Below are 57,217 nucleotides of genomic sequence, written 5' to 3'. Positions count from 1 at the left end.
GCTCCTCGGTCCTGACGATCTCGTCGATCCTGCGCTGCAGCGCGTCGGCCTGGGCACGGGCCTCACGAGCGGCGGCGTGCTCGCCGAGGAGGTCGAGCGCGACGGCCTTCTGCCGCAGGTCGGCCACCTGCTGACGCATCGCCGGCAGGTCGTACTCGACGGCGCTGCGCGCGGCCTCGTCGGTCGTGGCACGCTTGGCGGGCACGCTCTCCGCAGGCGCGTCCTTCTCCGGCTGGACGGCGCAGACCGCCCCGGCGGACTGGCCGCCGAGGCCCAGCGCCCCGCCGAGCAGCGTGCCGAGGACCTGCCGGCAGACGGCGGCCTCCTGGGCGTTGTGCGGGCCCTCGGCCGCGGCCGGCTGGGCGACGAGCAGCGGCGCGGCCACCAGCGGTGCGGCGAGGAGCAGGACGGAACACGCGGCGCGGGCGGCGGACTCGACGATCTTCATGGCAACCCCATTCGGGTAGGCGATGGACGAGCCATTCCCTACCGGACGGGGCGGCCTGACGGCCGGACGCTGCGCCGTTGGTGGGCGTGTCCGGCGCCCGGAGGGGCCTGAGCGGGCGAAGGAAGCCGCGCGCAGGAGCGGGCGCCGCAGGAGAGGCCCGGTCCGGTGGCGGGAGGCCTGTGCGGACCGGGCCCGGACCGGCACCGGCGGACGACCACGGCGGGGAGCCGCGCTGCTGTGGGCGACGGCTGCGGAGGCAGGCGGCCACGGCGGGCCGCCCGGGGTGGGCGGCCCGCCGGGGCCGGGGAGCCGGTGCCGGGGGGAGCGCGCCCCCCGGCGGCCGGTCAGTCCGCCGTGCAGGAGGCGCCGGGCGAGGCCAGCACCCTGGCCGCGCACCGGTGGCCGCGCGCCGCGGCCTCCCGCAGCCCGCCGCCGGTCAGCCCGCCGCCGGTCAGCCGGCCGTCGAGGAAGGCCGCCAGGAAGCCCGCCGCGAAGGCGTCGCCGGCGCCGGTGAGGTCGCGCACCTCGCCCACCGGCGGGACGGGCACCGTGAACGGCTCCTCCCCCGGGACGTCGATCGTGGTCGCCTCGGCACCGGACTTGGTGACCACCGTGGTGCCGGCCAGCCGGGCGCGGCCGGGGCCGGGCCGGCCGTCGGCCAGCAGTCCGAGGTACGCGGACTCCTCCCGGTTGGCGAACAGCAGGGTGGGGGCGAGTTCGGCGGCGAGCGCGAGGAAGCGCTCGCGGCCGAACCGTTCGAGCATGCCGGTCGAGGAGGCGTCCAGCGAGCTCGTGCCGCCGGCCCGGCGGACCCGCCGGAGGGCGTCGACCGCCGCGCCGCCGACCGGTTCCCCGTCGAAGGAGTAGGCGGGCACGTGCAGGTGGGCCAGGCCGTCCAGCCAGGTGTCCGGGACGCCCTCCAGCAGGGTGGCCGCGCCCCGGTCGGGGAGCATGGTGCGTTCCCCGGCGTCGTCGATGAGGACCACGATGCTGCCGGTCCGGCCCCGGCGCGTGACCCGCACGTCGACGCCGTGGCCGGCCAGTTCGGTGACCAGGCCGTCCCCGGCCGGGTCCTCGCCGACGCAGCCGAGGAAGCGGGTGGGGCACTGGCCCGCGGCGAAGGCGGCGACGTTGGCGGCGCTGCCGCCGCGCCGGCGGAACACCCGGGCGTCGGAGTCGGTGCCGTGCCGCAGCGGGCCGTCGACCCAGACAACGATGTCCTCCACGAGGTCGCCGAGTACGCCGAGCACGGGTCAGGCCCCGTTCCGGGCGGCGGCGAGCGCGGTGGCGATCTCGCCGCCGAGCCGGACGTTGCCCCGGTACACCTCGACGTTCACGTCCAGGCTGCGGCCCTGGGTGTCGCGCTGGATGAAGTCGAGCAGGAACGGCGTGGAGGCGTTGCCGGTGATGCCCTGGCGCTCGGCCTCGGCCCAGGCGCGGGCGAGCAGCGCGTCGAGTTCCTGCGGCGGCAGCTGCTTGTCCGGGTCGACCGGGTTGGCGATGAGGACGGCCTGCGGCAGGTCGAGCCCGTCGCGGGCGTCGATGACCCGGGCGGCCTGCTCGGGGGTGTCGACCTGGTAGGTGATCTCGTGGCCGGAGTCGGTGACGTAGAAGCCGGGGTACTTGCGGGTGCGGTAGCCGATGACCGGGATGTTGAGGGTCTCGAACCGCTCCAGGGTGGCCCGGATGTCGAGGATCGACTTGACCCCGGCGCTGATCACGGTGACGGGGGTGGCGGCGAGGGTGGTCAGGTCGGCGGACTCGTCGAAGCTCTCGGCCGCGCCGAAGTGGACGCCGCCGAGGCCTCCGGTGGAGAAGACCCGGATGCCCGCGCGGTGGGCGAGGAAGGCGGTGGCGGCGACGGTGGTGCCGCCGTGCCGGCCGAGTGCGGCGACCACCGGCAGGTCGCGGAGGCTGGCCTTGTCCAGGTCGTCGGCGGCGGAGAGCTCCTCGATCTGGCCCGCGGAGAGGCCGACCGTCGGCACACCGGCGTACACGCCGATGGTCGCGGGGACGACGCCGGTGGACCGCAGCCGCTCCTCCGCCTCCAGCGCGACCTCCAGGTTGCGGGGCCGCGGCAGCCCGTGCGTGAAGATGGTCGATTCGAGCGCGACGACGGGGGTCCCGGCGGCGACGGCCTCGGCGACCTCGTCGGAGATGCGGATGGGCAGTCCGGTCATGGCGGGGGCTCTCTTTCGGGTGCCGGTGCCACCACGGTGTGGCAGCGGTGTGCTCAGCCTAGGGAGCGATCACATCGGGATCCAGAATGAGTCCTGGGCCTTCTCATAGACTGGAGACTATGAGTCTCACCCTTCGCCAGCTGGAGGTCTTCCTCTCGGTGGCCGACACGCTGCACTTCGGCCGGGCCGCCGAACGCCTGCACATCTCCCAGCCGACGGTCAGCCAGGAGGTCGCCCGGCTGGAGCGGACCGTCGGCGTGGAGCTGTTCGACCGCAGCCGGCGGGCGGTCAGGCTCACCTCCGCCGGCGAGGTGATGGCCGCCGAGTCGGCCCGCCTGCTCGCCCAGGCCGACGCCCTGCTCGCCCGGGTCCGGCTGCACGAGGAGACCAGGATGGGCACGGCCCGGATCGTCGCCTCCCCCACCGTGGTCAACCGGCTGCTGCCGGCCGTGGTCAGCCGGGCCGAGCGCGAACTGCCCGACCTCGTCCTGGCCGAACTGTCCGTCGACACCGGGCGGGTGTCGCCCACGCTGGCCGCCGAACTCGCCGACATCGGACTCGGCCGGTTCCTCGACGACGTGCCCGGCTACCGGCGCGAGCGGATCGCCGAGGAGCCGGTGCACGTCGCGCTCAGCCGCGACCACCCGCTCGCCGCGCGGGCGGAGGTGCGGCTGGACGAGCTCGGAGACCTGCCGCTGCTGCTCTGGCCGCGCGAACAGAACCCGCGCTACTACGACCACGTGCTCGCGCTCTGCGCCGAGCGCGGGGTGGAGCCTCCGGTGCTGGTCGGCCCGGCCCGGATCGTCGGCTCCCGGCTCTACCTGCTGTCGCAGAGCCGGGCGTTCTCGCTGTTCCCCGCCTCGATGACCGGCCACCTCACCGGGGACGTGGTCACCGTGCGGCTCGCGGACCGGGCCACCCTGCCGCTGGAGCTCCAGTGGCGCCTGGACGACCGCCGCCCCGGGCTCGCCGCACTGCGCGAGCTGATCCGGGAGGAGGCGGCCGCCCTGGAGGCGTGCTGAGCCGTCGGGGCGGCGGCACCGTCCGGCAGCCCGGTCCACGGCTCGGCCGGCGGCGCGGCCCGCGGCTCGGAACGCGGCTCGGAACGCGACCCGGCGGTTCGGCCGCGTCCGTCAGAACCTCAGGTACCAGCCCCTGATCGTGCCGGGGAAGTAGCCGCCGGTGTCGGTCACCCGCAGCCGCCAGACGCCGTTCGCGGCGTGCGCGGAGGCGTCGACCCCGTAGAGGGCGACGAGGTCCGTGGCGATGTCGTAGTTGCCCGCCTCGTGGAGCATGAAGGCCGCGCCGACCGGCGCCACCAGTTCGACCCTGAGGTCGCTCCGCCACCAGTAGGCGATGTCCGCCCCGACGTCGAGGTCGCGCGGCGCCTTCCCCGGCACGCCGGTGACGGTGACCGGGGCCTCGACCGTGCCGATCCCGTCGAACTCCACCGGGGACGGGGAGGCGAACCCCGGCCCGCGCGGCCGGTTCGGCACCGTGCCGGTGTAGAGCAGCCGGTTGGCCGAACCCGGTCCCAGGTCGTGGAGCGAGTCCACCGTCGCCGCGCCGGTCAGGGCGGCGGCGACCTGCGCGGGCGCGGCGGTCCGATGGGTCGACAGGTACAGCGCGGCCGCACCGGCCGCGTGCGGGGCGGCCATCGAGGTGCCGGACATGTTCATCCCGATGCCCTCGAAGTCGGTCAGGTACCAGGCCGAGGTGATGTCCACGCCCGGCGCGTAGAGGTCCACCAGCGGGCCGTAGTTCGAGAACCCCGCCTGCGCGTCGTCCACGGCGGTCGCGCCGACGGTGACCGCCGTGGGCACCCGGGCGGGCGAGTGCTCGTTCGCGTCGACGCCCTGGTTGCCCGCCGCGACGGTGTAGGTCAGCCCGGCGGCGATCGAGTTCGCGACGGCCGCGTCCAGCACCGGGTCCGGGTCGCTGCCCAGGCTCATGTTGACGACGGCCGGCCGCGCGGCGTTCCTGGCCACCCAGTCGAGGCCCGCCACGACCTGCTCGGTGGTGCCCTCGCCGTTCTCGTCCAGGACGCGCACCGCGACGACCTTCGCCGCCTTGGCGACCCCGAAGGTGGTGCCGGCCACCGTCCCCGCGACGTGCGTGCCGTGGCCGTGGTCGTCGTCCGCCACCGCGTCGCCGTCCACCGCGTCGTAGCCGTAGGAGGCCCGCCCGGCGAACTCCTCCGAGGTGATCCGCACCCCGGTGTCGACGACGTAGACCGTCACGCCCGCGCCGGCCGTGTCCGGGCAGGTGAAGCGTTCGTCGTACGGGAAGCGCCGCTGGTCGACCCGGTCCAGGCCCCAGGCCTCCGGGGAGGCCTGCACCCCGTCGAGCCGCACCCGGCGGTTCGCCGAGACCAGCGCCACCGACGGGTCGGCGGCCAGCCGGCGCGCCTGCCGCTCGGTCAGGTCCGCGGCGAACCCGTGCAGCGCCGCGTCGTAGCTGCGGCGGACGGTGCCGCCGTACGCGCGGGCCAGCGCCGCCGAGACGTCCGCCACCGAACGGGCGGCATCTGCCGAACGGCCGCCCTCCGCCGACGACTTGAGGACCACCAGGTAGCTGCCGGGAACGGCGTCCGGCGACCGCGCGCCCTGCACCACCCCCTCCGGCGCCGCCGCCGAGGCGGGCAGCACCCCGCCGGCGCCGACCGACAGCACCGCGGTCGTCCCGAGCACCGCGCAGCCCCGGCGCAGTCGTCGTCCCACAGCCATGGCCCGGCCACCCCCTCCGATGTCGAATCCCCCGGACCGCAAGACTGACCCGTCGTCAGATCGCTTGCAATCCATCCGGGTTGCCGTTCGCCGACGACCCACCCCGGCAGGCCCGGGCGCCGCCCCGGAGACTGACAGCACCTCGGGCGGTGCGCTATCTTCCGTACGGAATCGCCCCGGTTGGGGCCGGGGCCGCCGACCGGTGGGGGCAGGCACCATGGAGAGCGCGCGGAGCGTAGCCGAGACCAGCAGAACCCAGGGGAGCCGGCCGCCCGGCCCCCCGCTCACCCCGTCCACCCAGTCCGCCCAATCCACTCAGTCCACCCAGATCACTCAGTCCACCCGGTTCACCCGGGGCCCGTTCGCCGGCCTCGCCCCCGCGGACCTGCGGGAACTCGACCGCCTCGGCACCCGGCGGATCTACTCCCCGGGCGAGGCCCTGATGATCGAGGGCGAGCCGGGCACCCGGGTCGCCCTCCTGCTGACCGGCTGCGTCAAGGTGGTGGCCGCCACCGAGGACGGCAGCGAGGCACTGCTCGCCGTCCGCCTCCCCGGCGAACTCCTCGGGGAAATGGCGGTCCTGGACGGCGAACCGCGCTCCGCCACGGTGCTCGCCGTCCGCACCAGCACCGCCCGGGTGATCTCCGGCCCCGCCTTCCTCGCCTTCCTCGCCGAACGGCCGGCGACGGCCCTCGCCGTCCAGCGGTCGGTGAGCCACAAGCTCCGCGCCGCCACCCGGTACCGCGTCGACGCCGGCTGCGGCACCGTACTCGTCCGGCTCGCCCGCACCCTCACCACGCTGCTCCGCTCGTACGGCACGCCGACCGAGGACGGCCTGCGGATCGACATACCGCTCAGCCACGCCGACCTCGCCGCCCTGTCCCGCCTCTCCCCCGCGAGCGTCGAACGCTCCCTGCGCACCCTGCGCGCCCAGGGCGCCGTCCGCACCAGCTACCGCCAACTCGTCGTCAGCGACCGGACACTGCTCTCGAAGGCGGCCGGCCTTCCGGTCCCGCCGCACGGCGGTGGCGGACGGTGACCGCCGACAAGACGCCCCGGCTGCGCCGGATCTGCCTGGTGGTCGACATCGAGGCGTACAGCGGCCGGCCGTACTTGGTGCAGCAGAAGGTCCAGGAACGGCTCGACCGGGCACTGGACCACGCCTGCCGGCGGGCCCGGGTGGACCGCAGGCGGTGCGAGGCCCAGGACCGGGGGGACGGCCAACTGCTCCTGCTGCCGCCCGGCACGAACGAGGCCGCCGCGCTGCCGGGCCTGGTCCTCGGCCTGCGGGACGCACTGCACACCCTCAACCGCGCCCCCGGCACCGCCGGCCGGCTGCGGATCCGGGCGGCGCTCGCCCAGGGCGGGGTGCAGCGGGCCGCGCTCGGCTACGTCGCCCGCTCGGTCGAGACGGCCTGCCGGCTGCTGGACTGCACGCAGGCCAGGTCCGCGCTGAAGGACACGCCGGACGTCGACCTGGTGCTGGTCGTGCCGGACGACCTGTTCACCGACGCCTTCGCGGCGGGAGCGGGCGGGCTGCCCGCCGAGGGGTTCACCCCGATCACGGTGAAGATCGAGAGCAAGCGCTTCGAGGCGCACGCCTGGGTGACCACGCCCGGGCAGGGCAAGCTCGTCACGCTGCCCTCCCCCGCCGCCGACGGGGCCCGTCGCCGTGCCGCCGGCTCGGCGCTGCTCAAGGGGCTCGGCGACGCGCTCGCCGGTGCCGCGCTCGGCGCCACACCGCCGGTCCACCACGGCGGAGGGGGCGGGTACGGGGACGGGCACGGAGGTGGGGGCGGAGTCGGGGGCGGCGTGGACTCGTCCGGGCAGCACGACGGAGACGGCTCCGACGCCTGGTCGCACGCGGGGCACCACGGCGACGCCCACGGACCGGGGCACGGCCACGGCCACGGCCCTGGATCCGGTCACGGTGACGGCGGCGGCCACCACGACGACCCGTGGCACCCCGGCGACGGGCACCCGACCGCCGCGCAGGGCGAGCACGGCCCGGCCGACCCGTGGGCACCGGACCAGAACCACCATCAGGACCACCACCAAGACCACCACCAGGGTCACCAGGGATCCGAGGCGCACGTTCCGTCGGACGGCCACGAGACGTACGGCCCCCACCACGAGACGGGCCCGCACGACCCCTACGACTCACACAGCACCCACGAACCGCACCTCGGCCACGAGTCGTACGACGCCCACCACGTGCCCGACAGCCCCGACGGCCATCACGTCCACGACACCCACGACACCCACGACGTCCACGGGGACGGGTGGCACGGTCCGCACCACTGAGCGCGGCGCCCTCGGCCACCAGGACGGCCGAGGCCGAGGCCGAGGGCGAGGGCGGGAGGAGCGGGCGAGGGCCGGGACGGGCAGCGTCAGCGGCCGGTCGGCCGGCCACCCGCCGCCACCGGGCGCAGGGCGGCGTCCCGGAGCCGGACCCCCTCCAGCACCACGCCGACCACGCTCGCGGCCGGAACGGCGCCCCAGAGCCGGGAGTCGCTGCTGAGACCGGGGTTGTCCCCGAGCAGGACCACCCGGCCGCCCGGGACGGCCGGGCCGGGGACCGCGTCCCGGGCCTGCTCCGGCACCGGCTCGCCCGGCAGCGCGGCGAGCCGCTTGATCAGCAGCCGCCGGGGGCCGGCCCCGGCGGGCGGCGCGGCGGGGCGGCCCGCCCCGTCCGAGACGACCACGACGATCCGGCCGGCCCGGAGCCGGGCGAGGCCCCGCCGGACGACCAGCACCCGGCGGCCCGGGAGCAGGGTGGGACTCATGCTCGGCCCCGACACCACGACCACCGAGAACGCGGAACGGACCAGCACGGCGAGCACCACCAGCACGGCGGCGGCGATGGCGGCGGGCAGCAGCACGGTGGAACCTCCTGGCACGACGGGGCGGTACGGGTGGGTGCGTCCTGATCAGCGGTGGACCCGGGCACGTGGTGGGGCCGGGCAGGCGGTGGGACCGGGTGCGCTACCGCCGAGGTACGGCGGCGGCGCTACGGGGCGGAGCCGCGGGGCGGCACGAGGGCCGGCCCGGCGGGTCCGGCCGGACCCGCCGGGCCGGCCGCCGCGTCCTGGTACCCGGCCGCCTGGAGCGAGAACAGGTCGGCGTAGCGGCCGCCGAGGGCGAGCAGCGTCTCGTGGGTGCCCTGTTCGGCCACCTGCCCGTCGCCGAGGACGACGATCCGGTCGGCGTCCCGGACGGCGCTCAGCCGGTGCGAGACGATCACGCTGGTCACGCCGCGCCGCAGGCCGCGCAGGCTGTCGTGGACCTCCTTCTCGGCCTCGGCGTCGAGCCCGGAGCTGGGCTCGTCGAGGATCATCAGGTCCGCGTCGTGCCGCATGAACGCCCGTGCCACGGCCAGGCGTTGCCATTCCCCGCCGGAGAGCGCGTGCCCCCGGCCGGCGCCCGGCCCGTCGGCCGCGAAGATCCGGCTGAGCAACGTGCCGTAGCCGTCGTCGAGCCGCTGGATCCGCTCGTGGACGCCGGCCGAGCGCGCCGCAGCCGTGGTCCGGTCGGCGTCGCCGAGGTGGGCCAGCCGGCCGACTCCGATGTTCTCGGCGGCCGTGAGGTCGTAGCGGACGTAGTCCTGGAAGACCACGCCGATCCGCTCGCGGTACTCGTCGGGCGTGAACGCGCGGATGTCGGTGCCGTTCCAGAGGATGCGGCCGCGCGTCGGGTCGTACAGCCGGCAGAGCAGCTTGACGAGGGTGCTCTTGCCCGCGCCGTTCAGGCCGACGAGGGCGGTGACCGTGCCCGCCGTGAGGACGAGGTCGACGCCGCGCAGGGTCCACGGCGCGTCCTCGTGGTAGCGGAACCAGACGTCCCGGAGCTCGATCGTCCCGGTGAGGCGGTCGGGGGCCGTCGGCCGGTCGGGGAGGGCGAGGTCGGGCGAGGTCGCGCCGAGCGCACGGTAGTGGTCGAAGGTGATCGCCGCCTGGTAGGCGGCGGAGCCGGTCGCGGCGAGCTGGGCGACGCCGCTCTGGATGCCGCCGACGGCGGCGAGGCACACCGAGACGTCACCGAGCGTCAGTTCGCCGTTCCGGGCCGCGCGAACCGCCCAGACCAGCCCCAGCGCGTAGACGCCCACGCCCAGCAGCGAGGCGGGCAGCCGCTGGGCGAGGTTGCGCCGGTCGGTGCGCTCCTCCGCCCCGGAGACGGTGAGCAGTTCGGTCCGGGCCCGCTTCCGGAAGAAGTCCTGGAGGCCGAACAACCGGACCTCCTTCACCGCGTCAACGTCGGAGATCAGGCTGCCGTAGAACATCTGCCGGCGGCTGTGCGCCATGGTGTCGCGCAGCACCGCCGCGCGCCGCCGGCCGGCGGCCAGCTGGACGCGCACCAGCGGGAGCGTGAGCAGCAGGGTGGCCGCGCCGAGCAGCGGGTTCACCGCGAAGAGGGTGCCGAGGAAGCCGACGACCGTCATCAGCGCCTGGAGGCTGCTGAACGCGGACCCGGTCAGCAGGTCGGGCGCGACGCCGCCGGCCTGCTGGGCGAGCCGCAGCTCGTTCTGGAACCGCGGGTCCTCGAACGGGCGCAGTCCGGGCACCCGGTTGACCGCCTCGAACAGCTCGTCCTGCACCCGCAGCCTGATCGCCCGGCTGCTGCGTGCCCGGGCGTACTCGCCGGCGGCCGGGGCGAGGGCCAGGCCGAGGCTGGCGACGACCAGCAGGACGCAGGTGCCGACCGGTGGGCCGGAGCCCGCGCCGGTCGCCGCCGGGCCCGCGGTCAGCGCGTCGAACAGGTCGCTGACCAGCAGGGCGGTGGCGGCGGGGAGCAGCCCGGCGACCAGACCGCAGAGCAGGGAGACCAGCAGTTCGCCCGGTCCGGACCGCCAGGCGAGCGCGGTCGCGGCGGCGGCCGAGCGCAGCGCCCGCCGCCCCTCGGCGGGCGGGCGCGGCGCCGGGGCGGCGGGGGCGGCGGCCGCGGTGCCCGCCGTCGGGGGCGCCGTCATCGAACGGCGGGCTGGACGTCGAGCTCGCTGGGCAGCAGGCGGTTGGTGATCCGCCCGTCGGCGCCGACCTCGACGTAGCTGGGCCAGCGGACGACACCGAAGGCCTCGGCGACGGAGCCCTCGACCACGCCCGCAGGTTCGACCACGACCTTGGCGACCGGTGCGAGCATGACGGCCAGCTCCTCGGCCACCGCGCCGCCGCCCTTGACGACGGCCACCACGCGGTCCCTGCCGCCGGGGTGGTCGGTGACGGCCTTGACGAAGTCGGGGGCCTGTTCGAGGCAGGGGCCGCAGCTCGCGGAGAAGAAGCCGACGACGGCGCGGCCACCGGAGAAGTCCGCCCGGGTCACCGGTCCGCCGGTCCGGGAAACCGCGCTGAATTCCGGTACGGGCGTTCCGTCCGGAATTCTGTTCTCCGGGATCGAAACGCCCTTGACAATGTCGCCGTGGGAATTGTGCTGGGAACTTCCGCTCACTTTCCTGGCGAGCGCCAGGGTGAGCAGGAGATTGAATACGGAGATACAGCCGATCACGACGACGAATACCGTGGACATGGTGGCGGGGCCTCGTTCCGGGAAACGCGGGGACGGGGAAGGAATGCACGGAGCGGCTGGCGCGGAGCGCGGGCACGGAGCGGTGGCGGACGGAGGCCCTGGGCGCCGAACTCCGGCGCCCACCCCGGCGGAGGGGAGCTCAGCGCGCGGGCGAGAAGAGGTCGACGAGGGTGTCGGTGGCTATGGCCAGCGCGCTCGCGCCGACGGCGAGCAGCAGGACGAGCGCGACGGCGGCCGGCTCCGGCGTCCCCCGATCGGGGGCCGCGCTCGCCACCAGCCCGGCCGCGGCGACGCCGGCGAGGAGCACGTTGCGCACCACGTGCGCCCGGCCGACAGGCACCCCGGACGCGCCGAAGCAGGGGCAGGAGACGTCGATCCGGCGCCACAGCACCGAGACCAGGACCGCCGCGAACACCACAAGAAGCCCGGCCGCAGCCGTGAAAGCCCAGGTGGCGACCGGTCCGGGCATCCAGACCAGCAGGGCGACGGCCGCCTCGGCGATCGGGACGGCGATCGCCACCGGGCGGTTCAGCCGGCGCGGGACGACGGCCATCGCGCGCAGCGCCGAGGCGAAGTCCCCGGGCGCGCGCAGCTTGGCCAGGGCGGAGACGACGAAGACGAGCGCGACGACGCAGCGGGCGCCGAGCAGCAGGCAGGCGTGCATGGTTCCTCCCCCGTGGCCGGCACCCCCGGGTTGGCGGGGGTGCCGGCGTACTCCGAACGGCCGGGGCTCCCGGCCGGGGCGCCGGGCGGGCCACCGCGGCCCGCCCGGTCGGACCCGGTGGGTCAGCAGCCGCCCCGAATGGCGTAGGTCTCGCAGGTGGGGGCCGAGGCGCAGTTCCAGGAACAGCACGTCTTCACGTAGAGCGTCTCACCGACGCAGGTGTAGAACGTACCCGCCGGGCACGCGCAGGCGGCTTCCGCGGACTCCGAACGGAGACCGCGGGAGAAGGCCCGGTCGACCAGGTTGAGCATTGCCTGAACCATTGTTCCTCCACACAGGGCAGACGGACATGAGCGGCTGTGCACTTACCGACGAGATCTCGTGCGGGGAAACGTAACTGAAATATTCAGATCTTGTCTAGACCAACTTTCGGAGTGATCGACATGTGAGAACGGAGGAGGAGGATCCGTTTCCGAATGTGTGGTTCCGGTCCTCCGGCCGTCGTCACCAGCCGTCGTCCGCCGTGTCGTGCACCGGCGCCGGGTCGGGCTCGTGGCCGTTCTGGCCGGTGTAGTAGTCGGACGGCGACTCGTAGGCGGTGTGGTCGGCGGCCTCGATGACGTCGTCCGGGTGCAGGCGGCCGTCGTCCCAGGTCTGCTCGGGGTCGGTCACGGGGTGGTCCCTTCGGTCGGCGGGGTCGGGGTCGGGGCGGGTCAGCCGGGCGCGGGGCGGGTCAGCGGGGCGGGGGGCGGGTCAGCGGGGCGGGGGGCGGGCTCGGGGCGGGGGCCGGGCGCGGGGGTAGGGCTCGGGGCGGGTCAGGCGGGCGGGCCCGGCGGGGTGGCGAAGTAGATGGCCTCGCAGAGCTCGCGGGCGGTCCGCGCGTACCGCCCGACGTCGCGCAGCGGACCGTCCTCCAGCCGGCGCCACGCCCCGGCCGCCCGCGCCGCCGCCCGCCGCAGCTCCTCGGGGCCGGTGTCCGGGTCGAGGCGGAGCTGGTCGGCCGGGGTGCGCCCGGTGGCCAGGGAGATCAGCGCCTCGGCCGCGTCCGGGGCGAGTTCGAGCCGGCGGGAGGCGACCGCGGCCAGTGCCCGGGCCAGTTCGTGGCGGCGCAGCGCGGGATGGTGCCGAAGCTCGCCGATCCGGGTGCGGGCCTGCCGCAGCAGGTCGGCGGGGATTCCCTCGCCCGTGCCGAGCGCGGCCTCGACGGCGCCGAGGGCGGCGGCGGCGCGCAGGACGTCGGCGGCGTCGACGAACCGCCGGCGCAGGTGGTCGACGACGGCGCCGATGCCGGACGCCTCCCGGAACTCCTCCAACAGGGCGGCGGCGCCGACCCGACGGCCCGCCGCCCGGGCCCGGTGGGCGGCCTTCAGCGCGACGTCGATGCCGTGGACGCCGAGCAGACCGTGCAGGCGTTCGCGTTCGGGCCGGGTGAGCGGGGCGTCCGCCCAGCCGAGGAAGCGGCTGCCGGTGTACAGGGCACGGCGGAGTTCGGCCGCGGGCGCCTCGGCGAGCCGGCGGACCAGGGCGGCGTCGGGTTCGGTGAAGTCGTCACCCAGGGCGGTCTGGCCGAGCAGCCCGACCACCGGGAGGACGTCGTCGACCAGGCCCGCGAGCCGTTCGGCGTTGCGGGCGGCGACCTGGCGGGCACGGGGCCAGGGGTCCCCGTGCCCCTCGCCGAGCAGGTCGATCCGGCTGAGCACGCCGACGGCGTTGAGCGCGGTCATCCGGCTGTCGGCCTGCGCGCGGAGGGCGCCGAGCGCCTCCGCGTCGCCCGCGCCCGGGTGCGGCATGACGTAGACCATGGCGTCGGCGCGGGCGAGGGCGTCCAGCGCGGGCGCGTCGAGACCGCTGAGCGAGTCGAGGCCGGGCGTGTCGACCAGGACGCAGTCACCGGCGGGCCGGAGTCCCGCGGCCTCGACCACCACCTCGGCGATCTCCTCGGGCGGCGTGCCGAGGCCGCGGGGGTCGCGCGGCAGGCCGCCGGCCAGCCAGTGGGTGGTGCCGTCGAGCCGCCGGACCCGGACGCGGTTGAGCGGGCCGGGCCGGAACCAGGCCACCACCGTGGTGCACTCGGTCGCGGCGGAGGCGGCGAGCCGGCGGCCGAGCAGGGCGTTGACCAGGGTGGACTTTCCGGCGTTCATCCGGCCGCCGACCGCGATCCGCAGGGTGCGCTCGGCGAGGCGCTCCCGGACGGCGTGCACCGCTTCGGCGGCCGGCCCCGGCGGCAGGCGGGCGGCCAGGTCGGCGCAGAACTCCGCTACCAGCGGGGCGAGTTCCGCGGGCGGTGGCGCTCCCTGCCGGCTCGCGCCGGGCGAGGTCGGGCCGGGCGGGGCCGCACCGGGCGAGGTCGGGCCAGGCGCGGCCCCGCCGGGCGGCGGGGAGGCGTTCACCGCGCCTCCGCCGGAAGGAGGGCGCCGACCGGTGGGGCCGTGCCGCGCTGCACGCGGGCCAGGACCCTGGCCAGCCGGCGGGCGGGCCGGCGGAGACGTCCGAGCTCCTCCTTCTCCTCCTTCGCCCACTCCTCGTACCGCTTGAGCTTGGTGGCGGCACTCTCGACGCCCTTGAACCACGACACCATGCTGTTGACGGCGTGGGCGTCCGCGCGGGTCTCCTTGATCAGGGTCTTGGACGCGGCGAGCTCGGAGGCCACCGCCTCCGCCCGGTGGGTGAGCAGGCCGGAGAGGCACCAGAGGACCGGGACGAGTACCCCGGCGGGCTTGGCCCCGCAGGAGATCGCCACCGAGGCGTCGAGGATCCGCTCCTCGGCCGCGACCAGCTCCGTGAGCGGGGCCGTCGCCTCCCTCGCGAGGGCCCAGGCTGCGGGGTCGGTGACCAGGTCGGCCTTGGTGTAGGCGAGCACGATCGGAACCGGTGCCTCCTGCGGCTTCACCGCCCGCTGGAGCAGGACGAGGCTGCGGCGCAGTTCCGCGTGGCTGTCGGGCTCGGTGGCGAGGCGGTGCGCGTCGGCGAAGACGATCACCGCGTCGGCCTCGGTGAGCCGGGACATCAGTGCGGCGGTCTCCGGGTCGTCCGCGGCGGTGCTGGTGAGCGCGCCGCCGCGGTAGTCGATCCAGTCGAAGGCCGCCACGTCACGGCGGCCGTGGGCGAACAGGAAGCGGTGGTCGGTGCGGCGGGAGGACGCCTGCGGGTAGACGCCCCGGAGGACCGCCCGGCCGGTCTCCAGCAGCTCGGCACCACGCGCCTCGCGGGCGTCGTGCAGGGTGAACCCCTTGTATCCGGGCGCGAGTTGCGCGTACATGGCGGCGAGGTAGGTGGTCTTGCCGGCGCTGCTGTGACCGAGCGCGACCACTCTCAGGTTCATCAGGTCCACGAGGTCAGCTCCGCTCCGGGCCGGGGGTGTCCGGGGCGCCGTGCGGCCCGTCCGTGCCGGTCGCGCCGGTCGCGCCGGTCGTGCCGGTCGTGCCGGTCGCGCCGGTCGCGCCCAGCGAGCGCGCCAGCGCGAGGCCCTCGTCCCGCAGGGCGGCGAGCGAGGCGATCCGCCGCCGGGTGCGGTCCCGGGCCGCGGCGAGGTCCGCGGCGGCGGTGGCCAGATTGCGGCGGTGGTCCGCGAGTTGCTTCTCCAACCGGACCCGCTCGTCGGCGATGGCCTGGTCGAGGGCGGCGCCCAGCCGGTCGGTGAGCTCGTCGACGTGGCTGGTGATCTGGGCCGGGATCTCCGTGCTCAGCTCGGTGAGCACCCGGTTGAGGTGACGGGTGGCGTCCCCGCGGACCCGGCCGAGCTCCGCGCGCTGGCGGCGGCGACGGGTGAGCACGGCGAGCATCGCGTAACTGGCCACGGCCGGCAGCAGGACGCTGCTCGTCAGCAGGCCGATCACGGTGCCGAAGGTGGCGGCGGTGCCGAGCGAGGGCACGACGCTCTCGATCACCCCGAGCGGGCCGCCCTCCCGGTGCGTGGAGTGCACCATCTCCGGCAGCATGCCGACGCGGTCGGACCGGAGGACGGCGGCGGACCCGTCGACGGGCACGACCTCCGCGCCGGGGCCGCCGTCCGGGGCGGAGCCGTCCCGGACGGCGCCTTCCGGGGTGGAGCCGACCGCCGCGGAGTCCAGGACGGCCGCGCACTCCCGCCGGACCCGCTCCTCCAGCACGGCCAGGCCCCGCCGGGCGGCGTTGTCCAGCTGCAGCCAGACCGCCTCCACCTGCGCCTCCAGGTCGGCCGGGAACTCCTGGGCGAGCGCCGCCGGTTCCGAAGTGGCGATCCGGCCCTCGGCGAGCTGCCGCACGTCGTTGAGGCTCCGCCGGAACCCGAGCTGGAGGGTGTTCTTGAGGTCCCGGGCACCGGTCGACAGCACCCGCCGCCACTGTGCGCTCTCCGGCTGGAGCAGGCGTAGCGCCTCCTCCGCGCGCTGCACCTCGGCGGCCAGCGTCGGGTCCTGCTGGAGCGAACGGAGGCGCTGCTCCTGTTCGGCCAGCGGGCCGGCGAGGGCGGCGAGCGCGACGTGGACCAGGTTGGCGAGCCGCAGTTCGGCGGCCCGGTCTCCGATCCGGCGGCGCAGCAGCTCCTCCAGCGGCTCGAAGCCGCTCTCCTCCAGCAGTTCGGCGGCCTCCGGGAGCGAACCCGCGCCGGCGGCGTCGGCGGCGTCCCGCCGGGCCCGGTTGCTGACCGGGAACCAGGGGGCCCCGGCGTGCCGGGGCGCGTGCCGGGCGAGCAGCTCGCGGTTGCGTTCGAGGACGGTCGGCCAGGCGTCGTGGCTGTCGGTCTTGGTGAGTACGAACACCGTCTCGGCGGTGCGCTCGGTCGCGCGGGCGAGGAACTCCAGCTCGGAGCGGGTGAGTTCGCTGGAGCCGTCGACCACGAAGACCAGCGCGTCGGCCCGCTCCAGGGCCGCCAGGGCGAGTTCGGCATGGCCGCTGACCAGTCCCCCGACTCCGGGGGTGTCGACCAGTTCGAGGCCGGCGGCGAGCATCGGGACGGGCAGCTCGACCTCGACGTGGTGGACGTCGAGGCGGTGCGGCCGGCCGGTGAGCGGGTCGACGGCGGCGTACTCGGCGATCCGCTCCAGCGGGATGGGCTCGGGACGCGGCTGCCCGTCGGGGCTGCCGAGGGGCCCGGGGCCGCCGCGCGGGTCGGAGGTGCCGACGGGCCCTGCGGCGGCCCCGCCCGCGGACCCGGCCGGTCCGGCGGCGGGCAGCAGGAACGCCTCCGCGCGCGGGCGTTCGCCGTGGCGGACGACGACGTGGACGCCGGTGGCGACGTCCGCGTCGACCGGGAGGAGGTCCCAGACGCCCACCAGGCTGTTGATCGTCGAGCTCTTGCCGCGCTTCTTCTCGCCGACGACGACCAGCGAGGCGGCGCCGACGGCGGCCCGGGCGGCCTCGTCCCGGACGCGGCGGGCGGCGTGCTCCACCGCCGGGCCGACGCCGGTGCCGGTGTTGGGGGCGGGGGCGGTGTCGGGAGCGGGAGCGGTGCCGGTGCCGGTGTCGGTGTCGGTGTCGGTGGCAGCGTCGGCGGCCGTGGCCCGGGCGGCGCGTTCGAGGAGGTCGGCGGTGCGGCCCGCGAAGTCCAGAACGCCGGCGCGGGAGGGGGTTTCGGGGCGGCGCGGGGTCATGAGGGTCCTCCCGTGGCGGGGTCGGTCCGGTCGGCGGAGTCGGCCGGCGGGGCCGCGCGGTGGTCGGCGGAGTCGGCGGGCCCGCCGGACGGGGTGCGGTCCGGAGCGGCGTCCGGCCGGGCGGAGGGCTGGGCGGAGGGCTGGGCGGGCGGCGAGGCGCTGGGCGCGGTCCCCGGTGGGGCGGCGGCGGTGGGCGGAACGGGAGCCGGCGGTGCGGCCGGCGGCTCCGGATCGTCGAAGCCGCCGAACATCCCGGAGAAGTCCGCCTCCTTGGGCTCGACGGTGCGGGTCCGGTCGAACAGCGGGCGGTCCGCACTTGGGCCGGGAGCCACGTAGTCGTCACCGCGCGGCACCCCGCCGTAGGAGACACCCTCGTACGGCGCCGCACCGGCCGGCCCGCCCCCGCCGGGCGCACCGCCCTGCGCTCCTGCGTACGGACGCCCGCCGTACCGACCTTCACCGTACGAATCCTCGCCGTACCGACCCTCGCCGTACCGACCCTCGCCGTACGGACCTTCGCCGTACGGGTCGCGGGGCACCTGGCCGGAATCCGGCTGGGGCGGCTGCCGACGCTCCTTCCGCCACGGCGGCAGCAGCGCGGCGTCCACGGCGCGGGCGGCCTCGCCGAGGAGGCGGGAGGCGCCGCCCAGGAACTGTCCGAGCAACGACTGGTCCGGTGGCGGCGGCGCCCCGCAGTCCGGAGCCTGCGCGCCCTTCGCCGGCTTCGACGAACCAGGCGTGGACGGCCCGGACCTGGAGGCCCCTGACGTGGAAGCCGGCTTGGACGACGCAGACTTGGACGACGCAGACTTGGACGAACCCGCCGCCGTGGCACCGGACTTCGACAGCGTCGGCTTCGCGTACCCCGGCGCGGCCGTCCCCGGTGTGACCGGCGCCGACTTCGGCCGCTCCGGCGGCGGGCGGAACAGCAGTTCGTAGCCGTGGCTGTCCGCGCTCGTCAGATGGGTGAGCCGGGCCGCGTCGGCGTCGGAGCGGCGCCGCCAGCCGGTGACCAGGAGACACGGCTGCGGTCCGGACGCTACCGCCGCCGACCAGAGCGCCCCGGCCTCCGTCGCGGGCAGCGCATGCACGCCGTCCGCCCGGGCGGGAAGCCACCGGGCCGAAGCGCGACGCGCGCCCGCCGCATCAGGGGCGTGGTCCGGCCACGGGGCGGCCACCGGACGGGTCGGGCGCGGCTCGGCCTCCCCACGGTCGGCCGCCCCCCAGGTCCGCGCCGTCCACTCCCGGTAGACCGGACCGGCCCAGCGGGCCAGATGCCCTTCCAGTTCGGCGAGTTCGGGGATCCGGCCGGCGAACGGCATGCCGCTGTACCAGCCGACGAAGCCGTACAGCGGGCGTTCGAACTTGTCCCGGACCATGGTGTCGCTGATCAGGCCCAGCTCGCAGGCGGCGCCTACGAGCACGCCGCGCCCGTCGCGGTGGAGCAGGAACCGCGGCCCGTCCTCCAGCCGGTCCCCGCCCGCCACGGCGGCCCGGACGGCGTCCGCGAGCGCTCCCTGCCGGTCGGCGTCGGCCGGCAGGGCCCGCCACCACTGGTCGACCTGCAGGGTCCGGCCGTAGACCACGGCCGACCAGCCGCCGGACGCGCCCTGCGCTTCGGCTCCGCCGGCGTGGTGGCCCGCGGCGTGGTGGGCTCCGGCGTCGGCGGCGGCGGCCGGCTCGGCGCCGGGGGTCTCTTCGGGCGTCGGCCCGTACGTGGGGTTCGTCATGGCGTCAGTCCGTCAGCATCCGGCCGTCGCGGTAGATGGCTATCCCCCGCAGTTCCTGGTCCAGTTCACGGCAGCGCTCCTGGGCCCGCTGCAGGTCGGCCGCGGTCGTCCGGCCCCGGGCGACCAACTGCTCGATCTCCTGCCGGGCGGAGCTCTTCTGGGCGCCCTTGAAGATCCCCCCCATGAACGCCTGGCTGAGCGCGGCCAGTTCGCCACGGGAGGAGTCGAGGCTCGCGGAGAGCCGCGCCATCTCGTGCTCGTTCCGCGCGATGCCCTCGTTGAGGTAGTGGCGGAGGCTGAAGATGATCGGCAGGTGGAGGTTCTTCGGGTTGATCCGGGCCGCGTCGACGGTGGCCTGCTTGGCCTCGCCGAAGTTGCCGAGCTGGATCGGGCAGAGCGCCACCGTGACGCCCTCGGCGTCCTGGTCCGCGAGGACGGGCACGAGGTTGCCGAGGTTCTTCGCGACCACCTGGAGGGCGTCGGCCGCGCTCATGCCGGTGCGTGCGGCCAGCAGGTCGACCTTGGTCAGCAGCACGACCACGCCGGGGGCCGGCTGGCGGGCGCGGAGCCGGTTGCTGAAGACCTCGGAGATCGCCCGGCTGAAGCGGGAGATCTCCATCGGGTCCCCCTCCCGTTCGAGGCTCCCCGGGGCTCCCGCCTTGACCCACTCGGCCACGTGCTCGGCGTCCAGCGCGAGCATGATGCTGTCGGTGGACTCCAACTGCTCCTCCAGCAGCGGGATGTCCGCGGCCGTGCCGCGCCGGTCGAGGGCGGCGTTGCCGCGGAAGTCGACGCAGTCGATCCGCATGAGGTCGCGCATACCGCGGCGGAAGACGAACTCGTAGGCGGTGGGGTTGTCGGAGGTGGGCTTCGGCATGGTGCCGGCGCGGCGGAGCTTGGCCCAGTGCTCGGCGAGGTCGAGATCGAGGTCGGGGTCGGTGGCGTAGAGGTAGTAGCCCTTCACGCCGGCGGAGAGCCGGTTGTACATGCCGTGCAGGTAGGCGGTCTTGCCGGAGCCGCTGGCTCCGAGCATGGTCACGGAGATGCTGGGGACGTCCATGGACGCGGTCCTCTGTTCGCGGGTCGAGGGTCTCGGCGGTGCCGGTGGTACTGCCGGAGCCGGTGAGGGCTCGGGAGGGGGGTGGCGCTCGGGGAAGGGCTCTGGGGAGGGGGCGGCCGGGTCGGCCGGGCCTGTCGGGTCGGTCGGGTCGGTCGGGCCGGTCGGGTCGGTCGGGGACTCGGGCGGAGGCCCGGGCAGCGGTGCGGACGCAGGGGTCGGGCGGCGTGCGGCGTGCGGTGGGTTCAGAACGAGAGGATGTCCTCCAGCAGCTCCCCCAGTCGGTCCGCCGGCTCCACCAGCGGTTCCAGGAGGGCCAGTTCGGACGCGGCGAGGGCCCGGTCGCGGTCCCGGATCGCGGCCCAGGAGGGGACGTCGTCCCACCAGCTGCTGACCCGGTCCCACAAGGTGTCGCGCTGGTCGGCCAGTTGCGCCGAGGCCACCAGGCTGTCGATCGAGGTGGAGAGCTGCATCGCCCGCCCGATGATGCCGAAGCGGAGCGTCCAGAGCACCGGCAGCGCCACGTTCTCCGGCTCCGGTCCGCAGACCAGCGGGATGAACGCCCCCTGGATGTGGCGGGTTTCGGCGACCGCCTCGATCAGCGGCAGGAACGGCCCGACGAAGCGCTCCTCCGCGTCGTCGGCGCCGAGGTCGACCAGGTCGGCCTTGGTCAGCGCGATCACCAGCGGGGTCAGCTTCTCCTCCCGGTCGGCGACCGCCTGGTGGACGCGGACGGTCAGCCGCCGCACGGCCTCGGCCGCGTCCGGGTCGGTGTCCAACCGGAGGGCGTCGACGAAGAGCACGATGCCGTCGGCGGAGACGAGGTCCTCGTGCAGCCTGACGGCCTGCGGGCTGCCGCCGCGGTGCTCGGTGAGCGCACCCCCGCGGTGGTCCTTCCACCGGAACGGGAAGATGTCGGCCCCCTCGTGGCGCAGGACGAAGTCGTAGTAGCGGGGCCGGTCGCTGACCCGGGGGTAGCGGCCGCGCAGGATGTCCCGGGCCCCGGACATCAGTGAGCGGTGGGCAGCCGTGTCGGCGGTGCGCAGGGTCATGCCCTCGACGCCGTCGCACATGGTCGCGTACATCAGGGAGAGGTAGCTGGTCTTCCCGGCCGCGCTGTGGCCGAGCATCACGATGTCCATGCGGTTCCTCGCGGCTCCTCGGGAGGGCGGGCGGATCTGAGTGGTCGGGCGGTCACGGGCGGGGCGGACGCGACTCGGTGTCGGATCCGGGATCCACGGCCGGGTGGAAGGGGGACGGCGGAACGGACGGGAACGGACAGCGGAACAGGCATCGGAGTGGATGGCTGGTCGGCAGCCGACGTGACGACCGGCCGGCGGCCGGCCCTGCACAGTGGTGGGCGGCGACGGGCGGCGGACGGTGCCGGGTCCGCCGGAGGAGCGGCACTGCGGAGCGAGGCCGGGGCGGGTCGGAGAGGCGCGGATCGGGGACGATCCGCTCAGGGACGGCCGGGTCAAAGCCGTTGGCAGCCAGGGAAGTTCGAGTCGAGACGGTTCGAGTCGGGGACGTTCGGGTTCAGTAGGGCAGGCGCCCGTCCAGGTACGGGTCGACCTCGTCCGGGTAGCGGGTGACGGCCCAACTGCTGCCCGCCGCCGCCTCGCCGGAGTCGGCCGGCGCGCCCCCGGCCGCCTCCTCCGCGCCGCTCCCGGCCGCCGGCCCGGCCGGGGCCGGCGGGTCGGTGAGCGCCCCGAGGGCGACGGCGGCCTTGGGGTCGGCGGCCAGTTCGGGGATCCGGCCCAAACGGGCGGCGACCAGGTCGGCGACCGGTGGGGTCCGGCTGGCCGCACCGCAGAGGACGACGGCGGCGAGGTCCGCCGGAGCCAGGCCGGCCCGGGCGACGGTCCGTTCCAGCAGGTCGACGGAGGCGGTGAGCGCCGGGGTGACGGCCGCCCGGTACTCGCCTCCCTGGACGACGAACGGCTCGGCGTAGCCGGGCACCGCGAGGTAGACCGTCCCGGTGCTCGACAGGGACTCCTTCGCGAGGGTCAACTCCCTTGTGAGCTGGGCGCGCTGGTGGGATGCGGCAGGCGTCTGGTCCGACCAGAGCCGGTGCCAGGGTTCGGGGTCGAGGTCCAACGCCCGGTCGCGGAGCAGTTCGAAGAGTGCCTGGTCGAGGTCCCGGCCGCCGAACCCCTGGTCACCGGCGACCGCGACCGCCTTGAACTCGCCTCCCTCCCAACGGAGTACGGCGGTGTCCACGGTCCCGCCGCCGAGGTCGTAGACGGCGATCGGGCCGTCCCCGTGCGGCGCGATGCCGTCGGCCTCCACGCCGAGTGCGGCCCGGGCGGCGTGGAAACGGGCGGCCGCGACCGGTTCGGGCAGCAGCTCCGGGCGGCCGAGGCCGGCCCGGTCCGCGGCCTCGACCAGCCGGTCCAGCTCGGCCGGCGCCCAGTCCGCCGGGTGGGTGAGCACGGTCCGCGCCGGGGCCGCCCCTCCGCCCTGCGCGCGGGCCTCCGCGGCCGCGCGCTCCAGTACGGCGGCGACGAGGTCGACGGTGGCCACCTCCTGCCCGTCCAACAGGACGGCCGACTGGCGGAGCAGCGCCCGCTTGGGGTGGTGCTCGACCCGTTCCGGCCGCTGGGCGGCGAGTTGGACGGCGGCGCGGCCGGTGAGCAGCCGCCCGGAGTCGTCCAGGCAGACCAGCGAGGGCAGGTAGCGGCTGTTCTCGATCTCGACCGCCGCCACCGGACCGGCCTGCGCCCCGCGGACCGCCGCGGTGGTGAAACAGGTACCGAAGTCGATGGCCAACGACCAGTCAGACACGTTTCCTCACAAGTGAGTTGCTGTGTGTGCGGGCGCGCGGGGCGGACCGGGGAGACGGCTCTCCGGGTGTCCCGCGCAGGATGCTAGGGCCCCACGGGCAACTTTGAAGATGTTCGGGACATTTTGTAACAATGGCATGCGCATTGCCGTTGCGGCGCACTCGGCTCCGCGGCACGGGGTGGCACCCCCGACCCCCGGTCCGGGGTGCCGCCCCCAGTCTCGGCGGATCCGTCGGCCGAAACACCGTCAGGTGACCGAATGCGAGCGGAAGACCCCCGAGGAGAAACCGCGTTCCGGCAGCACCGGGCACATCCGGACCACCCGCCGTACGGGCACCGGCCGGGCCGTACGCCACTCAGGGCACCCCGTGACGGTCGGTCGGGAAACGGCGCCTGGACGCCGGGCGATGTCCGAGCTACGGCCGAGCTACGGCCGGGCGGCGACCGCGCGACGGCCGGGCGAAGTCGACGGTTCCGGGGCCCGGTGACCTGGCGCCGTCCCCCGGCGACACCTAGCCTTGTCCCGCAACATCGCCGGGCGCGGGGGGTGCCGTGGACGAGTCGGAAGCGCCGCCGGTGGAGCACCGGCCACCGCCGGAGCGGATCGGTCGGCGGATGACCGTCTGGACCCTGGGGTTCGGCTGCGCCGCCGTGCTCGCCGGATCGTCGGCCCTGGCCGCCGTGCTGCTCCTGCCGTGGCACCGGTCGCCGCGCTGGGAGGTCCTGACACCGCTCGCCGCGACCGTGCTGCTCGGGGCCGCCTGGCTCGTGGCCTCCTGGCTCGCGCCACCGGCCGAGCGCCCCGCACCGGCCCCGCCGGCGCACCGGCCGTCCCCGGCCGAACTGCGCTCGGTGGCGGGGCGGCTGGCGACGCGCACCCGCTGGTCGCTCCTCGCGGGCTGGCTGACGGTGCCGGCCGCGCTGTGGGTCGTCCCGGCCTGCTTCGTCGCGGCGCACCAGCCGCTCGAACGCGAGCTGATCGCCCACCACACCGCCCTGGTCTCGGCCGGCGCGCGGTGGACCGACTTCACGGTAGCGGTCTCGCAGGCCGAGGCCGCCGGGCAGCCGCGCCCGCACCTCGACCGCATCGCCGTGCACCCGGTGAGCGTGCCCGGGATGTCCGTGTCGGTCGCCAACAACCGGGGCCGGCTCGACGGACTGGCCGGCGGTGACCCCGTCCGGTTCCTGGCCGACCTCGAACACCTCGACCGGGGCCTGTTCGCCGAAGCCGACCTCGTCGCGCTCCGCCCCGGGCCGCCGCTGCTGTCGGTCCCCGGCGCGGTGTTCTCGGGAATCATGCTGCCGGCCTGGTGGGCCTCGCTGCTCGGGCTGACCGACCGCCGGGCCATGGTGCCGACCCGCCGGCTGCGGGTCGAGGACCACCCGCTGATCGCCGACCCGCGCGCGCCCGGCACCACCGTCTGGATCCGCGTCGAGGTGTGCGACACCGTGGCGAGCTGGACGGTCCGCCTGGGGACGGAGGAGGACAGCGGGTCGAAGTCGCACTCCGGGCTGCGGCTGCGACCGCTGTCCGACGCCCCCGCGACGCCGCCCGGGGAGGAGCCGGTGCCCGTACTCGTCTTCGAGGAGCACGCGGTCCGCTCCGCGCAGCCGCCGGCCTCCTACGAGACGGTCGCCCGGCTGGCCGGCGCGGAGGGCTGGTTCGGCCGGCAGAGCCCCGGGAGCACGACGCGCGCCGTGCTGGTCCTCGACGACGGCGAGACGCGCTGGGGGACCTGCCACGGCGCCCCCGCACCCCCGCCCGAACCCGCCGCACCCGCCGGGGACGCCTCTGCGAACGCCGGCCCCGGCGCCTCCCGCCTCCTGAGGCCGCCACGGCCGGTCCTGGTCGTCTCGCCGGTCCTGCGCACCCTGGCCTCCGTCGGGGTCCTGTGGCTGGGCGTCGTGCTCGGGCTGAACACCACTGACGCCTTCGCCGGATTCGACCCCCTGGCGGTCTTCGCGGTGGAGGTGGTCTGCAGCTTCGGCGTCCTCCTCGGCCTGGCCTTCCTCGCCGATCGGTTGGAGCACACGGGCCCGCCGACCGGCCTGGCACCCGCCGGTGCGAAGCCCACCGGCGCGGCACCCGCCGAGGCCGACTCCACCGACCTCGGCTCCACCGGCGATGGGCCCACCGACATGAGGCCGACCGACGCGGAGCCCGCCGACGTGGAGCCCACCGGCCCGAGGCCCGCCGACCGGTAGCCGCAGGCTCCGGCCGCCCGGCCGCAGGCTCGGCGCGGGCCCGGCACGAGGGGCGCGCGGCGCGGCCCGTGCCATCGGCCGGGCGGCCGACGGGCGGAACCGGACAGGTGAAGGTCAGGTTGCATTCGCGTGAACCGCCTCAACCATCCGCTTCGCGCAACCGCCCGTCTCGCCACCCGGATCCGCTCAGCCGTCGAACGCCTCGATGCCCGCGCCGACGCCGCCCTGCGGGCCTGGGCCCGCCCGATCACAGCCCGGACCGCCGACCTGGTGCGCCGTATGGCCGCCGCCAACTGCAGCGACGCGCTCAGCCGCCACCTCCCCTGCCGCGCCCGCGAACGGGCCGCCCGCGACGCCCTCCCGGCCTCCGAGGGCCGGCCCCGCCCGAAGGCCCTCCCTGAAGGAACGGTCCTCCTCACGCCCACCGCTTCGGACCCGACACCCCTCGACCGCGACTCCTCGGCGAGACCGAAGCGCCGCAGCTAGTCCCGGCCGCTCGTGCCCGTTCCCCGTCGATCGGCGGAGCCGGGGCGCCGCACGACCGCCCCGAAGACGACGCGCGACCCCGGGCGGCGCCGGGAGCGCCCGGAGGCACCCGGGGGGCGTCCGCTCCGGCGCGAGCCCCCGGCACGGGTTCAAGGCGACCCGGATGTTTGAACCTCCCTCAGCGGGCAGGCGAAGGACAGCGCCGCCCGTCCACGGCGCCCGGCGTCGAGGCCCCGGCTCTCCCCCCGGGGCCTCGACGCGTACCCGGATCCCGACCGCGACCGGAGGAGAACCCGCATGACGCCCTGGACCGTCCTTCGCCCGCTGCTGGTGGCGGCCGCCGTGCCGGCCGCCGTCCTCGCCGTGGACCGGGTGCTGCTGCTGGCCGTCGGCCGGCTTTCGGCCGCCCGCCCCGACGCCCGCCGGTGGCGACTGCTGCACCGCTGCCGGATACCCGCGCTGGCGACGGCCGTGGCGGCGCTGCTGCTCGGCTGCGAGCCGGCCGCGGGGCTGAGCCCGGACGTCCGGCCGCCGGTGCGGCACGTGCTGCTGCTGGCGGTGCTGGTCACCGCGGGCCGGCTGACCGCCCGGACGGTCTCGCTGTCCATCGAGTCCGCGCTGACCACGTACGCCGCCGGACGGCGGGATCCGGGGCGGGTGCGCCGGGCCAGGACCCAGGCCCAGTTGGTCGGGCGGATCTCGGACGTGGCGATCGCGGTGCTCACCCTGGCCGCCGCGCTGATGACGTTCCCGGCGGTCCGCGCGGTCGGCGCCAGTCTGCTCGCCTCGGCGGGCCTGCTCGGCCTGGTGGCGGGCGTCGCGGCGCAGTCCTCGCTGGCCAACCTGTTCGCCGGCATCCAGCTGGCCTTCGGCGACATGGTGCGGATCGGCGACGTCGTGGTGGTGGCCGGCGAGTGGGGCACGGTGGAGGAGATCACCCTCACCGCCGTGGTGATCGCCACCTGGGACCAGCGGCGGATCGTGATGCCGGTCTCGTACTTCGCCGGCAAGCCGTTCGAGAACTGGTCCCGGCGGGATCCGGGGATCACCGGCACCGTGCTGCTGCACCTCGACCACCGCACTCCCGTCGAGGAGTTGCGGGCCGAGTTCGAGAAGCTGCTGGCGGGCGACGACCGGTGGGACGGCGCCGGCCGGGCGCTCCAGGTGGTCGACACCACCCCCAGCACCATCGTGGTCCGGGCCCTGATGACCGCTCCCGACGCCGACCGCGCCTTCGACCTGCGCTGCGCGGTCCGCGAACACCTGGTCGCCTTCCTCCGCGACCGGCACCCGTACGCCCTGCCGCGGGTCACCGTCGCCCGGAGCGAGCCCGCGGACGGGTTCCCCGGCGGGCCGGCGGGCGCCAGGACGGACTCCGCCGCGGGCTCCACAGCGGGCTCCACGGCGGACGGTACGGCGGACGGCACGGCGGCCGCCGGGAGCGGGAACCGGAAGCGGGAGCACGAACGGGAGCCGAGCCCGGACCAGGGCGGGCCCGTCACGAGCGAGAGGTGACCCAAGGACGGAAGGCCCCCGCCGACTCGGGTCGACGGGGGCCGGGTGGATCCGGCGGGGGCCGGGTGGATCCGGCGGGGGCGCGGAGGTCACCTCGGCGCGGCCCCCGCCGGGTGCGGGTCAGGCGCGGCAGAGGCCGGTGGCCCAGTCGACGGTCGCGGTGGCCTGGGAGTAGCGCCACTCGGGGGCGAGCAGGTCACGGTCGAGCCGCGCGGCCGCGGTGCGGTCCTCGACGATGTAGCCGAAGTCCTGGAGCCAGGCCGGGTAGAGGTTCTTCGAACCGATGTAGAAGGCCGAGTCGTCGACCGCGACCAGCTTGTGGTGCAGCGCGTACGGGTGCCCGTCGGCCCAGGTGGCGGTGGGGGCGGCGCGGAAGGTGGCGAGCTGGAGGTTGCCGCAGAGCGCGGCGGTGGCCTTGCCCTGGTCACCGGTGAGGGTGGCGAGGCGGGCCCGGAGGACGTCGCTGATCTCGGTCAGGGACTTGATCTGCGAGTAGCCGCCGCTGCCGACGGCGCCGCGGTTGGCCGGGTCGCTGACGACGATCCGCACCTTGACGCCGGCGGCGAGCTTCGCGGCCAGCGCGTCGTAGAGGCGGGCGTCGTAGCGGGGCAGCGGCGGGCAGGTGCCGTTCATGTCCTGCTGGGAGATCTCGATGTGCCGCTGGGCGCTGCCGACGAGGGCGCGCAGGGCGTTCTCCTCGGGGTTGACCGTCTCGTAGTCGCGGTCGGCGTTGGTGTTGTCGTGCAGGGTGAGCGGGCTGCACTTGGCGTCCGACGCGCCGGCGACCGGGCCGGGCCGGTAGCCGGACGCCGGGTCGGAGGCCTTGATGCCGACGCCGAGGCCGCCGACGGCGATCACCGGGACGGTCCCGGTGGCGGGGGCGGCCGGGTTGAGGTCGCGTTCGAGCGACGGCCGGCAGGCGCCGCCGTCCGAGGAGGCGAACCAGGCGTTGTCGAAGAGGCCGGTCCGGCCGCAGGTCCACTCCCACAGGGTGTCGAGGTAGCGGGCGGCCGAGGTGGCGGCGGGGCCGCTCAGCGCCAGGTCCACGTCCGAGACCGGGTGGGCGGTGTCGAGGTAGTCGTTCTTCCAGCCGTTGATGCCGCCGGCGATGACGGTCCGTCCGTCGACCACCAGGAGCTTGGAGTGGTTCCAGGAGAACGCGGTGCGCGAGGTGGTCATCGACGCGATGTTGAGGCTGACCGAGCCGGCCGCCGGGCCGAGCTTGGCGACCAGCTCGTCGCGGTAGCGGGAGGGCAGGACGTTGGCGTTGTAGATCGGCGCGGCGCCGACCATGATCCGCACGACGGGGCGGTGGCCGGCGGCTACCGAGGCCTTGAGTCCGGCGACCAGGGCGTCCTCGAAGCCGCCGTCGGGGAACGGCGCGAGGGTGGAGACGTCGACGGTGCGGGTGGCGGCGGCGACGTCGGCGGTCGTCTTCGCCAGCAGCGCGCGGGTGCCGGGCCGGTCGGCGCAGGTGGCGTCGCCCCAGCAGCCGGGCGTCTGCAGCAGCCAGCCGGCCGGGTCGGTCCCGGTGCCCGCGAGGCTGTTGCCCTCGGTGCGCTGCCAGACGGTGCCCTCCAGCCCGGGCGACACCTCGCGCAGGACGCGCTCGACGGCGTCGAGGTGCCCGGTGCCCGCGTCGCCGCCGGCCTGGGCGGTGGGGGCGGCAGCGGCCGCGTGGGCGGGCGCGGACGGGACGACGGCGAGCAGGCTGGTGGCCGCGGCGGCGGCGAGGGCGGCGCGCAGGACGCGGCCGGGGCGACGGGAGGAGGGTCGGGACACGTGACGTTCCTTCAGAGCGTGGCGGATGATTCGTGGTTCACCCGTGGGACGACCTGAGATTACCGAGAAGTAACATTCTGTCCAATCTGTGCATGCCAATGAGCCACTCGGCCTGTTTCACACCCGCCGTCCGACCCCCGCCGCACGGCCCCCGCCGTTCGGCGCCCGTCATTCGCCGCCTCCGTCGTTCCGCCGCCGGCGGGGGCGGCGCACGCGCTCGGTCCGGGTGCGCGGGATCAGAACCGGTGCAGGCAGTGCGGGAACGGCGCGGCCCGTTGCGACGGGGGGTGACACCCGGAAGGGCCCCGGTCCGACGCTCGATCGAGCGTCGGACCGGGGCCCTTCCGGGAAGGCCGGGGCAGTGCCCGCCGGGGCATTGCCCGGCGGGTCAGCGTTCGGCGGCCGCCGCCCGCAGGTCCGTCGCGAGCGCCTCGGCGGCGGCCACGTTCGGCTGCGGGTGGGTGAGCAGGTGCACCCCGGCGGCCAGGGCGCCGCCGACCAGCGGCGCGAGGATGAACAGCCACAGCTGCGACAGCGCCTCACCACCCGCGAACAGCGCCGGGCCGAGGCTGCGCGCCGGGTTGACGGACGTCCCGGTGAGCGGGATGCCGACCAGGTGCACCACGACGAGCGCCATGCCGATCGGCAGGCCGTCGAATCCGGTGGCGGCGAGGCGGTGCGTGACCGCCAGGACGACGAACACCAGGAGGAAGGTCAGCAGCACCTCGGTCAGGAACGCGCCGCCGAGGTTGATGTGCACGGCGGAGCGGTCGCCCCAGCCGTTGGTGCCGAGCTTCTCGTGGGTCTGCAGGCCGGGTATCTGCTTGGCGAGCAGCAGCACCAGGGCGGCGCCGGCGATCCCGCCGAGGAACTGCGCGACCCAGTACGACGCCGCGGTGCGACCGTCGATCCGGCGGGCCAGCAGGAACCCGAGGGTCACCGCCGGGTTGACGTGGCACCCGGAGATCGGGCCGAACGTGTAGGCCAGGGCGAGCAGCACGAAGCCGAACGCCAGCGCGATCCCGACCGATCCGATCGCTTCCCCGGCCACCACCGCGGCACCCACCGCCAACAGCACCAACAGCAGAGTTCCGAGAAACTCGCCGACCACCGCACGCCTGTCCATCTGGCCTCCCGACCGCATCACTCCGAACGGCACCGCACCGCCCGCGCCCGGCCCACCCCTCCGCAGCCGAACAGGGGAACGCGCCCCGCCCGAACGACTGGACGCCGAGACCTGGGGACATCGGACGGACCGGTTGCGCCAGTCGGGTGAACCGGACATAACGCCACACTATAGGCCATTCGGTGATCCTTCTCATCTCGTCACCGAGCACATCAGAACCCCGCATACCAACACGGAAGCGGCTCCCGGGAATCCGGCCTTCCCGGCTCGCCCCCGCAGCCCGGGACCCCTGCGGGGGCGCCGCAATCCCCCGCACGGCCCTCGGACACTCCCGACCCGGCCGACGCCGCGTCAGCTCCGACGACCCGACGGCGCGGCGGCCCGACGGGAGACGGCCCGACGGGAGACGGCCCGGCGGCGCGGCGGGCCCGTCCGCCACGGCGTCGACCCGTACGGTCTGCGCATGTCCTTCGGTCTGCTGTCGGCGCTGCTCGCCGCCCTGCTCACCGGTTCGGCCACCGTCCTCCAAGCGGTCGGCGCACGCCGCGCCGCGTCCGGCCACCGGCCCGGCGGGGCCGCCGCGCTGGCCGGCGCGTTCCGCGAGTGGCCGTTCCTGATCGGGGTCGGGATGGACATGCTCGGCTTCGGCGCCGAACTCATCGCCCTCGAAAGGCTCCCGCTCTACGAGGTCGAGGCCGTCCTCGCCTCCGCACTCGCCGTCACCGCCGTCGGCGCGGCCCGCGTCCTGCGGGTGCGGTTGCGGCGGAGCGAGTGGGCCGGGGTGGCGGCGGTCTGCGTCGGGCTCTGCGTCCTCGCCCTCACCGCCGGGCGCGACGGGCCCGGCCGGGGCAATCCGGCACTGCGGCTGGGCGTCCTGCTCGTCTCGGTCCTGCTGATCGGCGTGGGCTGGGCGGTGGTCCGGCTCTCCGGGAGCCGTAGCGCCCCGCTGCTGGGGCTGGTCGCCGGGCTCCAGTTCGGCGTCATCGGTGTCGCGGTGCGGGTGCTGCCGGACCCCCGGCTCCCGGACCTCCTCACCGAGCCCTCCGCCTACGCCATCGCCCTCGCCGGGCTGGGCGGCTTCACCGCGCTGACCTGGGCCATGCAGAGCGGTTCGGTGACGTCGGCGACGGCCGCCATGGTGCTCGGCGAGACCCTCGGCCCAGCCGTCATCGGCGTGCTGCTGCTCGGTGACCACACCCGCCACGACGCGGCGCCGCTCGCCGTCGCGGGGTTCCTGGCGGCCGTGGCCGGTGCGCTGACGCTGGCCCGGTTCGGGGACGCAGAGCAGCCGGCGCCGCCCGCACCCGCGCGATGACCACCGACCGCCAAACCCGCTTTGGTGAACAGTTCTTGACGCTCCGTCCGAGACGGGTGGGGCGGAGGCGGCCCTCGCGGCCTGGAAGGTGACGGGTGCGCGCTCGACCGGTCACAGCCCGGTCGCGGTCCGGGCGGCGCCGGTTCCCCCGCGCGACGGCCGGGTAACCCCGGGAGCGGGCCGGACCGAGGGGGGACCATGGCGCTCCACTGCCACCTGTGCGGCACCCGAACGGACGGCGCCGAACGGCTCGGCGTCTACTGCCCGGGCGAGTACTGCGGCACCGATCTGCGGGCGGGCCGGGACGCCGGAGTCCGTGCCTGGTGCGAACCGCCCCGCCGGTACGGGACGGCGGGCGGCACCGCCACGACGGACCTGCTCATCCTCAACGCCGGCGCACACGCCACCGGCTACCGCATCGAACCGGTGGAGCCCGTCGAGGGGCGGCTCGACTTCGACCGGCAGGCCGCCGAGGCTCCGCTGCCGTCGGGCGGCACGCGGCGGATCGAGCTGCGGTACACCGTGCCGCACGACCCGCTCGGCGTCGGTCTCGGCGTCGGTCTCGACGTCGCCTCCCGGTTCGGTGTGCCCGGGGCCGGCCTGGCCGGCCAGGTGCACGGGATGCACAGCTCCCGGTTCGGGGTCGCGCTGCGGGTGGCCGCGACCTCCGCGCACCAGGGAGCCGCCTGTGCGGCGTTCGCGGTGGACGTGCCGGGGCGGATCGACGTCGACTGGGACGACGACGGCTCGGGGTCGGGGTCGGGCTCGCGGTCGGGCTCGGGGGGCAGCTCGGGGTCGGGGCCCGGCGGCGGGAGCGGCGGCGGGTCCGGCGGTGGCCCGGGTCGGAACGGCGGCGGCCGCAGCGGAGGAGGGCGCGGCACCGGCGGGCGGTCGGCACCCGGGAGCGGTCGGCACCCCGGCGGCCGACCGCAGCCGCCCGGGGAGCGGCCACCGGGCCGGCGGACCGGCGGCTGCGGGCCGTCGGCGATCGCCGTGCTGCTGGCCGTGATCGCGGTGCTCGTGGCGATGGTGGTCCTCGGCCTCGGCCGGGGCAGCGGTGCGAACGGTCCGTCCGGCCCGGGCGCCGGCCCGAACCCAGCCCCGAGCACCGGCCCGGGCGCCGGTCCGTCCTCCCCCGAACCGAGTCCGACGCCGATCGCCTCCCCGACCGGCAAGCCATCCCGAGGCGGCTCGACGGGTGGCGGCACCAACGGAAGCAACGGGGGCAACGGAGGCAACGGGGGCAACGGCGGCGGCAAGGGCAAGCCCTCACCGTCACCCTCCCCGTCCCGCTCCCCGTCCCCCTCGCCGACGGTCACGCCGCGTCCGGTCGTACCCCCGCTGGCCGGGCTGACCCAGTCCGCGGCCGAGGCCGAGCTCAAGGCCCTCGGCCTGCGCTCCGCCGCCCGGACCGTCACTCCCGGCGGCGCCCCCGCCCTGGAGGTCATCGGCAGCGAGCCCGACGCCGGCACCGAAGTCGCACCGGGTGCGACGGTCACCCTCCGCGTCTCCGACGGCAGGGCACGCATCCCCGACGTCGCCGGCAGGACCCGGGCCGCCGCCGAACAGGCCCTCCGGGACGCCCACTTCTCCAAGGTGACCGTCTACAGCGAGGAGTCCCGGACCGTTCCCGAAGGGCAGGCGCTCCGCACCGATCCGCCGAAGGACACGGTCGTCGCCCTCGACTCCCCCGTCACCCTCTGGTTCGCCGTCAAGCCGCGCCCGCCCCGCTGACCGCCGCACGACGCCCACCACGGCGAGGTGCCCGGCCCCGGCAGTCCACGACCCGACTGCCGGGGCCGCCGCCGAGCACGACCGATGGCACCCCGACCGTCCCCGGGGAGAAAACGGATTGTGGACGCACCGATCCCCGGCCTACGGTTCTTCGCACGGGTTCCCTGTGACAGTCCCCGCGCAAGGGCGTTGAGCTCCGCTCCGCCGACGCGCCTTCCCGTCCGTGCTTCCGCTCCTCCCGTACCGCCGCCCGCCCGGCGGGGCCACGGGACGCCCTCGCGTGCACGGATGCGTCCGCCCGCCCGTTCCGATCGGCCCGGCCGGCCACGACCGCCGGCTGCGCAGCCGCTTCTCCGGCACGCAGCTGGAGCTCGACGGCGGGCGGGTCGCCGGGATCCGGGCGACCGTGCCGCAGGCAGGGGGCGGCGCGCTCCTCCACCGGGCCGGTGACCCGGGGTGACGACCGTCCCGCAGACACCGCGGGCCCGGTCGGAGGGGGTTCGCCCCCTCCGACCGGGCCGTGCGTACCGGATCACTCATCCCGGACCGTTGCCGACCCGGACTGCCCGAACGGTCGGCCCGAGCGGGCGGCCGGGCACGCACGGCGGGAGGGATCAGGCCGTCAGACCGTCGGGCCGTCAGGCCGTCGGGCCGGCGAGCACCTCGTTGACCAGGGTGCGCGCCTCCTCCTGGACCCGGGCCAGGTGGTCGGGTCCGTGGAAGGACTCGGCGTAGATCTTGTAGACGTCCTCGGTCCCGGACGGCCGGGCGGCGAACCAGGCGTTCTCGGTGCACACCTTGATGCCGCCGATGGCCGCGCCGTTGCCCGGGGCCTCGGTGAGCACGGCGGTGACCGGCTCGCCGGCCAGGTCGCCGGCCCGGACCTGCTCGGCCGACAGGCGGGAGAGCAGCGCCTTCTGCTCGCGGTCCGCCGGGGCGTCGACGCGGGCGTAGGCGGGGGCGCCGAACCGGTCGGTCAGGTCGCGGTAGTACTCGCTGGGCGTGCGGCCGGTCACCGCGGTGATCTCGGCGGCCAGCAGGGCGAGCAGGATGCCGTCCTTGTCCGTGGTCCAGACCCCGCCGTCGCGGCGCAGGAACGACGCGCCGGCCGACTCCTCGCCACCGAAGGCGATCGAGCCCTCCAGCAGGCCGTCGACGAACCACTTGAAGCCGACCGGCACCTCGACCAGCTCCCGCTTGAGGTCGGCAGCGACCCGGTCGAGCATCGACGAGGAGACCAGCGTCTTGCCGACCGCCGCGTCGACCGGCCAGTCGGCGCGGTGCCGGTAGAGGTAGTCGACGGCGACCGCGAGGTAGTGGTTGGGGTTCATCAGGCCGCCGTCGGGGGTGACGATGCCGTGCCGGTCGGCGTCCGCGTCGTTGCCGGTGGCGATGGCGTACTCGTCGCGGCGGGCGATCAGCGAGGCCATCGCGGCGGGCGAGGAGCAGTCCATCCGGATCTTGCCGTCCCAGTCCAGCGTCATGAAGCGCCAGGTCGGGTCGGTGACCGGGTTGACCACGGTCAGGTCGAGGCGGTGCGTCTCGGCGATCCGCGCCCAGTAGGCGACGGACGCGCCGCCGAGCGGGTCGGCGCCGATCCGCAGGCCGGCCGCGCGGACGGCGTCCAGGTCCAGGACGGAGACCAGGTCCTCGGTGTAGGCGGTGACGTAGTCGTGCCGGCCGGTGGTCGGCGCGGCGAGGGCGCGCGCGTACGGGACGCGCTTGACGCCCCGCAGGCCCTCGCGGATCAGGGCGTTGGCGCGGTCCTGGATCCACCCGGTCGTCTCGGACCCGGCCGGGCCGCCGCTCGGCGGGTTGTACTTGAAGCCGCCGTCGCGCGGCGGGTTGTGCGAGGGGGTGACCACGATGCCGTCGGCCAGCGCCTGCGGGGACCGCCGGTTGTGGGTCAGGATCGCGTGCGAGACCGCGGGGGTCGGGGTGTAGCCGTCGGCGCTGTCCAGCAGGACGGTCACGCCGTTGGCGGCCAGCACCTCGACGGCGGTGGCCTTGGCCGGCTCGGACAGGGCGTGGGTGTCGGCGCCGAGGAACAGCGGGCCGGTGATGCCCTGGGCGGCCCGGTACTCGCAGATCGCCTGGGTGGTGGCGGCGATGTGGTCCTCGTTGAAGGCGGCGTCCAGCGAGGAGCCGCGGTGTCCCGAGGTGCCGAACGCCACCCGCTGGCCCGGGTCCTCCGGGTCCGGGTGCAGCGTGTAGTACGCCGTCACCAGTCGCGCCACGTCCACCAGGTCGCCCGGCTGCGCCGGCTGCCCGGCCCGTACGTGTGCCATCGTCTTCTCCCACCAGATTTCTCGCCGTGCGCCGGCCCTGCGGCCCGGCGCTTCCTTGCCCCGTGCTCACCGATCGTAGCCAGTGGACGACCGCCGGCCGTACCCGGGCGGGGCCGCCCCGGCGGGGCGGGACGGGTGGCGGCGAGGGGACGGGCGGCGGCGGGCGGCCCGGACGCGGCCCGGGACACGGCCCGGAGCCGGGGACCGGGCCGTGTCCCGGGCCTGCGGGGAACTGCAGCTCCGCAGGGGTGTGTCAGGCGGGGAGCTGCTGACGGTGCGCGTCGAGGGCGGGGGCGACGGTGGTCGCAAGGAACTCCGTCACCGTGTACTCGACGAGGCTCTCCACCACGAAGGGGTCGGTCCGGGTGACCGCCTCGATCGCGGCCCGGTCGTCACCGGTGGCGATGATGATGCCGCCGTCACGGGGGACCTTGCGGCCGGAGGCCAGGAAGGTGCCGTCGGCGTAGTGCCGGCCCAGCCATTCCACGTGGGCGGGGAGCGCGGCGTCGATGCGGTCGAGGGGCGCGGTGTAGGTGAGCTCCAGAACGAACATGCGCCCAAGGCTAGCCGGGTGGTCGTGCACGGCCTCCGGCAGCGGTCAAGCCGCGGCGGGACGGCCGATGCGCCAGGCCGGATGTGCCGGGCGGGATGCCCCGGGTCTGGTGACCCGGGGCATCCCGAGGGTGGGCGAGGATGGATTCGAACCATCACAGCCGAAGCGGGGGCTTTACAGGCCCTTGGGCTCTCCCAGGCCCAGCTCGCCCTCGGTTCCTTCCGTCGCGCTCGTCGCTCGCGTCTGCTCTCTTCGCTCGCGTCGTTTGCGATGTCTCTACCTTCCCCCAGCCCCGCAGGGCTCGACAACCGGTTTTCCGGCCACCGCCGTTCCGCCTCCGACGCCGTGTCAGCGGGCGTTCCGGCCGGTCAGCGGCACGGCGGCCGGGGAACGTGCGTGTCCGGATCACCGCGGTTGGCGCCGAATGTGGTGTAGACCACTCCGAAGTCGGGGCCAGGGCGGCGGCGCCGGGGTGGGCGACCGGGGCCGGAGTGCCGCCATCCGTTCACGACGGGGGGATTGCGTGTGTACGTGCCGACTGCGATACAACACTGACAATATGACGATTGATCGGAGAAATCTGAAATGAGCAAGTCAGCCCTGCCCCGCCGCGGTCTGCTCGTCGGCGCGGCGGCCACGGTGATCGGCTGGAACACCGTCGGCCGCTCCTGGGCCGTCACCACCGGGGACTCCGCCCCGGTCGGCGCGGCCGCCGGCGCCGGCGACGCAGCCGGTACCGCCGCCGGCGCCGGTGCGAGCGGTGCGACCGGCGGGGCCCCCGACGCCGCCCTGGCCGCACTGCCGCGCCTGGACGGGACGATGGTGGCCGACGCCGGCACGCTGGCCCGGTTCGGCGGGGACTTCGGGCACCTGGTGACCGCCGCACCGCGCGCCGTCCTGCGCCCGGGATCGGTGCGCGACGTCGCCGAGGTGGTCGCCTTCGCCGACCGGCACCGGATCCCGGTGGCGATGAACGGGCAGAGCGGCACCGGCGGAGCGGCGGAGCTGGAGTCGCACTCCAGCTACGGGCAGGCCTCCGCCCGCGGCGGCGTCGCGATCGACGCCCGGGGCCTGGACCGGATCATCCGGATCACGCCCGGCCGGGCCGTGGTGGAGGCCGGCGTCACCTGGGCCCAGCTGACCGAGGCGGCCCTCGCGCTGGGCTGGACGCCGCCCTGCCTGACGGACTACCTGCACCTCTCCGTGGGCGGCACGCTGAGCGTCGGCGGGATCGGCGGCGGCGTGCAGCGCTTCGGGCTCCAGGTGGACACGGTCGAGTCGGTCGACGTGGTCACCGGCACCGGCCGGCTGGTCACCGCCTCCCGCACCTCCGAGCGCGAGCTGTTCGAGGCGGTCCTGGCCGGCGGCGGCCAGGCGGGGATCATCGTCCGCGCCACCCTTCGCCTGGTGCGGGCACGCGAGCGGGCCCTCGTCTTCAACCTCTTCTACGACGACCTGGACGCCTACCTCGCGGACCAGGAGCGGCTGATGGCCGAGCGGCGCTTCGACCTCCAGGTCGGCGAGGTGGTGCGGAACGCGGCCGGGACGGGCTGGCGCTACAAGGCGGAGCTGGTCGCCCACTACGACGGCGCGGCCGTGCCGGACCGGGCGGCGCTGCTGCGCGGCCTGCGCTGCGTCGCGGCCGAGACGACGGTGGTCGACCAGACGGCGCGCGAGTACGCGTTCCGGGTGGACGGCTTCGCCGGGTACCTGAAGGCCTCCGGCCTCTGGGCTCAGCCCAAGCCCTGGCTGAGCCTCTTCCTGCCCGCCTCGACCACCGGGACCTTCATGCGCGAGGCCGCCGCGCTGCTCACCCCGGAGGACCTGGGCGCCGGCCTGCTGCTCTTCTACCCGTACCGGACGGACGTGCTCACCCGCCCGATGGCCGTGATGCCGGAGGAGCCGGTCGGCTTCCATTTCGACCTGCTCTCCTTCCCGGCCCCGGGCGCCGACCACGCCGCCGCCCTGCGGCGCAACCGCCGCCTGTACGACCGGGCGGTGCAGCTGGGCGGCACGCGCTACCTGATCGGCGCGATCCCGGACATGACCCGGTCCGACTGGCGGCGCCACTACGGCACCCGCTGGGGGCGCGCGGTGGCCGCCAAGCGCCGCTTCGACCCGGCGGGCATCCTCACCCCGGGCCAGGGGATCCACATCTGACGAGCCGCGCACCCCGCTTCCGGCCCGCCCCGCTCTGCGGCGGGCCGGGACGGGCCGGGAACGGGCCGGGGACGCCGTGATCACACCAGGCGGTGCATGCCCACCGATTTCGGGGCCGTCTCCACGAAGCCGTACTTGGCGTAGAGGCGGTGGGCGTCGCCGTCGGCGATGAGCGAGACGTAGGCGCCCTTGGGCGCGCGGCCCTCCAGCTCGGCGGTGAGCCGGGCCGTGATCCGCGCGCCCAGGCCCCGGCCCCGGTGGGCGGGGAGCACGCAGACGTCGGCGATCTGGAACACCACGCCGCCGTCGCCGATGATCCGGCCCATGCCGACGGGCTCGCCGTCGAGGTGGACGGTCACGCCGAACCAGGAGTTCGGCAGGCCGGCGGCCACCGCCTCGGCGGGTCGGTCGCTCATGCCGGAGGCGGTGCGCAGGTGCCGGAAGGTCGCGACGTCCGGCACGCCCGGGCGCACCTCGTAATGGTCACTGTCGGGGTTCATAGATTACATGGTATCCGAGGTCGCCACCGCCCGGCCGGGGCGGTGGCGGTCCCCGGCAGCCACGGTCAACGGACCACCGGCGCCGGGTCGGCGACGTCGGCCGGGTCGGCACGGTCAGCGCGGTCGGCCGGGTCGGCACGGTCAGCGCGGTCGGCCGGGTCGGCACGGTCAGCGCGGTCGGCCGGACCCGCCGGAGCGGAGCCGGCGGCCCGCGCGGGGCGCAGGGTGAGGGCGAGCAGCGGTCCGAGGAGCATGCCCGCCGCCGTGAGCAGCACGACCAGGAACCCGCCGTCCGCCGTGGCCCGGGCCAGCCGCGCACCGCTCAGCCCGTCGGCACCCGCGTCGGCGACGACGGTGAACAGCGCGAGGCCGATCGCGTTGCCGAGGTTGAGCGTGGTGGAGGCCGCGCCGTTGGCGATGCCCTGCTCGTGGGCGGCGGTGCCGGTCGCCGCGGCGATCCACATCGCCGTCCAGACCGCCCCCTGCCCAACCCCCGAGACGGCCAGGCCGGGCAGCAGCGCGAGGTAGCCCGCGTCCGCGTCGAACCCGAGGGCCAGCGCGGCGGTGCCGACGGCGCCGACGGCGAAGCCGCCGAGCAGGGTGGGGCGCAGCCCGGTCCGGGTGGTGAGCCGCTCCCCCAGCTGGGTGCCGGCGGCGATCGCCAGGGAGGGGACGAGGAAGGCGAGCCCGGTCTCCAGGGCGCTGTAGCCGTGGACGCTCTGCAGCAGGACGGTCAGGAAGTAGGGCAGGACGCCGAAGGTGGCCATGTAGAGGAAGGTGATGGCGGCGCCGGCGCTCAGGCTGCGGTTGCGGAAGAGCCGGAACGGCATCAGCGGATCGGCGCTGCGGGTCTCGATGAGGGCGAAGGCGGCCAGCAGTACGAGGGAGGCGGCGAGGGCGCCGATGATCCAGGGGTCGGCCCAGCCCAGTTCGGGGCCCTCGACGAGGGCGAAGACCAGCAGGGTGGCTCCGGCCGTCACGGTCAGTGCTCCGGGCAGGTCGAAGCGGCGGCGGACGGTGCGGGCCGGGTCGCGCGGGATGACGACCAGGGCGGCGACGGCGAGGGCTCCGGCGAGCGGCACGTTGACGAAGAAGACGGCGGGCCAGCCGAAGCCCTCGGTCAGCACGCCGCCGAGGAGGGCACCCAGGGTCAGCCCGGTCGCGCCGGCCCCGCCCCAGACGGCGAGCGCCCGGTTGCGCCGCGGGCCCTCCTCGAACAGCGTGTTGATCAGCGAGAGGATCGACGGGAGCAGCAGCGCTCCGCCGATGCCCTGCACGATCCGGGCGCCGACGATCACCTCCGGCGACCGGGCCAGGCCGCCGGCCAGTGAGGACAGCGCGTAGAGGACGAGGGCGCCGACGAGGACGCGGCGGCGGCCGAGCAGGTCGCAGGCGCGGCCGCCGAGCAAGAGGAAGCCGCCGGCGAACACCACGTAGGCGCTGACCACGAGTTGCTGGGTCTGGCCGGGGAAGCCGAGGTCGGAGCCGATCTCGGGCAGGGCGACGAAGACGATGTTGAGGTCCAGGGCGAAGACGGTCTGTCCCAGGGCCAGGAGGGCCAGGGTCCATCCCAGGTGCCGGGCGGCCGCGGCCGTCGGCGGGTGGGCATGGTCGGCGGGTGTCACGGACATGCGGATGCGCTCCTCGGAGAGTCCCGACTGACGGTACGTATATTTACGTACGATCGAACGGTTAGGCAAGCCCGCGGCCCTCTCGCAAGGTCCGCAGATGCACCGTCAATCCCGCTGTCGACCAAGTGACTTGGGATCGACGACACCACTGTTCGACAGTCGCGCTACGGTGGGACGATGAGCTACCGCCACCCCGAGCGCGACCAGATCCGGATCGACCACGTCCTCACCGCCCTCGGCAACCCCGTCCGCCTCTCCGCCGTCCGGGTGCTGGACGCCGGCGGGGAGCACAACTGCGGCAGCGTGCTCACCGCCATCGGGGTCACCGCCAAGTCGACGATGACCCACCACTGGCGGGTCCTGCGGGACAGCGGCGTCATCCACCAGGAACCGTCCGGCCGGGAGAACCTGCTGCGCCTGCGCCGCGAGGACCTCGACTCCCGCTACCCGGGGCTGCTGGACGCCGTCCTCACCGGGGCCAGGGACGACGAGCGGCACGCGGGAACCGCCTGACGGTGTTCCGGGCCGCCGCCCCGCAGCGCCCCCGGAACACCGGCCGGCCCGGGGCCGGACGGCGCGAAGGCCGCCCGGCACCGGGCCGGTGGGAGGGGACCGCCCTTCGGCGCGCCGCCTACCAGGTGCCCCCGGCGGGCTGGCGGACCGTGGCGTTGAGGCGGTTGAAGAGGTTGGTCGTGCCGATCCACAGGACCAGCGCGGCCAGCTGCTTCTCGTCGAAGTGCGCCGCCGCCGCGTTCCACACGTCGTCCGGCACCACGCCCCGGTCGGCGAGCCGGGTGACGTGCTCGGACAGTTCCAGCGCGGCCCGCTCGGCCTCCGTGAAGTACGGCGCCTCGCGCCACGCCGCCACCGCGTGCAGCCGCTCGTCGGTCTCGCCGTTCTTCTTCGCGCTCGCGACACCACCGACCACGCAGTAGCTGCAGCCGTTGATCTGGCTGGCGCGCAGGTGCACCAGCTCCATGACGCTGCCCGGGAGTCCGCCCTTCTGCGCCGCCTTGACGACGCCGAGGATCGCCGGCATCGCCTCGGGGATGACGACCGCCGGGTTGGCCATACGTGCTTCGGTGCTCATGGGGTGCCCACTTCCGTTCGGGTTCCTGTCCGGTCACTTCTCCGGTGACCTCTTCGGTCACTTCACTGACGGAACCCGGCCGGAGAGTGTGACAGCCCGGGGAGAGTTCTTTCGGCCCTGCCGACGGCGCGCGCGGCGGTACGGGCGGACCCGCACCGGCGGACGTTCCGGTGCGGGTCCGTACGGTTCGATGCGTTCCGGTGCGGGTCCGTACGGTTCGATGCGTTCCGGCGCGGTGCGGCGCGGTGCGGTGCGGTGCGGTCAGTCGACCGCGCGCACCTTGACGACCGTGGACCAGCCCGACCAGCCGGCGCCGTTGGTGTCGGAGGCGTGTCCGATCAGCCAGATGGTGCTCCGGCCGAAGACCTCCGCCGTCCTGGTGTCCGGGTTGTAGACCGTCGACGGGCTGCCACCGAACTTCCAGGCACCGGTCGACGTCCAGGCACTCCAGCCGGCCGCGTGCGTCCACGTCGCCCGGTACATCGACCCGTCCGTACCCGTCGCGAAGACTTCCAGCGCGTTGGTCACCGGGTTGTGGAGGACCGCAGGGATGCCCGTGAACTGCGCCCCGAGACCGAGCGTGTACCAGCCCGACCACCCCTCGCCGTTGGTGTTGTACAGGTGCGCCATCGTGCCGTCCGTCCCCAGGGCGAAGACCTCCGCCGTCCTGGTGTCCGGGTTGTACACGGCCGTCGGACTACCACCGAACTTCCACGCACCCGTCGACGTCCACACGCCCCAACCGGCCGCGTGCGTCCACGACGTCCGGTACATCGACCCGTCCGTACCCGTCGCGAAGACTTCCAGCGCCTTGGTCACCGGGTTGTGGAGGACCGCAGGAGTGCCCGTGAACTGCGCCCCGAGACCGAGCGTGTACCAGCCCGACCACCCCTCGCCGTTGGTGTTGTACAGGTGCGCCATCGTGCCGTCCGTCCCCAGGGCGAAGACCTCCGCCGTCCTGGTGTCCGGGTTGTACACAGCCGTCGGACTACCACCGAACTTCCACGCACCCGTCGACGCCCACGCACCCCAACCCCCCGCGTGCGTCCACGACGTCCGGTACATCGACCCGTCCGTACCCGTCGCGAAGAGTTCGAGCGCCTTGGTGACGGGGTTGTGGACGACGGCGGGGGTACCGGTAAACCGGGCCCCGGCGCCGATCGTGTGCCAGCCCGACCACCCCTCGCCGTCGGTGTTGTAGGCGTGGATCATCGCCCCGTCGGCACCGAGGGTGAAGATCTCCGCCGTCCTGGTGTCCGGGTTGTAGACGGTGTTCCGGCCCCCGACCCGGCCGGCCGTCTGGGCGGCCCACGCGGCGGCGGTCTGCTGGATCCAGCTCCCGACGTCGTCGACCCTGGTATCGAAGGCGCCGGTGCGGGCGGTCTCGGTGGAGCCGAAGCAACCGTTCTGCCAGGAGCGGCTGTTGACGGCGACGAGTTCGTAGCGGTCGCCGACCTGCCGCAGAGCGGGGCCGCCGGTGTCGCCCTTGCAGACGGCGGCGTCCGCGGGGGCCTTGGCGGCGATGTCGATGCCGGTCGGTGCGACGGCGCCGACGGTGAAGACGGCGCTGTGGAGCCTGTCGGGCACCCATTCGGTCCTGGTCCGGCCGAAGCCCGCCACCCGCAGCTCCTCGCCGACGACGGGGGCGGCCGTGGCCACGGCCGCCGGGGTGACGCCGACGACCGGGTCGGCCAGGCGCGCCATGACCAGGTCGCGGTCGGTGCGGGGCACCAGTTCGACGACCTCCCGGACCTGGCCCGCCGTGGTGGTCAGGTCGGTGCGGCCCACGGTGGCGGTGGTCCTGAGGGCCGGTGCGCCGGCGGGTACGGTCGTCGGCAGCGCGGGGTCGGCGGCGAAGCAACCGGCGGCGGTGACGACCCAGTAGGGGTCGACGAGGACACCGCTGCAGGCGCGCTTGCCGTCGCCGATGTCCAGTTTGGCGGTGAACGCGTAGGAGCCGTTCGGCACGGCGTCACCGCTGACGGCACCGGCCGGTGTGCCGGAGGACGCGGCCGACATGCCCGCCGCGACGGCGAAGGCCAGTAGTCCTGATTTCCACGCCGGGCGTGGACGATGACCAAACACGTGGTGCTCTCCCGGAGGCTGGGTCGTCAGGCCGCGAGGCCGTGAGGGGGTGGCGGTGCCGGGGCCGGCTGGGGACGCGGGCTCGGCTGGGGGTGCGGGGCCGGCTGGCGGTGCCGGGGCCGGCTGGGGACGCGGGGCCCGCTTGGGTCCTGGGCGCGCCGTCATCGGGGGCGTCAGGCCTTGGCCACGATCTCCAGCAGCTTGAACTGGCGCGCCTGCGGGTCGGCGGTCTCACCGACCGGCGTCCACTGGTTCTTGGTCACGTCGAAGGACTTCGCCTCGGTGCCCGTCTGCATGTTGACGCGCACCGCGTAGTCGTTGCCCACCACGGCGTAGACCGAGGCCAGTTCGAGGCTCAGGTAGCCGGACGCACCGTTGAGTTTGAAACAGAACCGGCCCCCGCCCACCGGGTCCGTCGTCCTCATGCCCCGCGCGAGGACTTCGAGCAGACCGGGCTGACTGTCGCAGGTGGCGAGAACGATGTGGCCGTCGCCGCTCTTCAGCCTGATGCCGCGCTCCCTGAAGATCGCGTCGGCCTGCGGGTAGGCGAAGTCCTCGACGGCCGGCGGCGGGGTTTCGTCCGCCACCACGGCCGCTCCGGCCCCCGGGGGTACCGGAGCCGCCTCGGCGCCGGCCGCCGTCAGCGCGGCCAGTGCGGCGGCGCTCGCGACGGCGCCGGCGGTCAGGAATCGGAAGAAATACCTCATGGCGATTTCAGCCCCCTGTACGAGAATGCCCTGGAGTGGCGGAATTCGGCGGGCGTGAAGGCCCGGCCGGCTCGGCCGAACGGCCGGCGGATCGATCTCTACGGCAATCGGATCAGCGCCCATTGGTATCACGGGAAGGAGGTTCCCGAAAGGGATGGATTCGAGCCGTCACGGCGAAGGGCCCGGCCTGCCCGTGCTCCCCCGGAGGTGCTGACTAACAGTCACCTGCGCTCGATGGCAGGCTGTTCGGTGATCCATCGGGCTCACCGAACCTGGCCGAATAGGCGTCGCGCCAGGATTCCGAATGCGGGCTCCGTTCCGTCGGCCCACGATCTGTGCGACCGTGCGAAATGCTGATTCGGACGAATCCGCACGGGACGGGGGCCGTCGCCGGACCTCGCCGAAAATTCGAGGGGATATGACCAGGGAGATACCAGGGAAAACAACTTCGCGTGCGCGCATGCCGCGCACGCGACCCACCGCGCTCGCGGCGCTGTCGCTGGCCATGGCGGTCTTCGGCTCGACGGTGGCGGGGGCGGTGCCGGCCGATCCGGGACCGCCCCCGCTGCCCGCGGGCGCCCGCGCCCAGGTGGTCGAGGCCTGGACGGCCGGCGGGTCGGCGACCAGGGACGCCGCGGCCAGGGCACTGGTCGGCAGCGACGCCGAGATCAGCGACTTCCTCGCCACCGGGCTTCAGCGCGCGACGGTCGAGGACGAGCGCTTCGCGGTCCTGAAGATGCTCGGCTTCTCCGGTGCCGGTGTGCGGGCCGCGGCCCAGGAGGCGCTGAACGGATCGGACGCGGACCTGCACCGGTTCGTGCTGTCCGGCTTCCAGGCCCCGCTGCAGGAGGACCGGCGTGTAGCGGCCCTCACCGCCGTCAGCACCGGCGGGCTCGCCGTCCAGGACGCGGCACAGGCCGCGCTCAGGGACGGGTCGGCCAAGGCACTGACGGACTTCCTCGGCGCGGGCTTGGCGCAGGCCCAGGAGGAGGACGACCGGGTCCAGGTCGTGAAGACCCTGGCGACCGGTGGTCCGGAGGTCCGGAAGCTCGCGCAGCGGGCGCTGAACGGCACGGCCGAGGACATCACGGACTTCCTGGAGACCGGGCTCGACCTGGCCCGCGCGCGGGACCAGGAGACGTTGACGATCGGTCAGCTCGTCGATGTGGCTTCGCAGGCCGGAAAACGGGCCAAGGCGGAGACCGAGGCCGCGAAGGAGGCGTCCGCGCGGGCCGAGGACGCCTCGCGGCTGGCGAAGGAGGCCGCGCAGCGGGCGGCGGCTGAGACCGCCGCCGCCAAGGACGACCTCCTGCGCGCGGGACAGGCCGCGAACCGTGCGGCCCAGGCGGCGGAGGGCGCGGCCAACGCCGCGCGGACCGCGATCCAGGCCGCCAACACGGCGGTCTCCGCGGCCCGTACGGCCGCGAACGCGGCCCGCGCCGCCGCCAGTGCCGCAGCCGCGGCCGGGCAGGCCGCCGCACGGGCCTACCAGGCCGCATCGGCGGCCCGGCAGAACGCCGGCGAAGCACAGGCCGCGAGGAACGCGGCGCAGGCCGCCCGTGACGCGGCGGCCGGTGCCCGCACCGCGGCGGCGGCGGCGTCGAGCGCGGCCGAGTCGAGCGCGGAGGCCGGGCGTTCCGCGTCCGCTGCCGCCCGGGCCGGCAAGAACGCGGCGGACGCGGCCGACGCGGCGGCTTCGGCCAGCGGCTCGGCCGGTCAGGCCACCGAGCAGTCCCGCCGGGCGGCGGCCGCCGCCGCGACCGCGCGCAGTGCGTCCGCGTCGGCCTCCGAGGCGGCCGGCCGGGCCGATTCGCTGGCCTCCCAGGCTGCTTCGGCCGCCCGTGACGCGAACCGGGCCGCCAACAGCGCCGCCACCCACGCCGAGAACGCCGCGAACGCGGCGGACGAGGCCGCGAACCAGGCGGGCAACGCCCAGGACTGGGCGAACAAGGCGACCGAGCACGCCAACGCCGCGCTCGCGGCCGCCAAGACGGCCACCGACGCGGTGACGCTGGCACAGAACGTCGAGCGGCTCGCCCGCGAGAGCGAGGCCGCGCAGCTCGCGGCCGACACCAAGGTCGGGGTCGCGGAGGCGTCCGAGCTACGGAAGGCGGAACAGCAGGAGGCGGCGCGACAGCAGACCGCGACGACCCAGGCGGCGGCCACCGACGAGGCCACCAGGCAGCTGATCACCAAGGCCGCCGATCCCGCCACCGCCACCGGGGCCGCGGCCGACGCCGGCCGGAAGGCCGCCGTCAACCTGCTCTCCAGCAGCGGTGCGTGGACCAGCCGTGCCGCCCAGACCGCACTCGCCGGCACCGACGGGGACGTGGTCGACTGGGCCACGTCGGCCTACCCGGAGGCCCTGCGGCAGGACGACCGGGAGAAGGTCCTCCTCCTCGCCACCATCAGCGGTCCGGCCCTGGCGCAGGCCGCGCAGCAGACGCTGGCCGCCGGGGACCCGGCGAAGGTCCAGGCCTTCCTCACCCAGGACGTCCACACCGTCCAGACCGAGGAGAGCCGGGTCCAGATCCTCAAACTGATGAACAACGGGGGCAGGGCCGTCAGGGACGCCGGGAACGCGGCGCTCAACGACAGGTCGCCCAAGGCCCTGACGGACTTCCTGGCCGTCGGCTACTGGCAGGCCCTGGCCGAGGACAACCAGGTGTCGACGCTCACCATCATGGGCCAGGGCGGCCCCACCGTGGCGGCCGTCGCCCAGGTCGTGATGTCCGGGACGACGTGGATGCAGAACGACTTCGTCGCCCAGGCCCAGTACCGGGCGGCGCAGCGCGACCAGGACACCGCCACCCACGTGGCGGCCGTCCGCGCGCTGATCGCGGGTGCCGCCCAGGTCGCGGCGCTGGCCAACCAGAACGCGGCCGAGGCGTCCGTGGTCGCGGCCCGGGCGCGCTCGGCCGCCGCGGAGGCCGGCCAGTGGGCCGACCAGGCGCGTGCGTCGGCCGCGGAGGCCAAGGGCTATTCCGACGAGGCGCGGAACAGGTCCAGGGAGGCCGACGCCTCCGCCGCCGCGGCGGCGTCCTCCGCCCAGCAGGCCAAGAACGCCTCGGCCACCGCGAAGCTGGCGTCCCGCCAGGCCAACTACTCGGCGAACCAGGCCGCGGCGTCGGCGCACAGCGCGGTCGCCTCGGCCGCCGGCGCGCACGCGTCGGCGACCAGCGCCCGGGACGCGGCGCTGGCGGCCGGAAAGAGTGCGGGAGAGGCCGCGGCCGCCGCGACCGACGCTCAGCGGATCTCGGTCCAGAAGCGCAACGAGGAGGTGGCTGCGGCCGCGGCCGCAGCGGCGGAGCAGGCCCGGCAGAACGCCGCGAACAGCGTCAACCCGGCCGACAACCCGGGCAACGACACCGTCAAGCCGCTCCCCGGCGGCATCTCCAACCCCGGCGACCCCGGATCGGGCACCGACCTCAAGGAGTTGGCCCGCAAGTACTCCCAGTTGAGCGGCGACGTGAGCACCTGGTTGGGGGGCGGGGCCGCGGCCGCGCTGCTCATCCCGGGGCCCGCCGGCCTGTTCGTCTCGGGGTTCCTCGGCGGGGCTTCGCTGGCCACCGGCGGGGTGAGCGTCCTGCTGTCCGGGCTGGGGAACGGGTGGACCAGCAGGCAGTTCCAGGCCGACCTCGGCATGTTCGCGTTCAACCTCGCCCTCGCCGGCCAGGGCGCAGCGGTCAAGAAGCTCACCGCCGAGGCGCCGATCCTGGTGCAGAAGGGAGGGCAGGCCGTCATCAACACGGGCTCGGCCGTCGTCAACTTCGTCAACTCGAAGCCCTGGCGGCGCGTCAGGTGGCCGTAAGCCCCGGGCACCGTCCGGGCCGGAGGCGGGTTCGCGTCCACGCAGGAGGACCGGGCGTGGCCCCTCCCGTCACCTGACCTGACGGGTCTCGAAGCCCTCGCAAACCCTCGCAAGCCCTCGGAGGCCCTCGCAAACCCTCGGAGGCCCTCGGACCGGCACCGGCGCTGCCACGGCGGCAGCGCCGGTGCCGGCGGTGTTCGGGGACCGGCGGTGTTCGGGGACCGGCGGTGTTCGGGGACCGGCAGCGCCGGTGCCGGCGGTGTACGGACCGGCTCAGCCGGGGAAGCGGGTCGCCGTGATCCCGCCGTCCACGGGGAGCGTCACCCCGGTGACGTACGAGGACCGGTCGCTGAGCAGCCAGGCCGCGGCCTGCGCGACCTCGGTGGCGCTCGCCGGCCGACCGAGCGGAGTGAAGCGCGCGACGGCCTCGCCGAAGGCCGGCCCGGCCGCGAACAGCGGTTCGGCGGACGGCGTCCGGACCACCCCGGGCGCGATCGCATTGGTCCTGATGCCGTGCCGGGCGTAGTCGGTGGTGGCCGCCTTCACCAGACCGGCGAGACCGTGCTTGGCCGCCTGCTGGGTGCCGTCCCCGAAGCCGCCCACCAGCCCGCCGACCCCGCTGCACAGCACGATCGCACCGCCCCGCCCGCCCGCGAGCATCGCCCGGAGCTGGGCCCGCAGACAGAGCCACGTGCCACGGAGGTTGACGGCGTGGACGGCGTCCCAGTCCTCCTCGGTCCGCTCGGCGAGCGGAGCGGGCAGGGGGCCCGAGCCGGCGTTGTCGAAGGCGGCGTCGAGCCGGCCGAAGGAGTCCAGCGCGACCTGCACCGTCCGCTCGGCCCCTTCGGCCGTGGAGATGTCCGCGGCGACGGCCACCGCCCGGGCGCCGCGCGCCCGCAGCCGGGCCGCCAGCGCCTCGACCTCGGGCCCGGTGCGGGCGGCCAGGACGAGCAACGCGCCCTCCGCCGCGAACAGTTCGGCGGCGGCCGCGCCGATGCCCCGGCCTGCGCCGGTGATGATCGTGACCTTCCGGTCGAGAAGTCCCATGCCGTCAGCGTCCCCCGACGGGACGGGCGGCGGCAGCGGCCGGACGGTCCGGGGCCCGGGAGCCGGGGCCCGGGAGCCGGGGTCTGCCGGGTCCTGGCTACGACTGCCGGGCTGTGGCAGCGTGGGGGCATGCCCGACACCCCGTTCAGCGCGTTCCTGCGGGCCCGCCGCCAGGGCCTGGATCCCGCCGACGCCGGCCTGCCGGTCGGGCCCCGCCGCCGTACGCCTGGCCTGCGCCGGGAGGAGGTCGCCGTCCGCGCGGGCATCTCGGCCGACTACTACGCCAGGCTGGAACAGGGCCGCCAACGGCTGCCGACCGGCCCCGTGCTGGACGGCATCGCCGCGGCCCTGCTGCTGACCGACCCCGAACGGGCCTACCTGCACCGGCTGGCCCACCGGCGGCCCGTGCCGACGGGCGCCGCCACGGACGGCCCGGCGCCCGTCGACGCGACCGCCCTGGCCCTGCTCGCCTCCCTCGACCGCTCGCCCGCCTTCGTCACCGGCCCCCGGTTCGACCTGCTCGCCTGGAACCCGTACGCCGCCGCGCTGATGGCGGATCCGGCGTCCCGGCCCGCCCTGGAGCGCAACCTGCTCTGGCAGGTGTTCTGCTGCCCGCACGGCGCCGCCCAGCGGGCCAACCACGCACCCGCCGGCTCCATCGGCGCGGACCTGGTCGCCGGGCTGCGCGCCCAGCACGCGGACCGCCCGGACGACCACGAGCTGACCGTCCTGGTCGCCCGACTCACCGCCCGCAGCCCGCAGTTCGCCGCCCTCTGGGCCCGCCACCGGGCCGCCCCGCCCCGCCAAGGGCGCCTCGCACTCCGGCACCCCGCCCTGGACACCGGCGTCCTCGACTACACCGTCCTCGGCCTCCCCGCGAGCGGCCACCACCTCTTCGTCTACCTCCCGCCCGACGGCCGCCGCGCCCCGGACCCCTTCCGCCGCCTCGCCCCCGCGACAGCCCGCCGGGAAGCGGCCGGCCCCGTACGCGCGGGCGGCCGGACCGTCCCCGCAGGGGCGGGCGGACCCGTAGGGGCGGGCGCGTCCGCAGGCCCGGCCGCCGTCGAGCCGGTCGTCCGTGCGTTCGCGGCCGGTGCGCCGAAAGAGCCGGAGAGGCACGCCCCAGGACGCCGGGCACAACCGCGAGGCGTCGAGTCACGTTGACGCCGTAGGCCACCCGGACGGGCCCCGGGCCTCGCCGACCGGCCGGAACCTGGAACGAGGTGGTGCCGCCCACCGTGCGGTCGCCGCTGCCCCGCCCGAGGTGATGCCGACCGCGAGGGCGTCGGCGTACAGGGGGCAGCGGCCGAGGCGGCGAGCCGCACCCGCGGTCCGCGGGTGCGGCGAAGGGCGAGGTTCATGCGGGCCGGTGGCGGCGTTCAGCTCGGCCGTCGAGCACCCCGGCCCCAGCCCGTCAGCCCGTCAGGCCGTCAGGCCCCGTCAGGCCGTCACCCGGAGGTTGGCCAGGAGGGTGGTCCCGTCGGTCGAGGTGGCGAGGACGCGGCCGGAGCGGTGCCAGTAGGTGACCGCCTCGGCGTGCCGGCGGACGCCGATCCGGGGCGGGCCGGCGGCCGGGACGAGCGCGGTGAGGGCGGGGGTCGAGGCCCGGCCGGTGCCGGCGTGGAGGCGCAGGCCGGAGCCGTCGGGCAGCGGGACGGTGAGGGCCCAGTGGTCGCCGTCGGTGGCGGGGGCGTCCGGGGCGGCGCCGGTGACGGACAGGCTCGCGGCCGGCAGGTCGGACGTCCAACGGAGGGTGGTGGCCTCCGAGTCCTCGCCGGTCGGCGCCGAGGCGGTGAGCAGGCTGCCTGCGGCGAGGGCGGCGGGTTCGAGGTGCGGCTCGGCGAGGGCCTCGTCCACCCGCAGACGGGCGCGCAGTTCCCAGCCGGGCAGGTCCCAGCGCCAGACCTCGGTGAGCGGGGAGCCGTCGGACAGCGCGGAGCGTACGACGACCGCGCAGCCGCCGGGCGTGCGGGTGATACGGCCCACCAGCTGCTGTCCGTCGCCGAGTTCGCGCCAGACGGCGGACGGTCGGGAGGCCAGCGTGTCGAGCACCACGATGCCGTCCGCGTCCTCGGCGATGAGGTGCCGGCCGTCGAAGGAGGACGCGAACTGCCGGGCGCGCAGGGTGGTCCAGGGGCGGACGGTTCGGGTGGCGAGGTCGAGGCGGGCGACCTCCCGGAGGTCGCCGTAGTCGGCGACCAGCAGCGCGACGGCGCCGTGGTCCGCGAGGACCAGCCGGTCGGCGGGCGTGTCCCAGCTCGCGCGGGTGCGGCCGTCGGGACCGATCAGCCGCACGCCCGCCTGGCCGCAGGCGACCAGCAGCAGGCCGGAGGCCAGCAGCGCCGCGTCCAGGACGGGGAGGGTGCCGGGCCGCTCGGCGGCGGTGTACGCGGGGGCGGCGCCCACCCGGCGCGGGACGGTTCGCGGGCGGGCGAGGTCCTCGGCCACCAACGGGTCGGCCCGGCGCAGCAGTCGGTCGAGGGCGGCGGCCGCGGCGTGGACGCCCGGGCCGGCGTCCGACGCGCCGGTCGCGCTGTCGCGGACGGACGCCAGGGCGGCGGCGGTGGCGAGTTCGCGGTCGGCGGCCGGATCGGCGGCGGGCACGTCGGCCAGGGTGGCGACGAGTGCGGCCCGGCCGGTGGTGCGCGGGTCGCCCTCGCTGTCGAGGACGGCGCGGGCGAGCCCCCGGGTGGACTCCCCGGCGCCGAGCGCCAGCAGGTGGGGCAGCGCCCGGCCCCGGTCGGGCCCGCCGAGCGCGACCGCGTCGCGCAGGTCGGCGGCGACCGTCGGGCGCAGCGCCGGGTCCGGCCAGGCCGCCTCGACGGCGCCGAGGCGGTCGCCGGCGGCGCGGCGGTGTTCCGCCCAGGCGGCGCGGAGTTCGCGGGCGGCCGACGGGTCGGTGGCGGCGAGGCGGACGACGGCGGCGGCGAAGGCGGACCGGCGGTGGGCGGTGCGGACGGCGCGTTCGCGCTCCCCGGCCCGCCACCAGAGGCGGACCACCAGTTCGGCGGCCAGGTCGCGCCCTTCGGCGAGTTCGGCGGCCTGGGCGGACCGGTCGTGCCGGTCGAGCAGGGCGACGGCCTCGGCGGGCGCGTCGAGCAGGTCGGCGAGGACGAACGCGGCCTCGTCGATCCGCCCGGCCTGCTCCAGCCCGTCGGCGGCGCGCCGGTAGAGGGCGGTGAGGTGCCCGTGCGCGTTGGGGCCGAGGAACGGTGAGGCCACGGCCCGGGCGCCGCTCCTCGGCGTGGCCCGCAGTGCTCCGGTGAAGCGGTTGGGGAGGCCGAGGGAGAGCCAGGGCCGCGCGGCGTCGGCGGGGCCGCTGCCGGTGAGCGGCAGGGCGTCGCGCAGGGCGTCGTCCCAGCGGCGCTGCTCGAAGGCCCGGGTGAGCTCGTGCAGGTAGCGGAGGTGGCGGCGGTGGAGCGCCCCGACGGCCGGGGTCCGCAGGGCGAGCCGGGCGAGCAGGTGGCGCAGGACGGGTCGGCGCCGGCGGGCGACCCGGCCGGCGTCGGGGGTGGCGGTTGCCGTGGTCGCCCCGGTGGCGGAGTCCCCGCCCGCCGCGCCGCGGCGGCCGCGGTGGCCCCGGTCGCCGCGGATCAGGTGGTAGGCGACCGTCACGAAGAACCAGAAGGCGAACAGTCCGACGAGTCGTGGACCCTGGTCCACGAACAGGTGGGCGTGGTCGGAGAACAGGACCAGCCAGCCGACGCCCACCAGGACGACGAGGGTGACCAGGTACGGGAGCCGACCGGAGAGCCCGGCCGGACCGGCGGACTCGGGCCCCCTGCGCGGCCGCCATCCGGACCGCCATCCGAATCGCCGTCCGGACCGGGCACCGGACCGCCCGCCGGACCGACTGTCGCGGCGCTCGTCGTCGGTCAGCCGGCGGGCCCGTTGGGACACCGGCCGGATGCCCGCCGCCGCCCGCAGGTTCGGACGCGGGCGCGGCGGCAGCTCCAGCAAGGGAACGGCTTCCGGAGCGGCGGTGACACCCACCGGGCGGGGGCGGTGCAGGGTGAGGCCGGCCGGGGAGAGCCAGCCGGACGGGTCCAGGACGGCCAGTCCGGCGATCGGGCGGGCGACCGTCAGGCCGGCCTCGACGAGCGCGAGCCGGCCCGGACCGGCCGCGCTCGCGTCCGCCCCGAGCCCGGCCAGCGCGCCGCCGCCCGCTGCCAGGAGCGGCAGCCCGGGGGCCCGGTCGACGCGGGTGGCGACCGGTTCGGACAGGGTCAACAGCCAGCGCCCGTCCGGTAGTTCGCGCAGTTCCGCGCCGTCCTGCCAATGCGTCAGGACACGGTCGGCGGCCTCCGCGGGACCGATCACGGGCACGTCGAGGACGAAGCCGGCGGCGGTGACGGTGGCGCGGAGGAAACCGGCCGGGCTGGCGCTCACTGGGCACTCCCGAGAAGATGGCGGATCCGGCCGGTGACGGCGTCGCCGATCACGACCCGGCCGGCGGCCGTCTCGGCGGCGATCAGCGGCATGGTGGGGTGCAGGGCGGGCTGGGCGGCCCCGCCGGAGAACCGGCTCAGCGTGCGGACGCCGTCGACGTGGATCGCGCGCACCGTGCGCGCGCCCGGCGACCAGGTGATGAGCACGGGCTCGCGGCGGTCGTGGACCAGGCCGAGCACCTCGGCCTTCTCCCGGAAGGAGAGCCGCCGCTCCTCGCCCAGCCGCGTCCACACCGTCCAGGCCTTCCCGTCCTCGGACCAGGCGACGGTGCCGCCCGCGTGCAGCAGATGCCGGGCCCTGACGGCCTCTGGCTGCAACCCCCGGTCGAAGAGCCTCGGTTCGCGGAACCGGTTGAAGCGGCTCGGGCCCTCGGTGCCCCGGCCGACCGGCCCGTCGTCGGTGACGGTGCCGTCCGCCGCGACCCGCCGCCAGCGGCCGGCGACCGGCAGGAGCAGGTCGCCGCCCGCGCGCAGCAGCGGCAGGACCGGCCGGGTCAGCAGCCGTGCCAGCTCGGCCTCGTCGAGTCCGAGCTCCGCCGGGTCGGCGCAGTAGTCGCCGGGCGCGCCGAACGGACGGCCGCTGACGTAGGGGATCAGGCTGCCCAGGCGGAACTGGAGGGCGAGCAGCCGCCGGCCGACGCGCCCGGCGGCGACCACCGGACCGTGCAGATGGTGCCGCTTCGGCCGGAGGACGGTGGGGTGCAGGTGGTCGGTGTCCGGCAGCCTGACGGCCAGCAGGGTGTTCGTGCGGGCGCCCCGGGCGAGCAGGGTGCGCGACTCGGTGGTGAAGGCGAGCAGCGCTCCCCCGGTCCCACCGCCGTCCCCGGCCGACGCGGCGGGCGGCGGGGCGGCGGTCGGGCCGGTGCGGCGGAACTCCGCGCCGCGCAGCGCCCGGACGGCTATCTCGGTGGCGGGCAGCGGCAGTTCGACCTGCGACCGGTCGATTCGGACGGTGACGTGGGTCGCGCCGTCCGCGCCCCAGCGGGCCGTCTCGCTCGTCAGCACCCTGGGGAGGACGGGGAGCCGGTCGGCGAGCCGGGGCGAGGTGAGCAGCCAGGCGTGGTCGGCGGCGTCGAGCGAGTGCCGGGCACGGTCCACGTCCCCGGGGGTCGGGTCGGCGGTCCGGCGCGCCTTCAACCAGGCGGGGAGCAGCTCGGCGAGGTCCCCCGCGAGCCAGCGGTCGGGCGTGGTGCCGAGCACGCCCACGACGAGTTCGCCGCCGCGCGCGGTGGCCCGCCGGTGCAGGACGAGCAGTGCGGCGAGCTGGACCAGCCGGGCGGCGCCGGCCTGGGCGGGCCCGGTGTCGACCAGCGCGACGGTCCGGCCCCGGCTGACCGGGGTGCGGAACTCGGGTGCGATGTAGAGGAGTTCGCGGTCCACGAAGCGGCGCAGGAACTCGTCGGGGTGCTCCTCGGCGAGCAGCCACTCGGCGGGCAGCAGCTGGTCCGGGCGGCCGGTCCGGCCGAGCCCGCCGAGTCCGTCCGGGCTGCCCGACGCGTCGGCGACCGGCTCCCGCTCCCCCACCAAGGCGTCGAGGTGGCGCAGCAACGGTCCCAGCGCGAGGGCGAGTTCGGGCGAGAGCGCGTCCAGCGCGCCCGCCCACGGGGCCAGCCCGACGGGCATCCGCGCGGCGGTCACCGGGCGGCGCTCCGGGTGTGCGGGCCCAGAGCCTCCAGCGCCTCGGGGTCGGTCGCGGGCGCGGGCGGGGCGGCGACGAGGGCGTGGCCGGGGGTGAGCACGCAGAGCTGCCCGGGTCCGGCGCCGAGGACAGTGCGCCAGAGCGGGGCGGCGGGGACGGGACGGGCGGTGGTCGGGACGAGCAGACCGGCTTCGTGGCCGAGGTAGCCGGCCCCGTCGGCCCACGGGAGGTCGGTCTCGTCACCGAGGACGAGCAGCACGGTGTCGTCGGCGAGCACGCCGAGCCGGGCTCCGGCGGCGATCCGGTCCCGGGCGGCGGCGGCCAGGGCGGGGACGGCGTCGCCGACGGCGAGCACGGCGGCGGCCGGCAGCGGCGGTTCGCGGCGCTCCCAGCCCAGCGGCACGGCGGGCGGCGCCCCGGGCGCAGGGGTGGACCCGGGCGCGGCGGGAACCCCCGGTACAGCGGGAACGCCGCTGGGCGCAGCAGGAGCGCCGGGTGCGGCGGCGGGTGGCACGGCGGTCACGAGGGTGCGACCGCCGTGACCAGTTCGGCCCGTATGCCGGCCAGGGCGGCGGGCAGGTCCGCGGTCGCGAACCCGGCGTCGATCTCCCGCAGGGCGGCCTCCAGCCGGAGCCGCGAGTCGCGGCCCCCGGGCAGCTCGCGGTGGGCGGCGAGCAGGGCGGCGCCGGTGCGGGCGAGCCGCTCGGCGCGGGCGGCGGAGCTGCGCGACAGCTCCTCGGCGGCGTGCGCGAGGCTCTGGTTGGCGGCCTTCTCGATGAGGTCGCCGAGGGTGTCGCGGGCGAGTGCCTGGGTGTCGGCGGTGGGGGCGATCAGCGGCAGCACCCACAGGTCGCGGGCGGAGGCGGTGGTCCGGCCGTCCAGCACGGCGGCGGCCGCGACCAGCCGCTGCGAGCGGACGGCCCGCCGGTCACCGACCGGCACTCCGGCGGCGCGCAGCCGGCGCAGCGCGGCGCCGAGCAGCGGGGTGACCTCGTCGAGGTCGCAGACGCGGGCGGCGGCGGCGAGCCGGTCGAGGGCGCCGAGCAGACCGGCGGACCGGACGGGCGCGGCGGCGGGCCTGCGCCCGGCCTCCAGCAGTTCCTCCAGCCGGGCGTCGGCGACCGGCTCGACGAACACCCGGGCGAGGAAGCGGTCGGCGAAGGCGGCGAGCGCGGGGTCGTCCGGCAGGTGGTTGGCCGCGCCGACGCACACTCGCAGCGGGCTGGCGAGGACGGTGCCGCCGCGCCGGAAGACCCGCTCGTTGAGCAGGCCGAGCAGGGTGTTGAGGACGGCGGTGGAGCCGAGGAACACCTCGTCGAGGAAGGCGATGTCGGCCTCGGGCAGCATGCCCGCGGTCTCGAACTCGACCCGGCCCTCGCGCAGGCTGCGCAGGTCGACGGGGCCGAACAACTCGTTGGGTTCGGTGAACCGGCCGAGCAGGTACTCGAAGTAGCGGCCGCCGAGTTGCGCGGCGACCCGGCGGACCGCCTCGGACTTGGCGGTGCCGGGCGGGCCGACGACCAGCAGGTGCTCGCCCGCGACCGCGCAGAGCGCCACGACCTCGGCGACCGTCTCACGGTCGACCATGCCCTGGCCGGCGGCGGCCACGGCGGCGGCGATCAGCTCGGCGTCCGGGCCGAGCGCCGCAGCGGAGCCGTCCGACCGGTCCGACACACGGTCGGACGCCGGGCCGGACGCCGGAGCGGGTGCCGGGTCGGACGCGCGGTCAGGTCCGGACTCGGCCGGGCGGGCGGCGGGCGGGGTGCTGGTGTCGGTCACGAGCACCGGAGTCTACGGGGGCCGCACCGATGGCGACCAGCGGGTTTCCGCCGGCCCGGGTCGGGCGCCGCGGCGGACCCGGCGACGGCGGGCCGCACGACGGCCGGCTGCGGGGCGACGGGCTGCGGGACCAGGGGCGCCACCGCGGGCGCGGCAGAGGGCGCGGGCGCGGTGAACCAGTAGCGCCTGCTCTCGAAGGGGTACGTCGGCAGCGCGGCCCGCGCCGCCGGTCACCGGTTCCCCGCGAGCGCTGCCCACCCCATGCCCTCGAAGCGGGAGACCGTCTTCGACCCCGTCTACCTCGTCCAGGCCAACTCGGGCCTCGGGCGACGTTCGAGGTCTACGCGGGCTGGGACTACGCGCTCCTGACGAACCAGCCGGGCAACGGCACCGCGCTGGTCTTCACCCTGCACGCCGACGACCTCACCTACAGCATCGAGTCGACGTCCGCCAACTGGGGCGAGTACCGCACCTGGTGCCTCTACGGAGCCGACATCAGGCTGGAGAAGAGCAGCTGCGGCACCCGCTGGCAGATCGAGGACCTGGGCGGCGACGAGTTCTACCTCAAGGTGGCGGGGACGAGGAAGAGGGTCAAGACCAGCAAGCTGCAGGACCGCAAGCGGTGGCTGGCCGCCGAG

The 57,217-nt window shown here is 75.8% G+C and carries 45 protein-coding genes and 1 tRNA gene (2 of these 46 running past the window's edge); 14 read left to right on the top strand and 32 right to left on the bottom strand.

Annotated features, from left to right (window positions below; all coding sequences use genetic code 11):
* The 3 genes from AC067J_RS23395 to AC067J_RS23385 form a co-directional block, all read right to left on the bottom strand.
* Window positions 1-448, bottom strand: the 5' portion of a protein-coding gene (locus tag AC067J_RS23395) for a hypothetical protein (protein WP_478302127.1). The gene continues 8 nt to the left of window position 1, outside the view; only the first 448 of its 456 coding nucleotides appear in the window; it begins with the start codon at window positions 446-448; the stop codon falls past the left edge of the window.
* Window positions 449-792: 344 nt separating this feature from the next.
* Window positions 793-1,698: a carbohydrate kinase family protein gene (locus AC067J_RS23390; RefSeq protein WP_478302125.1), complete on the bottom strand. Its 906-nt coding sequence runs from the start codon at window positions 1,696-1,698 to the stop codon at window positions 793-795.
* A gap of 3 nt (window positions 1,699-1,701) precedes the next feature.
* Window positions 1,702-2,628, bottom strand: coding sequence for a pseudouridine-5'-phosphate glycosidase (locus tag AC067J_RS23385; RefSeq protein ID WP_478302123.1), 927 nt, complete (start codon window positions 2,626-2,628; stop codon window positions 1,702-1,704).
* Between the two features lie 119 nt (window positions 2,629-2,747).
* Here AC067J_RS23385 and AC067J_RS23380 point away from each other — a divergent pair, with 119 nt between their 5' ends.
* Window positions 2,748-3,650 (top strand): LysR family transcriptional regulator, encoded by a 903-nt coding sequence (locus tag AC067J_RS23380; protein ID WP_478302121.1) that lies wholly within the window; start codon window positions 2,748-2,750, stop codon window positions 3,648-3,650.
* A 111-nt stretch (window positions 3,651-3,761) separates the two neighbouring features.
* Here AC067J_RS23380 and AC067J_RS23375 read toward each other — a convergent pair whose 3' ends face one another.
* Entirely contained in the window at window positions 3,762-5,354 is a 1,593-nt protein-coding gene (locus AC067J_RS23375) for a S8 family peptidase (RefSeq protein ID WP_478302120.1), read from the bottom strand.
* 217 nt (window positions 5,355-5,571) lie between these two features.
* Here AC067J_RS23375 and AC067J_RS23370 point away from each other — a divergent pair, with 217 nt between their 5' ends.
* Window positions 5,572-6,393 carry a Crp/Fnr family transcriptional regulator gene (locus tag AC067J_RS23370; RefSeq protein ID WP_478302118.1) on the top strand — a complete coding sequence of 274 codons (822 nt, stop codon included), beginning with the start codon at window positions 5,572-5,574 and terminating at the stop codon, window positions 6,391-6,393.
* Window positions 6,390-7,658: a hypothetical protein gene (locus AC067J_RS23365; protein WP_478302116.1), complete on the top strand. Its 1,269-nt coding sequence runs from the start codon at window positions 6,390-6,392 to the stop codon at window positions 7,656-7,658. The genes AC067J_RS23370 and AC067J_RS23365 overlap by 4 nt, the downstream gene beginning before the upstream one ends.
* Window positions 7,659-7,744: 86 nt before the next feature.
* Here AC067J_RS23365 and AC067J_RS23360 read toward each other — a convergent pair whose 3' ends face one another.
* From AC067J_RS23360 to AC067J_RS23300, 13 genes are all read right to left on the bottom strand, one after another.
* Complete coding sequence (locus AC067J_RS23360) at window positions 7,745-8,254, bottom strand: S26 family signal peptidase (protein WP_478302114.1); 510 nt, start codon at window positions 8,252-8,254, stop codon at window positions 7,745-7,747.
* A gap of 110 nt (window positions 8,255-8,364) precedes the next feature.
* Entirely contained in the window at window positions 8,365-10,320 is a 1,956-nt protein-coding gene (locus AC067J_RS23355; RefSeq protein WP_478302113.1) for an ABC transporter ATP-binding protein, read from the bottom strand.
* The gene (locus AC067J_RS23350; protein ID WP_478302111.1) at window positions 10,317-10,874 is read right to left on the bottom strand and encodes a TlpA family protein disulfide reductase; all 558 of its coding nucleotides are present in this window, start codon (window positions 10,872-10,874) and stop codon (window positions 10,317-10,319) included. The genes AC067J_RS23355 and AC067J_RS23350 overlap by 4 nt, the downstream gene beginning before the upstream one ends.
* Window positions 10,875-11,013: 139 nt before the next feature.
* Window positions 11,014-11,538 carry a MauE/DoxX family redox-associated membrane protein gene (locus AC067J_RS23345; protein ID WP_478302109.1) on the bottom strand — a complete coding sequence of 175 codons (525 nt, stop codon included), beginning with the start codon at window positions 11,536-11,538 and terminating at the stop codon, window positions 11,014-11,016.
* 122 nt (window positions 11,539-11,660) lie between these two features.
* Complete coding sequence (locus tag AC067J_RS23340) at window positions 11,661-11,861, bottom strand: hypothetical protein (protein ID WP_478302108.1); 201 nt, start codon at window positions 11,859-11,861, stop codon at window positions 11,661-11,663.
* A 181-nt stretch (window positions 11,862-12,042) separates the two neighbouring features.
* A complete protein-coding gene (locus tag AC067J_RS23335; protein WP_478302106.1) occupies window positions 12,043-12,210 on the bottom strand; it encodes a hypothetical protein in 168 nt (55 codons plus the stop codon).
* A gap of 143 nt (window positions 12,211-12,353) precedes the next feature.
* The gene (locus AC067J_RS23330; protein WP_478302105.1) at window positions 12,354-13,928 is read right to left on the bottom strand and encodes a GTPase; all 1,575 of its coding nucleotides are present in this window, start codon (window positions 13,926-13,928) and stop codon (window positions 12,354-12,356) included.
* A complete protein-coding gene (locus tag AC067J_RS23325; RefSeq protein WP_478302193.1) occupies window positions 13,925-14,860 on the bottom strand; it encodes a TRAFAC clade GTPase domain-containing protein in 936 nt (311 codons plus the stop codon). Before AC067J_RS23325 ends, AC067J_RS23330 begins: the two co-directional genes overlap by 4 nt.
* A gap of 13 nt (window positions 14,861-14,873) precedes the next feature.
* Entirely contained in the window at window positions 14,874-17,108 is a 2,235-nt protein-coding gene (locus AC067J_RS23320; protein ID WP_478302103.1) for a dynamin family protein, read from the bottom strand.
* Complete coding sequence (locus AC067J_RS23315; protein WP_478302101.1) at window positions 17,105-18,838, bottom strand: hypothetical protein; 1,734 nt, start codon at window positions 18,836-18,838, stop codon at window positions 17,105-17,107. Before AC067J_RS23315 ends, AC067J_RS23320 begins: the two co-directional genes overlap by 4 nt.
* Window positions 18,839-18,842: 4 nt before the next feature.
* Window positions 18,843-19,898, bottom strand: a complete 1,056-nt coding sequence (locus AC067J_RS23310) for a hypothetical protein (protein ID WP_478302100.1) — start codon at window positions 19,896-19,898, stop codon at window positions 18,843-18,845.
* Between the two features lie 242 nt (window positions 19,899-20,140).
* Window positions 20,141-21,037: a TRAFAC clade GTPase domain-containing protein gene (locus AC067J_RS23305; protein ID WP_478302098.1), complete on the bottom strand. Its 897-nt coding sequence runs from the start codon at window positions 21,035-21,037 to the stop codon at window positions 20,141-20,143.
* Window positions 21,038-21,431: 394 nt separating this feature from the next.
* Window positions 21,432-22,679, bottom strand: a complete 1,248-nt coding sequence (locus AC067J_RS23300) for an Hsp70 family protein (RefSeq protein WP_478302097.1) — start codon at window positions 22,677-22,679, stop codon at window positions 21,432-21,434.
* Window positions 22,680-23,293: 614 nt separating this feature from the next.
* Between AC067J_RS23300 and AC067J_RS23295 the strand changes: the two genes are divergently transcribed.
* The 3 genes from AC067J_RS23295 (at window position 23,294) to AC067J_RS23285 (ending at window position 26,884) form a co-directional block, all read left to right on the top strand.
* Complete coding sequence (locus AC067J_RS23295) at window positions 23,294-24,883, top strand: hypothetical protein (protein WP_478302095.1); 1,590 nt, start codon at window positions 23,294-23,296, stop codon at window positions 24,881-24,883.
* A 129-nt stretch (window positions 24,884-25,012) separates the two neighbouring features.
* Window positions 25,013-25,369, top strand: a complete 357-nt coding sequence (locus tag AC067J_RS23290; RefSeq protein ID WP_478302093.1) for a hypothetical protein — start codon at window positions 25,013-25,015, stop codon at window positions 25,367-25,369.
* A gap of 297 nt (window positions 25,370-25,666) precedes the next feature.
* Window positions 25,667-26,884 carry a mechanosensitive ion channel family protein gene (locus AC067J_RS23285; RefSeq protein ID WP_478302092.1) on the top strand — a complete coding sequence of 406 codons (1,218 nt, stop codon included), beginning with the start codon at window positions 25,667-25,669 and terminating at the stop codon, window positions 26,882-26,884.
* A 120-nt stretch (window positions 26,885-27,004) separates the two neighbouring features.
* Here AC067J_RS23285 and AC067J_RS23280 read toward each other — a convergent pair whose 3' ends face one another.
* Both AC067J_RS23280 and AC067J_RS23275 read right to left on the bottom strand, forming a co-directional pair.
* The gene (locus AC067J_RS23280) at window positions 27,005-28,666 is read right to left on the bottom strand and encodes a phospholipase D-like domain-containing protein (RefSeq protein ID WP_478302090.1); all 1,662 of its coding nucleotides are present in this window, start codon (window positions 28,664-28,666) and stop codon (window positions 27,005-27,007) included.
* Between the two features lie 388 nt (window positions 28,667-29,054).
* Window positions 29,055-29,792 (bottom strand): MIP family channel protein, encoded by a 738-nt coding sequence (locus AC067J_RS23275; RefSeq protein WP_478302088.1) that lies wholly within the window; start codon window positions 29,790-29,792, stop codon window positions 29,055-29,057.
* Window positions 29,793-30,255: 463 nt separating this feature from the next.
* Between AC067J_RS23275 and AC067J_RS23270 the strand changes: the two genes are divergently transcribed.
* The 3 genes from AC067J_RS23270 (at window position 30,256) to AC067J_RS23260 (ending at window position 33,301) form a co-directional block, all read left to right on the top strand.
* Complete coding sequence (locus AC067J_RS23270; RefSeq protein ID WP_478302086.1) at window positions 30,256-31,107, top strand: hypothetical protein; 852 nt, start codon at window positions 30,256-30,258, stop codon at window positions 31,105-31,107.
* 198 nt (window positions 31,108-31,305) lie between these two features.
* The gene (locus AC067J_RS23265; protein WP_478302084.1) at window positions 31,306-32,841 is read left to right on the top strand and encodes a PASTA domain-containing protein; all 1,536 of its coding nucleotides are present in this window, start codon (window positions 31,306-31,308) and stop codon (window positions 32,839-32,841) included.
* A 280-nt stretch (window positions 32,842-33,121) separates the two neighbouring features.
* Window positions 33,122-33,301: a hypothetical protein gene (locus AC067J_RS23260; RefSeq protein WP_478302082.1), complete on the top strand. Its 180-nt coding sequence runs from the start codon at window positions 33,122-33,124 to the stop codon at window positions 33,299-33,301.
* A gap of 178 nt (window positions 33,302-33,479) precedes the next feature.
* Here the strand turns inward: AC067J_RS23260 and pgm are convergent, their stop codons facing one another.
* The 3 genes from pgm to AC067J_RS23245 form a co-directional block, all read right to left on the bottom strand.
* Window positions 33,480-35,129, bottom strand: a complete 1,650-nt coding sequence (pgm, locus tag AC067J_RS23255; protein ID WP_478302080.1) for a phosphoglucomutase (alpha-D-glucose-1,6-bisphosphate-dependent) — start codon at window positions 35,127-35,129, stop codon at window positions 33,480-33,482.
* 253 nt (window positions 35,130-35,382) lie between these two features.
* Complete coding sequence (locus tag AC067J_RS23250; protein ID WP_478302078.1) at window positions 35,383-35,682, bottom strand: YciI family protein; 300 nt, start codon at window positions 35,680-35,682, stop codon at window positions 35,383-35,385.
* A gap of 131 nt (window positions 35,683-35,813) precedes the next feature.
* A tRNA-Tyr gene (locus AC067J_RS23245) sits at window positions 35,814-35,893 on the bottom strand.
* Window positions 35,894-36,267: 374 nt separating this feature from the next.
* Here AC067J_RS23245 and AC067J_RS23240 point away from each other — a divergent pair.
* A complete protein-coding gene (locus AC067J_RS23240) occupies window positions 36,268-37,842 on the top strand; it encodes an FAD-binding protein (protein ID WP_478302076.1) in 1,575 nt (524 codons plus the stop codon).
* A gap of 80 nt (window positions 37,843-37,922) precedes the next feature.
* Here AC067J_RS23240 and AC067J_RS23235 read toward each other — a convergent pair whose 3' ends face one another.
* Window positions 37,923-38,342, bottom strand: coding sequence for a GNAT family N-acetyltransferase (locus tag AC067J_RS23235; RefSeq protein WP_478302074.1), 420 nt, complete (start codon window positions 38,340-38,342; stop codon window positions 37,923-37,925).
* Between the two features lie 65 nt (window positions 38,343-38,407).
* Window positions 38,408-39,973: an MFS transporter gene (locus AC067J_RS23230; protein ID WP_478302073.1), complete on the bottom strand. Its 1,566-nt coding sequence runs from the start codon at window positions 39,971-39,973 to the stop codon at window positions 38,408-38,410.
* Between the two features lie 177 nt (window positions 39,974-40,150).
* Between AC067J_RS23230 and AC067J_RS23225 the strand changes: the two genes are divergently transcribed.
* Window positions 40,151-40,486: an ArsR/SmtB family transcription factor gene (locus tag AC067J_RS23225; protein WP_478302071.1), complete on the top strand. Its 336-nt coding sequence runs from the start codon at window positions 40,151-40,153 to the stop codon at window positions 40,484-40,486.
* Between the two features lie 118 nt (window positions 40,487-40,604).
* Here the strand turns inward: AC067J_RS23225 and AC067J_RS23220 are convergent, their stop codons facing one another.
* The 3 genes from AC067J_RS23220 to AC067J_RS23210 form a co-directional block, all read right to left on the bottom strand.
* Window positions 40,605-41,063, bottom strand: coding sequence for a carboxymuconolactone decarboxylase family protein (locus tag AC067J_RS23220; protein WP_478302069.1), 459 nt, complete (start codon window positions 41,061-41,063; stop codon window positions 40,605-40,607).
* A 261-nt stretch (window positions 41,064-41,324) separates the two neighbouring features.
* Complete coding sequence (locus tag AC067J_RS23215; RefSeq protein WP_478302067.1) at window positions 41,325-43,082, bottom strand: DUF8189 domain-containing protein; 1,758 nt, start codon at window positions 43,080-43,082, stop codon at window positions 41,325-41,327.
* 239 nt (window positions 43,083-43,321) lie between these two features.
* Window positions 43,322-43,855 carry a hypothetical protein gene (locus AC067J_RS23210; protein ID WP_478302065.1) on the bottom strand — a complete coding sequence of 178 codons (534 nt, stop codon included), beginning with the start codon at window positions 43,853-43,855 and terminating at the stop codon, window positions 43,322-43,324.
* Window positions 43,856-44,315: 460 nt separating this feature from the next.
* Between AC067J_RS23210 and AC067J_RS23205 the strand changes: the two genes are divergently transcribed.
* The gene (locus tag AC067J_RS23205; protein ID WP_478302063.1) at window positions 44,316-47,666 is read left to right on the top strand and encodes an ALF repeat-containing protein; all 3,351 of its coding nucleotides are present in this window, start codon (window positions 44,316-44,318) and stop codon (window positions 47,664-47,666) included.
* 273 nt (window positions 47,667-47,939) lie between these two features.
* On the opposite strand, the gene AC067J_RS23200 is transcribed toward AC067J_RS23205, so the two are convergent.
* Entirely contained in the window at window positions 47,940-48,713 is a 774-nt protein-coding gene (locus AC067J_RS23200; RefSeq protein ID WP_478302061.1) for an SDR family oxidoreductase, read from the bottom strand.
* Window positions 48,714-48,842: 129 nt separating this feature from the next.
* Here AC067J_RS23200 and AC067J_RS23195 point away from each other — a divergent pair, with 129 nt between their 5' ends.
* Window positions 48,843-49,877 carry a helix-turn-helix transcriptional regulator gene (locus AC067J_RS23195; RefSeq protein ID WP_478302059.1) on the top strand — a complete coding sequence of 345 codons (1,035 nt, stop codon included), beginning with the start codon at window positions 48,843-48,845 and terminating at the stop codon, window positions 49,875-49,877.
* A 276-nt stretch (window positions 49,878-50,153) separates the two neighbouring features.
* Here the strand turns inward: AC067J_RS23195 and AC067J_RS23190 are convergent, their stop codons facing one another.
* The 4 genes from AC067J_RS23190 to AC067J_RS23175 form a co-directional block, all read right to left on the bottom strand.
* Window positions 50,154-53,102, bottom strand: coding sequence for a bpX6 domain-containing protein (locus tag AC067J_RS23190; RefSeq protein WP_478302057.1), 2,949 nt, complete (start codon window positions 53,100-53,102; stop codon window positions 50,154-50,156).
* The gene (locus AC067J_RS23185; RefSeq protein ID WP_478302055.1) at window positions 53,099-54,799 is read right to left on the bottom strand and encodes a hypothetical protein; all 1,701 of its coding nucleotides are present in this window, start codon (window positions 54,797-54,799) and stop codon (window positions 53,099-53,101) included. The genes AC067J_RS23190 and AC067J_RS23185 overlap by 4 nt, the downstream gene beginning before the upstream one ends.
* Window positions 54,796-55,203 carry a bpX5 domain-containing protein gene (locus tag AC067J_RS23180; protein ID WP_478302053.1) on the bottom strand — a complete coding sequence of 136 codons (408 nt, stop codon included), beginning with the start codon at window positions 55,201-55,203 and terminating at the stop codon, window positions 54,796-54,798. Before AC067J_RS23180 ends, AC067J_RS23185 begins: the two co-directional genes overlap by 4 nt.
* A gap of 116 nt (window positions 55,204-55,319) precedes the next feature.
* Window positions 55,320-56,579: an AAA family ATPase gene (locus AC067J_RS23175; RefSeq protein ID WP_478302051.1), complete on the bottom strand. Its 1,260-nt coding sequence runs from the start codon at window positions 56,577-56,579 to the stop codon at window positions 55,320-55,322.
* Window positions 56,580-56,608: 29 nt separating this feature from the next.
* Between AC067J_RS23175 and AC067J_RS23170 the strand changes: the two genes are divergently transcribed.
* Window positions 56,609-57,217, top strand: the 5' portion of a protein-coding gene (locus AC067J_RS23170; protein ID WP_478302049.1) for a hypothetical protein. Its footprint extends 57 nt past the window's final position; 609 of the gene's 666 nt are visible here — the first part of the coding sequence; its start codon is at window positions 56,609-56,611; its stop codon lies beyond the right edge, outside the window.

Source organism: Kitasatospora sp. NPDC042419, assembly GCF_056437345.1.
This window is presented reverse-complemented; position numbering and strand designations above follow the sequence as displayed.

Excerpts from the sequence above, each read along its gene's own strand:
- AC067J_RS23200 (WP_478302061.1), bottom strand. The coding sequence starts at position 48,713 with ATGGGACTTCTCGACCGGAAGGTCACGATCATCACCGGCGCAGGCCGG.
- AC067J_RS23355 (WP_478302113.1), bottom strand. The coding sequence starts at position 10,320 with ATGACGGCGCCCCCGACGGCGGGCACCGCGGCCGCCGCCCCCGCCGCC.
- AC067J_RS23380 (WP_478302121.1), top strand. The coding sequence starts at position 2,748 with ATGAGTCTCACCCTTCGCCAGCTGGAGGTCTTCCTCTCGGTGGCCGAC.
- AC067J_RS23345 (WP_478302109.1), bottom strand. The coding sequence starts at position 11,538 with ATGCACGCCTGCCTGCTGCTCGGCGCCCGCTGCGTCGTCGCGCTCGTC.
- AC067J_RS23385 (WP_478302123.1), bottom strand. The coding sequence starts at position 2,628 with ATGACCGGACTGCCCATCCGCATCTCCGACGAGGTCGCCGAGGCCGTC.
- AC067J_RS23225 (WP_478302071.1), top strand. The coding sequence starts at position 40,151 with ATGAGCTACCGCCACCCCGAGCGCGACCAGATCCGGATCGACCACGTC.
- AC067J_RS23310 (WP_478302100.1), bottom strand. The coding sequence starts at position 19,898 with ATGGACGTCCCCAGCATCTCCGTGACCATGCTCGGAGCCAGCGGCTCC.
- AC067J_RS23285 (WP_478302092.1), top strand. The coding sequence starts at position 25,667 with ATGACGCCCTGGACCGTCCTTCGCCCGCTGCTGGTGGCGGCCGCCGTG.
- AC067J_RS23340 (WP_478302108.1), bottom strand. The coding sequence starts at position 11,861 with ATGGTTCAGGCAATGCTCAACCTGGTCGACCGGGCCTTCTCCCGCGGT.
- AC067J_RS23315 (WP_478302101.1), bottom strand. The coding sequence starts at position 18,838 with ATGACGAACCCCACGTACGGGCCGACGCCCGAAGAGACCCCCGGCGCC.
- AC067J_RS23275 (WP_478302088.1), bottom strand. The coding sequence starts at position 29,792 with ATGGACAGGCGTGCGGTGGTCGGCGAGTTTCTCGGAACTCTGCTGTTG.
- AC067J_RS23350 (WP_478302111.1), bottom strand. The coding sequence starts at position 10,874 with ATGTCCACGGTATTCGTCGTCGTGATCGGCTGTATCTCCGTATTCAAT.
- AC067J_RS23220 (WP_478302069.1), bottom strand. The coding sequence starts at position 41,063 with ATGAGCACCGAAGCACGTATGGCCAACCCGGCGGTCGTCATCCCCGAG.
- AC067J_RS23270 (WP_478302086.1), top strand. The coding sequence starts at position 30,256 with ATGTCCTTCGGTCTGCTGTCGGCGCTGCTCGCCGCCCTGCTCACCGGT.
- AC067J_RS23325 (WP_478302193.1), bottom strand. The coding sequence starts at position 14,860 with ATGAACCTGAGAGTGGTCGCGCTCGGTCACAGCAGCGCCGGCAAGACC.
- AC067J_RS23265 (WP_478302084.1), top strand. The coding sequence starts at position 31,306 with ATGGCGCTCCACTGCCACCTGTGCGGCACCCGAACGGACGGCGCCGAA.
- AC067J_RS23230 (WP_478302073.1), bottom strand. The coding sequence starts at position 39,973 with ATGTCCGTGACACCCGCCGACCATGCCCACCCGCCGACGGCCGCGGCC.
- AC067J_RS23235 (WP_478302074.1), bottom strand. The coding sequence starts at position 38,342 with ATGAACCCCGACAGTGACCATTACGAGGTGCGCCCGGGCGTGCCGGAC.
- AC067J_RS23295 (WP_478302095.1), top strand. The coding sequence starts at position 23,294 with ATGACCGTCTGGACCCTGGGGTTCGGCTGCGCCGCCGTGCTCGCCGGA.
- AC067J_RS23215 (WP_478302067.1), bottom strand. The coding sequence starts at position 43,082 with ATGTCGGCCGCGTCCTCCGGCACACCGGCCGGTGCCGTCAGCGGTGAC.
- AC067J_RS23210 (WP_478302065.1), bottom strand. The coding sequence starts at position 43,855 with ATGAGGTATTTCTTCCGATTCCTGACCGCCGGCGCCGTCGCGAGCGCC.
- AC067J_RS23195 (WP_478302059.1), top strand. The coding sequence starts at position 48,843 with ATGCCCGACACCCCGTTCAGCGCGTTCCTGCGGGCCCGCCGCCAGGGC.
- AC067J_RS23250 (WP_478302078.1), bottom strand. The coding sequence starts at position 35,682 with ATGTTCGTTCTGGAGCTCACCTACACCGCGCCCCTCGACCGCATCGAC.
- pgm (WP_478302080.1), bottom strand. The coding sequence starts at position 35,129 with ATGGCACACGTACGGGCCGGGCAGCCGGCGCAGCCGGGCGACCTGGTG.
- AC067J_RS23205 (WP_478302063.1), top strand. The coding sequence starts at position 44,316 with ATGCCGCGCACGCGACCCACCGCGCTCGCGGCGCTGTCGCTGGCCATG.
- AC067J_RS23375 (WP_478302120.1), bottom strand. The coding sequence starts at position 5,354 with ATGGCTGTGGGACGACGACTGCGCCGGGGCTGCGCGGTGCTCGGGACG.
- AC067J_RS23240 (WP_478302076.1), top strand. The coding sequence starts at position 36,268 with ATGAGCAAGTCAGCCCTGCCCCGCCGCGGTCTGCTCGTCGGCGCGGCG.
- AC067J_RS23305 (WP_478302098.1), bottom strand. The coding sequence starts at position 21,037 with ATGGACATCGTGATGCTCGGCCACAGCGCGGCCGGGAAGACCAGCTAC.
- AC067J_RS23370 (WP_478302118.1), top strand. The coding sequence starts at position 5,572 with ATGGAGAGCGCGCGGAGCGTAGCCGAGACCAGCAGAACCCAGGGGAGC.
- AC067J_RS23320 (WP_478302103.1), bottom strand. The coding sequence starts at position 17,108 with ATGACCCCGCGCCGCCCCGAAACCCCCTCCCGCGCCGGCGTTCTGGAC.